At 35.7% G+C, this 57671-nt stretch carries 55 protein-coding genes, 1 pseudogene and 1 other annotated feature (1 of these 57 running past the window's edge); of the genes and pseudogenes, 12 read left to right on the top strand and 44 right to left on the bottom strand.

What is annotated here, in order from left to right; genetic code table 11:
• The 5 genes from FYJ79_RS04330 to FYJ79_RS04310 all read right to left on the bottom strand — a co-directional run.
• A protein-coding gene (locus FYJ79_RS04330; protein ID WP_195837015.1) for a heavy metal translocating P-type ATPase crosses the window boundary here: on the bottom strand, nucleotides 1-2137 show its 5' portion. Its footprint begins 5 nt before the window's first position; 2137 of the gene's 2142 nt are visible here — the first part of the coding sequence; its start codon is at nucleotides 2135-2137; the stop codon falls past the left edge of the window.
• A 308-nt stretch (nucleotides 2138-2445) separates the two neighbouring features.
• Complete coding sequence (locus FYJ79_RS04325) at nucleotides 2446-3651, bottom strand: glycoside hydrolase family 16 protein (RefSeq protein WP_154514824.1); 1206 nt, start codon at nucleotides 3649-3651, stop codon at nucleotides 2446-2448.
• Nucleotides 3652-3704: 53 nt separating this feature from the next.
• Nucleotides 3705-5030, bottom strand: a complete 1326-nt coding sequence (locus FYJ79_RS04320; protein WP_154514822.1) for a family 4 glycosyl hydrolase — start codon at nucleotides 5028-5030, stop codon at nucleotides 3705-3707.
• Between the two features lies 1 nt (nucleotide 5031).
• Nucleotides 5032-6573, bottom strand: a complete 1542-nt coding sequence (locus tag FYJ79_RS04315; protein ID WP_154514820.1) for a PTS transporter subunit EIIC — start codon at nucleotides 6571-6573, stop codon at nucleotides 5032-5034.
• Nucleotides 6570-7364, bottom strand: coding sequence for a carbohydrate deacetylase (locus FYJ79_RS04310; protein WP_154514818.1), 795 nt, complete (start codon nucleotides 7362-7364; stop codon nucleotides 6570-6572). The genes FYJ79_RS04315 and FYJ79_RS04310 overlap by 4 nt, the downstream gene beginning before the upstream one ends.
• A gap of 150 nt (nucleotides 7365-7514) precedes the next feature.
• On the opposite strand from FYJ79_RS04310, the gene FYJ79_RS04305 reads away from it, so the two are divergent.
• The 3 genes from FYJ79_RS04305 to FYJ79_RS04295 all read left to right on the top strand — a co-directional run bounded on the left by FYJ79_RS04305 (nucleotide 7515) and on the right by FYJ79_RS04295 (nucleotide 9171).
• Nucleotides 7515-8258 carry a MurR/RpiR family transcriptional regulator gene (locus FYJ79_RS04305; RefSeq protein WP_154514816.1) on the top strand — a complete coding sequence of 248 codons (744 nt, stop codon included), beginning with the start codon at nucleotides 7515-7517 and terminating at the stop codon, nucleotides 8256-8258.
• A 334-nt stretch (nucleotides 8259-8592) separates the two neighbouring features.
• Nucleotides 8593-8835 (top strand): AbrB/MazE/SpoVT family DNA-binding domain-containing protein, encoded by a 243-nt coding sequence (locus FYJ79_RS04300; protein ID WP_229771314.1) that lies wholly within the window; start codon nucleotides 8593-8595, stop codon nucleotides 8833-8835.
• A 3-nt stretch (nucleotides 8836-8838) separates the two neighbouring features.
• Entirely contained in the window at nucleotides 8839-9171 is a 333-nt protein-coding gene (locus FYJ79_RS04295) for a type II toxin-antitoxin system PemK/MazF family toxin (protein ID WP_154514812.1), read from the top strand.
• A 421-nt stretch (nucleotides 9172-9592) separates the two neighbouring features.
• On the opposite strand, the gene FYJ79_RS04290 is transcribed toward FYJ79_RS04295, so the two are convergent.
• The 13 genes from FYJ79_RS04290 to amrA all read right to left on the bottom strand — a co-directional run bounded on the left by FYJ79_RS04290 (nucleotide 9593) and on the right by amrA (nucleotide 23135).
• Nucleotides 9593-10834 carry an RNA-binding domain-containing protein gene (locus tag FYJ79_RS04290; RefSeq protein ID WP_154514810.1) on the bottom strand — a complete coding sequence of 414 codons (1242 nt, stop codon included), beginning with the start codon at nucleotides 10832-10834 and terminating at the stop codon, nucleotides 9593-9595.
• 932 nt (nucleotides 10835-11766) lie between these two features.
• Complete coding sequence (locus tag FYJ79_RS04285) at nucleotides 11767-12243, bottom strand: hypothetical protein (protein ID WP_154514808.1); 477 nt, start codon at nucleotides 12241-12243, stop codon at nucleotides 11767-11769.
• 44 nt (nucleotides 12244-12287) lie between these two features.
• The gene (locus tag FYJ79_RS04280) at nucleotides 12288-12503 is read right to left on the bottom strand and encodes a hypothetical protein (protein ID WP_154514806.1); all 216 of its coding nucleotides are present in this window, start codon (nucleotides 12501-12503) and stop codon (nucleotides 12288-12290) included.
• A gap of 513 nt (nucleotides 12504-13016) precedes the next feature.
• A complete protein-coding gene (locus FYJ79_RS04275; RefSeq protein ID WP_154514804.1) occupies nucleotides 13017-13730 on the bottom strand; it encodes a hypothetical protein in 714 nt (237 codons plus the stop codon).
• Between the two features lie 432 nt (nucleotides 13731-14162).
• On the bottom strand, nucleotides 14163-14732 hold the full coding sequence (locus tag FYJ79_RS04270) for a hypothetical protein (RefSeq protein WP_154514802.1): 570 nt from the start codon (nucleotides 14730-14732) through the stop codon (nucleotides 14163-14165).
• Nucleotides 14733-14810: 78 nt separating this feature from the next.
• A complete protein-coding gene (locus FYJ79_RS04265; RefSeq protein WP_154514799.1) occupies nucleotides 14811-15119 on the bottom strand; it encodes a hypothetical protein in 309 nt (102 codons plus the stop codon).
• Between the two features lie 3 nt (nucleotides 15120-15122).
• Entirely contained in the window at nucleotides 15123-16193 is a 1071-nt protein-coding gene (locus FYJ79_RS04260) for a sensor histidine kinase (protein ID WP_195837014.1), read from the bottom strand.
• A gap of 191 nt (nucleotides 16194-16384) precedes the next feature.
• On the bottom strand, nucleotides 16385-17107 hold the full coding sequence (locus FYJ79_RS04255) for a LytR/AlgR family response regulator transcription factor (protein WP_154514795.1): 723 nt from the start codon (nucleotides 17105-17107) through the stop codon (nucleotides 16385-16387).
• A gap of 84 nt (nucleotides 17108-17191) precedes the next feature.
• Complete coding sequence (lysS, locus tag FYJ79_RS04250; protein WP_154514793.1) at nucleotides 17192-18682, bottom strand: lysine--tRNA ligase; 1491 nt, start codon at nucleotides 18680-18682, stop codon at nucleotides 17192-17194.
• Between the two features lie 35 nt (nucleotides 18683-18717).
• Nucleotides 18718-18929: a binding site (T-box leader), on the bottom strand.
• A 33-nt stretch (nucleotides 18930-18962) separates the two neighbouring features.
• Complete coding sequence (locus FYJ79_RS04245; protein ID WP_154514791.1) at nucleotides 18963-19511, bottom strand: GNAT family N-acetyltransferase; 549 nt, start codon at nucleotides 19509-19511, stop codon at nucleotides 18963-18965.
• Nucleotides 19508-20836 (bottom strand): MATE family efflux transporter, encoded by a 1329-nt coding sequence (locus FYJ79_RS04240; protein WP_154514789.1) that lies wholly within the window; start codon nucleotides 20834-20836, stop codon nucleotides 19508-19510. Before FYJ79_RS04240 ends, FYJ79_RS04245 begins: the two co-directional genes overlap by 4 nt.
• An 85-nt stretch (nucleotides 20837-20921) precedes the next feature.
• A complete protein-coding gene (gene amrS / locus FYJ79_RS04235; protein WP_326803287.1) occupies nucleotides 20922-21740 on the bottom strand; it encodes an AmmeMemoRadiSam system radical SAM enzyme in 819 nt (272 codons plus the stop codon).
• Nucleotides 21741-21752: 12 nt separating this feature from the next.
• Nucleotides 21753-23135, bottom strand: a complete 1383-nt coding sequence (amrA, locus tag FYJ79_RS04230) for an AmmeMemoRadiSam system protein A (protein ID WP_154514787.1) — start codon at nucleotides 23133-23135, stop codon at nucleotides 21753-21755.
• Between the two features lie 108 nt (nucleotides 23136-23243).
• Between amrA and FYJ79_RS04225 the strand changes: the two genes are divergently transcribed.
• Nucleotides 23244-24227 (top strand): N-acetylmuramoyl-L-alanine amidase family protein, encoded by a 984-nt coding sequence (locus FYJ79_RS04225; protein ID WP_229771311.1) that lies wholly within the window; start codon nucleotides 23244-23246, stop codon nucleotides 24225-24227.
• 728 nt (nucleotides 24228-24955) lie between these two features.
• On the opposite strand, the gene dusB is transcribed toward FYJ79_RS04225, so the two are convergent.
• Complete coding sequence (dusB, locus tag FYJ79_RS04220) at nucleotides 24956-25945, bottom strand: tRNA dihydrouridine synthase DusB (RefSeq protein WP_154514785.1); 990 nt, start codon at nucleotides 25943-25945, stop codon at nucleotides 24956-24958.
• An 86-nt stretch (nucleotides 25946-26031) separates the two neighbouring features.
• Here dusB and FYJ79_RS04215 point away from each other — a divergent pair, with 86 nt between their 5' ends.
• On the top strand, nucleotides 26032-26493 hold the full coding sequence (locus tag FYJ79_RS04215; protein ID WP_154514783.1) for an LURP-one-related/scramblase family protein: 462 nt from the start codon (nucleotides 26032-26034) through the stop codon (nucleotides 26491-26493).
• A 295-nt stretch (nucleotides 26494-26788) separates the two neighbouring features.
• Here FYJ79_RS04215 and hslO read toward each other — a convergent pair whose 3' ends face one another.
• The 8 genes from hslO to prfA form a co-directional block, all read right to left on the bottom strand.
• A complete protein-coding gene (gene hslO, locus FYJ79_RS04210) occupies nucleotides 26789-27667 on the bottom strand; it encodes an Hsp33 family molecular chaperone HslO (protein ID WP_154514781.1) in 879 nt (292 codons plus the stop codon).
• A 131-nt stretch (nucleotides 27668-27798) separates the two neighbouring features.
• Nucleotides 27799-29772: an ATP-dependent zinc metalloprotease FtsH gene (gene ftsH / locus FYJ79_RS04205; RefSeq protein WP_154514779.1), complete on the bottom strand. Its 1974-nt coding sequence runs from the start codon at nucleotides 29770-29772 to the stop codon at nucleotides 27799-27801.
• A gap of 9 nt (nucleotides 29773-29781) precedes the next feature.
• Nucleotides 29782-30315: a hypoxanthine phosphoribosyltransferase gene (gene hpt, locus FYJ79_RS04200; protein ID WP_033162157.1), complete on the bottom strand. Its 534-nt coding sequence runs from the start codon at nucleotides 30313-30315 to the stop codon at nucleotides 29782-29784.
• 22 nt (nucleotides 30316-30337) lie between these two features.
• Nucleotides 30338-31570, bottom strand: a complete 1233-nt coding sequence (gene tilS, locus FYJ79_RS04195; RefSeq protein WP_154514777.1) for a tRNA lysidine(34) synthetase TilS — start codon at nucleotides 31568-31570, stop codon at nucleotides 30338-30340.
• Nucleotides 31571-31606: 36 nt separating this feature from the next.
• Nucleotides 31607-32167: an HdeD family acid-resistance protein gene (locus FYJ79_RS04190; RefSeq protein ID WP_154514775.1), complete on the bottom strand. Its 561-nt coding sequence runs from the start codon at nucleotides 32165-32167 to the stop codon at nucleotides 31607-31609.
• 12 nt (nucleotides 32168-32179) lie between these two features.
• On the bottom strand, nucleotides 32180-32683 hold the full coding sequence (locus FYJ79_RS04185) for a GNAT family N-acetyltransferase (RefSeq protein WP_154514773.1): 504 nt from the start codon (nucleotides 32681-32683) through the stop codon (nucleotides 32180-32182).
• A complete protein-coding gene (gene prmC, locus FYJ79_RS04180; RefSeq protein ID WP_154514771.1) occupies nucleotides 32680-33540 on the bottom strand; it encodes a peptide chain release factor N(5)-glutamine methyltransferase in 861 nt (286 codons plus the stop codon). The genes FYJ79_RS04185 and prmC overlap by 4 nt, the downstream gene beginning before the upstream one ends.
• Nucleotides 33530-34612, bottom strand: a complete 1083-nt coding sequence (gene prfA, locus FYJ79_RS04175; RefSeq protein ID WP_154514769.1) for a peptide chain release factor 1 — start codon at nucleotides 34610-34612, stop codon at nucleotides 33530-33532. The genes prmC and prfA overlap by 11 nt, the downstream gene beginning before the upstream one ends.
• Nucleotides 34613-34735: 123 nt before the next feature.
• Between prfA and FYJ79_RS04170 the strand changes: the two genes are divergently transcribed.
• The gene (locus FYJ79_RS04170) at nucleotides 34736-35386 is read left to right on the top strand and encodes an HAD family hydrolase (RefSeq protein ID WP_154514767.1); all 651 of its coding nucleotides are present in this window, start codon (nucleotides 34736-34738) and stop codon (nucleotides 35384-35386) included.
• 115 nt (nucleotides 35387-35501) lie between these two features.
• Here FYJ79_RS04170 and FYJ79_RS12545 read toward each other — a convergent pair.
• From FYJ79_RS12545 to FYJ79_RS04135, 8 genes and pseudogenes are all read right to left on the bottom strand, one after another.
• Nucleotides 35502-35612, bottom strand: a pseudogene (locus FYJ79_RS12545) (IS200/IS605 family transposase); the annotation flags it as partial.
• Nucleotides 35613-35945: 333 nt separating this feature from the next.
• On the bottom strand, nucleotides 35946-37889 hold the full coding sequence (locus FYJ79_RS04165) for an FAD-dependent oxidoreductase (protein WP_154514765.1): 1944 nt from the start codon (nucleotides 37887-37889) through the stop codon (nucleotides 35946-35948).
• The gene (locus FYJ79_RS04160) at nucleotides 37889-39127 is read right to left on the bottom strand and encodes an L-lactate MFS transporter (protein WP_154514763.1); all 1239 of its coding nucleotides are present in this window, start codon (nucleotides 39125-39127) and stop codon (nucleotides 37889-37891) included. Before FYJ79_RS04160 ends, FYJ79_RS04165 begins: the two co-directional genes overlap by 1 nt.
• A gap of 133 nt (nucleotides 39128-39260) precedes the next feature.
• Nucleotides 39261-39797, bottom strand: coding sequence for a PadR family transcriptional regulator (locus tag FYJ79_RS04155; protein ID WP_154514761.1), 537 nt, complete (start codon nucleotides 39795-39797; stop codon nucleotides 39261-39263).
• A gap of 95 nt (nucleotides 39798-39892) precedes the next feature.
• Nucleotides 39893-41779 carry a heavy metal translocating P-type ATPase gene (locus tag FYJ79_RS04150; protein WP_154514759.1) on the bottom strand — a complete coding sequence of 629 codons (1887 nt, stop codon included), beginning with the start codon at nucleotides 41777-41779 and terminating at the stop codon, nucleotides 39893-39895.
• 14 nt (nucleotides 41780-41793) lie between these two features.
• On the bottom strand, nucleotides 41794-42009 hold the full coding sequence (locus tag FYJ79_RS04145) for a cation transporter (RefSeq protein ID WP_154514757.1): 216 nt from the start codon (nucleotides 42007-42009) through the stop codon (nucleotides 41794-41796).
• Between the two features lie 11 nt (nucleotides 42010-42020).
• A complete protein-coding gene (locus FYJ79_RS04140; protein WP_154514755.1) occupies nucleotides 42021-42314 on the bottom strand; it encodes an ArsR/SmtB family transcription factor in 294 nt (97 codons plus the stop codon).
• Nucleotides 42315-42412: 98 nt separating this feature from the next.
• Complete coding sequence (locus tag FYJ79_RS04135; protein WP_154514753.1) at nucleotides 42413-42886, bottom strand: PTS sugar transporter subunit IIA; 474 nt, start codon at nucleotides 42884-42886, stop codon at nucleotides 42413-42415.
• A gap of 84 nt (nucleotides 42887-42970) precedes the next feature.
• Between FYJ79_RS04135 and FYJ79_RS04130 the strand changes: the two genes are divergently transcribed.
• Nucleotides 42971-43759 carry a MurR/RpiR family transcriptional regulator gene (locus FYJ79_RS04130; RefSeq protein WP_154514751.1) on the top strand — a complete coding sequence of 263 codons (789 nt, stop codon included), beginning with the start codon at nucleotides 42971-42973 and terminating at the stop codon, nucleotides 43757-43759.
• Complete coding sequence (locus tag FYJ79_RS04125; protein ID WP_195837013.1) at nucleotides 43752-44474, top strand: MurR/RpiR family transcriptional regulator; 723 nt, start codon at nucleotides 43752-43754, stop codon at nucleotides 44472-44474. Before FYJ79_RS04130 ends, FYJ79_RS04125 begins: the two co-directional genes overlap by 8 nt.
• A 12-nt stretch (nucleotides 44475-44486) precedes the next feature.
• Here the strand turns inward: FYJ79_RS04125 and FYJ79_RS04120 are convergent, their stop codons facing one another.
• The 9 genes from FYJ79_RS04120 to FYJ79_RS04080 all read right to left on the bottom strand — a co-directional run bounded on the left by FYJ79_RS04120 (nucleotide 44487) and on the right by FYJ79_RS04080 (nucleotide 54447).
• Complete coding sequence (locus FYJ79_RS04120) at nucleotides 44487-46010, bottom strand: PTS transporter subunit EIIC (protein WP_154514747.1); 1524 nt, start codon at nucleotides 46008-46010, stop codon at nucleotides 44487-44489.
• 21 nt (nucleotides 46011-46031) lie between these two features.
• Nucleotides 46032-47357: a 6-phospho-alpha-glucosidase gene (locus tag FYJ79_RS04115; RefSeq protein WP_154514745.1), complete on the bottom strand. Its 1326-nt coding sequence runs from the start codon at nucleotides 47355-47357 to the stop codon at nucleotides 46032-46034.
• 313 nt (nucleotides 47358-47670) lie between these two features.
• Nucleotides 47671-48279, bottom strand: a complete 609-nt coding sequence (locus FYJ79_RS04110) for a thymidine kinase (RefSeq protein WP_154514743.1) — start codon at nucleotides 48277-48279, stop codon at nucleotides 47671-47673.
• Between the two features lie 110 nt (nucleotides 48280-48389).
• Nucleotides 48390-49751, bottom strand: a complete 1362-nt coding sequence (dnaB, locus tag FYJ79_RS04105) for a replicative DNA helicase (protein WP_154514741.1) — start codon at nucleotides 49749-49751, stop codon at nucleotides 48390-48392.
• 8 nt (nucleotides 49752-49759) lie between these two features.
• Nucleotides 49760-50206, bottom strand: a complete 447-nt coding sequence (rplI, locus tag FYJ79_RS04100) for a 50S ribosomal protein L9 (RefSeq protein ID WP_154514739.1) — start codon at nucleotides 50204-50206, stop codon at nucleotides 49760-49762.
• A gap of 1 nt (nucleotide 50207) precedes the next feature.
• A complete protein-coding gene (locus tag FYJ79_RS04095; RefSeq protein WP_154514737.1) occupies nucleotides 50208-52169 on the bottom strand; it encodes a GGDEF domain-containing protein in 1962 nt (653 codons plus the stop codon).
• A gap of 1 nt (nucleotide 52170) precedes the next feature.
• The gene (locus tag FYJ79_RS04090) at nucleotides 52171-53082 is read right to left on the bottom strand and encodes a DUF2232 domain-containing protein (protein WP_195837012.1); all 912 of its coding nucleotides are present in this window, start codon (nucleotides 53080-53082) and stop codon (nucleotides 52171-52173) included.
• Nucleotides 53083-53315: 233 nt separating this feature from the next.
• A complete protein-coding gene (gene ygiD / locus FYJ79_RS04085; RefSeq protein ID WP_154514733.1) occupies nucleotides 53316-54089 on the bottom strand; it encodes a 4,5-DOPA-extradiol-dioxygenase in 774 nt (257 codons plus the stop codon).
• 19 nt (nucleotides 54090-54108) lie between these two features.
• Nucleotides 54109-54447, bottom strand: a complete 339-nt coding sequence (locus FYJ79_RS04080) for a MoaF-related domain-containing protein (protein ID WP_154514731.1) — start codon at nucleotides 54445-54447, stop codon at nucleotides 54109-54111.
• A gap of 142 nt (nucleotides 54448-54589) precedes the next feature.
• On the opposite strand from FYJ79_RS04080, the gene FYJ79_RS04075 reads away from it, so the two are divergent.
• The 4 genes from FYJ79_RS04075 to FYJ79_RS04060 all read left to right on the top strand — a co-directional run bounded on the left by FYJ79_RS04075 (nucleotide 54590) and on the right by FYJ79_RS04060 (nucleotide 57518).
• On the top strand, nucleotides 54590-54964 hold the full coding sequence (locus FYJ79_RS04075) for a winged helix-turn-helix transcriptional regulator (protein WP_154514729.1): 375 nt from the start codon (nucleotides 54590-54592) through the stop codon (nucleotides 54962-54964).
• A 686-nt stretch (nucleotides 54965-55650) separates the two neighbouring features.
• The gene (locus FYJ79_RS04070) at nucleotides 55651-56361 is read left to right on the top strand and encodes an AzlC family ABC transporter permease (protein ID WP_154514727.1); all 711 of its coding nucleotides are present in this window, start codon (nucleotides 55651-55653) and stop codon (nucleotides 56359-56361) included.
• Complete coding sequence (locus tag FYJ79_RS04065; protein WP_154514725.1) at nucleotides 56358-56693, top strand: branched-chain amino acid transporter permease; 336 nt, start codon at nucleotides 56358-56360, stop codon at nucleotides 56691-56693. Before FYJ79_RS04070 ends, FYJ79_RS04065 begins: the two co-directional genes overlap by 4 nt.
• A 42-nt stretch (nucleotides 56694-56735) precedes the next feature.
• A complete protein-coding gene (locus FYJ79_RS04060; protein ID WP_154514723.1) occupies nucleotides 56736-57518 on the top strand; it encodes a PhzF family phenazine biosynthesis protein in 783 nt (260 codons plus the stop codon).
• Nucleotides 57519-57671 lie beyond the last annotated feature (153 nt).

Here is a 57671-nt window from a genome sequence, read left to right as displayed (position 1 = left end):
GTATTGATGCTTTAAGTACATCATAACCAATATGAACAACTGCCTGTCTGATATCCTTAATATCAGTAACAGTTTCATCAAATGTAAGTTTCGCTTTGCTGGCATTGAAGAGGACTCTGACACTATCCTGATCAACACCAGGAACACTTTTAAGTGCTCCTGTGATTTTCTGCATGCATGTTGGGCATGCAAGTGTTTCTAACTGTAAGACTGCTTTTTTCATATTCATCGACTTCCTTTCTGACTTTAGTTTACTTGAAGATCTTTTAATTAATAATTGATTTCTATCAAGTTTGTGATGTTTTAATAAACGCATTGCATTAAGAATAACGACCAAGATACTTGCTTCATGCACAAACATACCTATCGCCATATTCATAAAATCACTCGCAAAGATACTTGTGAGAAGAACCACAACAACCATTAAAGCTATAACAATATTTTCAATCATATTAAGGGTTGTTCTTCTAGCTAGAGAGAGGGCATAAGGGATTTTATGGAAATCAGAATGCATAATAACAACATTTGATGTTTCAATAGCGACATCTGTACCATTGCCCATGGCAATACCAATATCAGCAGAAGCGAGTGATGGACTATCGTTGATGCCATCTCCAACAAAGGCTACAATCTCTCCTCTATCTTGATATTTTCTTACAAAATATGCTTTGTCTTCTGGCATGAGATTACCATAGGCTTTACTCAATCCTAAATCCTTGTTGATAAGATCTACTGTTGTCTGGTTATCACCAGAAAGAAGAATAAGATTTTTAACACCCAACTTCTTTAGTGCCTGTAAGTCTTCTTTAACGCCTGTACGTAGCTGATCACGAATGCCTAATACAAGAGCAACCTGCCCATCTATAGCCATTATGACAATTGACTGACCATCTTCTTCCATTGTTTTAAGATCTTGTTCAACAACATCTGTTATATTTACATGAGATTGATAAAGTAAATAACGATTACCAATAAGAATATCATGAGCATCAACACTTGCTTGAATACCACTTCCAGAAATAACTTGAGTGGATGATACGGGTAGCGTTAAAACGTCTTGATAATATTTGACAATGGCTTTCGCAAGGGGATGACTGGATTCTTTCTCAATACTGATAAGATAACGATTTATAAGATGATGATCTTGTTGATAATAATGTGTGGTAATGACTTCTGGATTGCCATAAGTCAAAGTTCCCGTTTTATCAAAAAGAATACTGTCAACATGGCTGAATTTAGAAATCACATCACTACCTTTAAACAAGATACCATGATGCGCTCCATTCCCTATTCCTGAAACATGGGAGACGGGCACGCCAATCACAAGCGCCCCAGGACAACCTAGGACTAAGATGGTAATCGCTAAAGAGATACTTTGAGTAAAGATAAAGACAAGAAGGGATAATACAAGAATTGCAGGTGTATAATATTTCGCAAAACGATCAATAAATCGTTCCATTGATGACTTGGAATCTTGTGCTTCTTCTACTAAAGCAATGATTTTACCAAAAGTACTATCCTCACCTACTTTTTCTGCTTCTATCTGAATTGTTCCATCTTCAAGTATAGTTCCTGCAAAAACATCATCATTGATAGCCTTACTGATGGCTAAAGGTTCACCGGTAATACTTGCTTCATTGACACTGCCATGGCCATAGATGACCTTTCCATCTACGGGAATCTTGTCCCCTGTTTTCACAAGAAGACGATCAGCTTTTCTCACTTCATCGATGTCTACTTCTTCAAAGTTACCTTCTTCATTTTGACGCAAAGCGACACTTGGCGTAAGGGCAACAAGATTCTGAATAGCCGAACGTGTCTTTGTTAATGTCTTTTGTTCTAGATAAGCTCCAAAGAGGAAAAGAAAAGCAACAATTGCAGATTCTTCAAATTCTTGAATGACAAAAGCTCCTAGTATCGCTATGGTGACAAGTAAATCAATACTGATAACCTTCACTTTTAATACTGATATAGCCTGCATGAGAATTGGAAAACCACCAATAAGTGATGCCAACAACAATAATAAATCAGCAAGCTGTTTATTTTTAAAGAACCATTGTATCATTAAAGCAAGCAACACTAATAACCCTGTAATAAATGTAATGTTCTGACGATTTTTTAATAACCATTTTTGCATGATATCAACCTCCTTTGATGGCTTTAGTATAGCGAGGAAGATGTTATAAATAATTGATGGATATCAAGATTATGAAAAATATTTAAAAATAGCATAGTACGCAAAAGGCATAATCTCCTGTTAGAAGATTATGCCTTTGAAGAGTTTCTTGAACTGGAATTTTAAATTCCAGTTCAGGATATGATGTCAGGAAGTAAGTCCTACAAGCGAAATTTCAATACCAAAGATCAATAAACTGAAAGTTATAATCAAATGTTTTAGATTTACATTTGTCCATTGTGTTAATTAATATGTTCTATACGTCTTCTCTAGACATTTTCAATTAACCACTGTCCTCTCCATGCGCCCTGATGCAATTCCTCTACTTCTACATAGCCAAGGTTATTTTCTATATGTATGACTTTATTTGGTTTCCATCTATTAACAAATCTTACATATGCATCAAATTTCTCTATTTTCCATTGTGCACTCCAATATGTTTCAGGAATATTCCCATGTTCTAAATAATCCTTTTGATTCTCTATATGTAAATATTCACCAGTAGACACATTTTGAACGATGAAATACTCACCTTTAGGAATAAGTTTCCATTTTTGTCTCTTCTTTTCATCAGTTGTTAATAATACTTTATCAGAATTTTCTTCAATATAAAGCGCTTCGCTTGTTTCTCGATTTACCAAGGATCGTGTTGGTAAACTATAACCATCTTTACGCTTATATACTCTAAAGTAATCAATTGACCACTCTTTTGGATAGACATTGTTAGCCTTTCCTGAGCCAGCATCAGTATAAATATTCAATATAGTTCCCATTGGATAGTCGGGTGCTTGATTTAATTCCTTATAAAGTTCACCATCAAAATAGAACTTTAATGATCCTGGTGACCAATCCAGTCCGTATGTGTGATATTGCTCAGTCAGATCACTTGCAGGTGCTTGCTCTTCTTGTATAAACCAATTTGTTGTTTGAAAGAATGGATCATTCCACCCGAATGTAGCTAGTCGCCATGTATTAGGCTTACTGAAGAATGTTTCAATTATATCAATTTCTCCAGTTTGTTTAGAATCAAACCAGTTATTGGTGTCATTTTGCATTCCGACCATCCACCATGCTTGATGTCCACCACCACTAACATTCGAAAATTTTGCTCTTATCTCAAAATAACCATATGTAGTTACGTAGCCTGTCCATTCCTTCTGATTGCTTTTAAGAGTGCTACTACCACTAAAATTATGAATCCAGTTCTTATTAAAGCTCATTATCGCACTTGAGCGGACAGTTCCATCAAGTTCTGGTGCCCAAGGTTTTTGATCTTTGTCAATATATTCCACTAACTTCCCATCTTCCAATCTTATATTACCTTTAGCATTTTGTGGATTCGAAGTCCAATGAGGCAAATAATAATCTGTCCACTTTGTTCTATCTAATGTATCACCTTCGAATTCGTCGTGAAAATCAAGATAGTAACCGTCTTTAATTGGAATGATTTCTTCTGCTTTTACAATGGGATTCATATGTATTAATGAAATTACAGTCAATACTATAATGGTTATTTCATAAGCTTTACCTATTTCAATTCAGGCCAGTATTGCTTATTCGCTTCATAAAGTTCATCAAGAACTTTCTTACCAATATTATAATTAGGTATTGTTTTATTCAACATGACAGCTTCTATAGCTGCTTGATAACTACCTGTGAGGGCTGCTTCAACAGTCTTTTTTTCATAAGCTTTTTGCATTTCCATTAAGCCTTTTTGGAACGTTGGGATTTCACCGACATTAATAGTCTCAGCACCATGACTGCCTATATAGGCTGGTATTTCTACAACGGCATTCACGTCAAAGTTAGAGATAGCGCCATGGTTCATCATGTTGACCGTGAAACGCTCATGTGTGTTATGAATGATGGCATAAGCGATATCAACAATATAATTACCATGAACGCCAGCATGTAATGATGAGTCTTTGGCACTCTTTTGAGCAATCACTCTACGGCATTCTTCATAAATACGTTTCTCTCTACCTTGCATAACATAGTCACCACGAGTAAATGTTATATCATCTTCTTTGACCATGTCGTCTGGCGTCAAATAATACTGTAAATAGCAATTAGGGAAATATTCTGGGAAGCGTTTAAAGAGTTGAATCATACGTTTATAGGTATCAATCCAGTATTGATCCTCCGTTGTTTCTTCATTAGAAATGAGCAACGTATCAATCTTACCTGTTAGTACATCTTCACGTAATTGTGGTAATAAGTCCTGTCCATTTTCATCATATACAGCACTCCACCATCCAAAATGATTCAAGCCAAAATATTTAAAAGTTAAATCATGTATATCTTTGTTGAAATACTTTGCGATTGCCCCTTCAATAGAGACTGGCATATCACAAATACAAAGCACTTTCGCATCAGGAAATTCATGATAAATAGCTTCCGATAAGATAGCTTCAGGATTGGTATAATTGAGGATCCAAGCATCAGGACAAATTTCCTGTGCTTTAGCGACAATTTCCAATACAGCTGGAATAACACGCATCGCAAAAGAGAATCCCCCTAATCCACATGTCTCTTGACCTACAACACCATTTCTTAAACAAATCTTTTCATCGATTGCACGTTGCTTATTAAGACCTGGACGTATCTGCATGAAGAGGAAGTTGGCATCTTTTAAAGCTTCTTCAATATCTGTGGTATAAGAAACATGAACGGGTGAACCTGTTTCTCCATAGTACATCTTTGTATACTGGCCTAAAAGCGATACACGTTCTTCATCATTGTCATATAGTACTAAATCTGTTAAATTCAGTTCTTTTGCACGTTGTCTTAAAACTTCTAAAATACCTGGTGATTGTGTGGAACCACCACCTACCATTACAAATTTATTACCCATATTATTCACCTTTCAAATAATCTTCAACAGCTTCTCTTACCTCTGTTACACCTAAACCAATGACAATTTGAATATGTTTTCCTTTATCAACAATACCTGATGACTTCACTTTCTTCTTTAAGATATCCATATTCACTTTATTCTCATCTTTGACATCTACCCTCAGTCTCGTATAACAATTCATAATATTACTGATATTCTCTTTACCACCTAATCCTTCAACAATATTAATCACTTGTGCTCGATCTACATTTGTAGATGATGAAGTCTTTTCTTCAATGACTTGATCATCATCCATATTTTCTCTACCCAGTGTTGGAATATTTAATTTTACAATTAAATAACGGAAGACAAAATATTCCATAACAGCAGTAATCACAAAGACAATTGGAATAAAGTATTGTTTACCAAGAGCAGCTGGGAAGGCAAAGCTATTAATAATCATATTAATACCTGTATCAAACTGTATAGAAATACCAAATAAATTCGTTATCAACAAGCTTAAACCATAAACAACAGCATGTGCTAACCAAAGAATAGGAGATAGGAATAGGAAGAGGAATTCTAATGGTTCTGTTACACCAGCCATAAATGCTGTTACAACAGTTGGAATTAATATGCCAGCCACTTTTTTACGATTTTGTGGTTTAGCTGTTTTCCACATCGCAAAGGCGATACCAATTGGTAAAGAAATAGAGCCAAAGTTTGCAAGATAGCCAATAGAAGGATGCATGCTTGTAATCGAACCTGCATGGCCTAACTCAGCTAACCAGATATTATAGGCACCATTATAGACATGGCCTGCTATATGGGCTGTACCACCTAATGGTGTATAGAAGAGTGGCATCCATAAGAAATGATGTAAGCCTAAAGGTAATAGTAGGCGATTGAGGAAGCCATAGAAGAAGAAACCAATTGATCCCGTTGTCGTTGTCGTCTTAACAATCGCTTCAACAAGCTTATTCACAACAGGCCAGATATAAGTAGCAGCAATGGCAAGAATAATTGTCACAAAGATTAAGATAATATAAACTGACTTTGTTCCTTCATAAGGTGCTAAGTACTTGTGAAGCTTAATATCACCAAACTTATTCACCATCACACCAACAAGACAGCCAATCATAATACCTAAGAAGACACCCATATCAACAACCTGTAAGCCGAGGATTGTTCCCTGTCCTGTACCATAGAGACCAAACTCACCTGCTTTCGCAAGACGATGTGTGAGTGTCAGCCAAGAATTATTTGCGAACAAGAAGATCATAAATGTCACAATACCTAGTATGGCTGCATCAGTCTTATACTTAGGCTTTGCAAGTGCCGCAGCAATACCAACCGCAAAGATCACACTTAGCTGACCAATCATCCCTCCCGATAAGATATTGAAGATAAAATTACCAATATCTTTTGTAAATTGTGGCATAAATTCAAGTTTTAAGATTGCACAAATAGAAAGAACGATACCTGTTACAGCCATAAACATTACCGGCTGAATAATAGCTTTAGAGAATATACTTGCGGATTTCATGAATTTTTCTTTCATACTTTTTCTCCTGAAATAGTGCCATAGTGACACATTTGTATTTGATACTTATTAAAGAGTTGTGCAACATCTTCATCACACAACAATGAGACTTCTTTTATTCTTGCGATATTAAATGATGATTGAAAATAAAGCGTTTCATCAACATATGCAGGATGGACCATGAGTTCTGTCACACCCTCTCCTATCTTCTTTAAAACAGCTTCAATTTCATTTAGACATGCATTTTGATCACTTTTAAAACTATGACTGATATCACGTATGTGAGGATAATTACAAAGATCTAATAATCCTTTTACATTTTTCTGATAAGGTAGCTGGAGGTTGTCTTCTAGCAAATTAACATTGCGAAAAGGTAAACCGTATTTTTGTGCTATTCTTAATGTAATCTCATAGTTTTCTTTAAAGGCATGTAAGTGATGATGGCTATCAAGATGTGTAAGTTTGACATCATGTGCAAGTAAATAATCAATTTGTGTACACCACTCTTCATAGATTTCTTCATCATCCATTTTACTTCTATTAAGTTGGTAATTTTTTAGGTTATAGAATCGACCTTGCTGACTAATGGTTTGACCTTGTGTTAAACTATAACCACAGGTTAATGTGAGATGGGCACCTACCCCCAAGCCTGGATGACTTTTGCATAGCGTAATTGCATGATCACAGCCTGGCATATTGGCCATAAGGGTTGTTGAGGTTAGTATTCCATCTTCATAGGCTTTGATAATGCCAGCATTCACAGCTGGTGAATAGCCAAAGTCGTCAGCATTAATTATGACGCTTTTCATTTTCTTACTCCCTCTGTTATATTCTGTTTAGTATATGTACATTTACTTCACAAGCAAAGTATAGTATACTTTTGGAAGCGTATACAATAGTTTGCGTTGCTATTGGAAGTGCTTGCGTTTCTTGAAAATATTTTCAGGAGGTGACTCGATATGTCCACTATTTATCACTTTGATCGTCTTTTTCCCAATAATACTTTTTATCCCGAAGACGAAATCACAATCAACAAGATCTTCACAATGATTCAGAATGGAGAAAATCTTGATATCAGGAATATTGCTGAAAAGAATTACACATCCATTTCCTCAATAAGCCGTCTTGTGAAAAGAACAGGTTTGAAGAACTATAAAGAATTCATCTATTATCTTCAACAGATTGTTAAAAACAAAACAGATCATCAACTAAGTGAATTACCTTTTGCCACAACAACAAGCAATTGGGAAGATATTGGACAACAATTACAAACAGCTTTCAAAGAAAAGAAAGTCTTTCTCTTTGGTGAAGGCTTTTGTCAGTTTCTTGTCAGTTACACATATCGTAAGTTATTACTTAAAAGAATCTATGCGGTTGATCTTAATGGTGTAGAAATTAGCACAGTCTCTGATGAAACACCCTATACATTAATTACCTTCTCACATTCAGGAGAAAATAAGCGTGGGCTTATTAAGATGCATGAATGTAAGCAATATGGAGGCAAAGTTATTGCGATTACTGCCGCAAGCAATAGCAGTTATCAAAAAGAAAGTGATTATTGTATTATTGTTGACAGCAACTCTAATACAACTGACTATGAAAACAAATATCTTAATTACTTCTTTGGTAACACACTAAATCTCATGGAATATTTGATTGATAATTATGTGGAAGATGATCTAAAAACAGGCAAACATGAATAAAACACCCAGAGGCTTATTCTCCTGGGTATTTTATATAGCTTAAATTATATCACGAACAATCCATTGTATTCATTCTCTATTTTAATAGCTGAAGATTGACCTACTTTTTCTAATAATTGTTGGGATACAAGCTTATTTTATAATCTTATGCATGTAGACTTATTAACATGTAGTTCCTTTTCACTCTCTATTCATCTCACCATGGATACTCAATATTTTAACGCACTAACTGTTTTCAAAAATGATTTTACAGATTTTTTCATCTTCAACGTTAAAGGCTTGAAATAAAGTATATACATTGTTTATACTACTTTTGAAGAAAGGAATGATTTGTATGGAACAAAAAATCACTAAATGGGGAAACAGCTTAGCAGTTCGTCTCCCAAAACATTTATGCGATGACTTGGATCTTTCAAATGGTAGTACTGTTGATATTCGCAAGAGTGATGACGGACTGTCGATTATTATTACAGCTAAGAAAGAAAGGAAGACAATCGACGAGCTTTTTGAAGGTTATGATGGGCCAAAACTTAAGGAAGTGGATTTTGGAGAACCAGAAGGAAGAGAGGTGTGGTAGCTGATGGGCAATATTCCCAATCAAGGTGACATTATTAAAATTAACTTTAACCCAACCTTAGGGCATGAACAAAGAGGTTTTAGACCAGCCCTTGTGGTCAGTAATATAGAATATAATAGATATACACAATTTGCGATTCTATGCCCCATTACTAATTCTACTGGTAAATATCCTCTTAATGTAGATTTAGATAATCGAACACAAACGACTGGTACCATACTCTGCAGTCAAATAATAGCTCTCGACTTATCAGCAAGAGAATGGTCATACGTTGAAACACTACCAGCATACTTATTAAAAAAAGTAAAAAATATAATTTTAGCTGAAATCGAATAAACTTCATTAAAAAAGACAGATAGATTTTCCTATTCTATCTGTCTTTTCTATGTGAATTCTTTGCAATTGTTATACTTAACTCGTTCACATATGTATTTAAGATAACATTGACATGTAATTTTATCATATGATTTCTTGCTGAAATGAAATCACCTAGGCATTTCTTTTATTCTTGAAAAGCAATATTGTTGACAGAAACACCAAAAATTTAAACAATGCAGTCGCTAAATAATACTATTTATAAATTATAGCGCACATAGGAATTAAGATAGATATATGCATAGTCTTCTATTTATTTCAAAAATTTGATTAGTATCTAATTGTTCTCAAAATATGAATTGATACGAGACAATTGAAACAGACTCAAATTAGATGTATTTCATTATGAACGAAACTAGAGTATATGCAGTTATGCATATCTCTATTTTAACTTATACTTGATAGCTGAAGATTGACCTATTTTTTCTACTAATTGTTGGGATATGAGCTTATTTAATAGTCTTATGCACTTAGATTTATTAACATGTAGTTCCTTTTCAATCTCTTCTCTACGCATTTCACCATGAATACTCAATATATTGTAGATTCTTAATTCATCTTTAGTTAAGTTTATTTCTTTCAAGATAGGTAAAGTGATACTGATTGTACTTGGCGTTAGTATGAACTCTGGTTTCATCAACGAATCATTATAGAGTGCTTTAATTCTTCTTATGCCAGTACCAAAAGACTCAATATAACGTAGTCTAAAGAAAATATTCCCTATTTTAGGATTTCTCAATACAGATATATTGCCATTTTCATAAGCTTCTTCACTTAAACCATTTGGAGAAGTTATTGTAATATATTCAGGATGCATCGCAATATTTATATGTGCATTGTTATCATATGATCTGTGTACTATTGCATTCGCAAGTGCCTCTCTAAATGCTTTTTGAGGAATAAGATATTTACGTTCTCTTGTCATTCCATTAATAATCTCTTGTGAATAATATAATGAAAAGACTTCTTCTGTCTTCTCAAATAATGTAAGCAATGAGGCATGTTCAAAGGTTCTACGATCCAGGACGACATCTTCGCTCTCACCAAATCTCATAATATCAATACCCTTACAATCATTCTTATCCGCAAAGAGCTCAGCACACTTATTATAGCCTTTGTGATAGTCATAAAGACCTAATGTAATAAGTGTATCCTTATTGAAATCTTTAATACCTAATTGTTTTTGAAAATATGATTCTAGTACATGAAAAGTAAGATCCTGATTTTGTGCTTGTAAATCTTCATAATTTACATTCATTCCCTCTAGAATTAATCGATTAAGTTCTATACGATCAATTTCTATTGTGGAACTATCCTTTCGACAATAAGCTTTGTTCTTATAATAATAGGGCTTATCTAGACCTTCTTCGACAGTTAAAATTATTAAGTGTTTATCATGATCTTGCGTAAGTCTATAAGAAGGGTGCGGTGTGATATTGTCATTAATTGAATTTTCGATATTAAGACATAATTGATCTAAGTCATTAATACCTACTATGACTCCATCATCATTTACACCAAATATAATTCTACCCGTGCCATAATTCGCATATGCACTAACTGTTTTCAAAAATGATTTTGTGAGTGTTTCTTTATATTCTAATGTCTTATTTTCTCGTTCCATACTCTAGGCCCTCAACTATTCATATTATAATCCCGTTGCATCTCGTTTGCAACGTGATACGTTCTCGTTGCACTTTTTTATGATACGAGATTAGTTCTCGTTGCATTTTAGGCATAATACAGCATTTTAATCCCCATTATATCCATAAGACCCTAAATATCTCACATTTCATATATATGCATTTGATGTATTCTATGCTTTAAATATATTATTCTATCTTTTTATGACTTATTCGATAGGGCTCGTTGCATCTTGTTTGCAACGAGATATATTCTCGTTGCACTTTTTATGTTACGAGATTGTTTTAATGTATCATTTTATGACGGTTTCTTATCGACTCCATTTTTCTACATACTGTCAACTGTGTCTCATTCAGCAGGTCTTGTTAAAGAAATGGAATGCCTCTATGCTAGAGGATTTGGTGATATTGTGAGTTAATCACAACATATAATGGAATTCCTAGTTTCTGCAAAATATCTACTGCTTCCATTTTAATATGCGTTTCTATATTCGCACTGACTGTTGAATCTTTTATGACAATCACCTCCTTTTCTTCATTTGTAATACAGCTTTAAAAACAAGACTTTCATTTTTGCATACTACTTACATTCAACTTTTAAAGACTAGATACCCTATTTACTTGTACAAAAAAGGCAGATAGATGTCTTGTATTCCATCTGCCCTTTGATTTCATGAAAAGTCTTTGTTTTTTGTCATGATATGTAAAGATCACACATAGACTTCTAATGATAGCTGTTATCAGAAAGCTTATGATTCGATTTCTTTTAGAAGCTGAATCACCTGTATCATTTCTTTCATACCTGATCAACAACAATGTTTACACAATTACCAAAGGTGACAAAAGCCCAAATAACATTGCCAATATATTTATTGTCGTAGCTAAAATAAGCATTACCATAATTCATTATTCTTTAATGGTCGTTCATTTCCTGCCAAATATACATCTTGTCAGCTACTACTTGTACATACAATTTAGATTCTGAGTTTGAAGCTTTTAAGTAATGTGCTGATGATAAATCAGTTAATTCTTTCACATTATACTCTTTTGGTACATCTGAGCTAGGATACATTTGATCAACGATATTGCCTTTTTTGAATTTTGTTGGTGTATCTGTGTTGAGTTCATACACACAATAACGTGTTTGGACTTTTTTGTTGTGATAGAAAAGAAAACGATAGTCTTGGATTTCTTCAATGGAATAGAGTTGTTTATTGACTTGAGGAAGTTTGATTGAGAAATCTTTTTCAAATGTACTAATAGGGATGTTATTCTTGACTGTTGTGACTGGTGTTGTTCCTTGTTGAATTCCACCAACAACTGTGGCAATACACAATACGATTACTGCTATTACAGCAACAATGACAATAATCTTCACTTTCTTATTCATTTTTCGTTCTCCATTCTTATATAGAATTACTGTATCATAAAAAACTATAAAGATGTACTAAGCAAACACAAAATCACAAAAACAAATACTATCCAAGCATATATTTTCTGCTTTCTTGTTCCTTCAAAGAGTTTTGGTTTTCCAAAAATAAATGTTATGGGCTTTCCAAATTTACATTCAAATAATACAACAACTGCAATAATAGCTGCTATAACAACATGTGCTTCATCAAATGTAAAATGAGATAATATATTTGACATGAACATTTAATTCCTTCCTACTTCTTACTTTACTATAAAATACTTCATCAAAAATAATTTATTTGATACGATATTTATCAAAGACCTTATGTGTATCAAGATGAATCTCTTTGAAGAATAAAAAAGGCAATTCTAAACAGGAACTGCCTGAGTTATTTTTCTTTGCTCTCATAGAGAACTTACATTCAATCTTCCATTATTTTATATGTTCTTTAAGCTTTATAAGCAAAATGTTTGATGTAAAATATAGGTTTATTGTTCCAATTGCCTCAAAAAATCTTCTATTATTACCAGAATAATAGTCATGATAAGGGAGTTTATATGACAATATCACACATATGCATCCTACTACAACTGCAATAAGAAAACTAATAATACGATTTTTTGTTGAAACCACTCCAAATGAATTATTTCTTTCATATATTATCAACGCCAACGATGATAATAATACCAATGGTGACAAAGGGCCAAATAACATTGCAAGAATACTAAGCGCCATAATTATAACGATTATTACCATAATTCAATATACCCACTATTAGGAACAATATCTACAGAATCAAACTTTTTTGCTAAAAAAGTACCTGGATCTAGATATGTATCTATTATCGATACCACAAATGAACCTATCCACTTCCCTAATGTTTTGGCTCCAACCCTAGTCAATACACTCACTATTTTAGAAGAAAGATGTTTCTTAACCCACTTCTTTGCTCCTTGTTTTCCTAACTTCTTCACGAGTTCACCTATGGATCCAACTCCCGTTGCTATCAAAGTAGCTGTTATTACAATATTCAAAGCACTTCCCAAAGCACCTACGGAAATAAGTCTCGTAGCTTTTTTCTTTCCCTTTGCTTTGTATTTTATCATGCTATCTTGTTTAACTAAATAATCATTTCCTAAAATCATTTTCAGCTCATTTATAAATTCCTCTTTACTTACTCCTTGCTTATCCAAAGAAGATTCTTGCCTTTCATATTCTTTTTCTAAAAGAATATTGTAAAGATCTCGTTCTTTTTCATTCATTTTGGTCATGTCATACTGATGTTTAGCTATATCCAATCCCTTATAAGTAGTAAGTTCATTGTTTGTTAGAACAATTCTATCAATTTCACTTTTATTACTTTCATATGCATAAATTCTGCTTATTTCCTTAAAGCCTACAACACTTATAGATAAAACAAAAGCAAGAATGCTTGCAATAAATTTTCTCAATTTTATGTGCATTTTTTTGTTCTCCTTTTCTTTAATTCATATTTTAACCAGTTCAATGGCTTAAGTGGTGAACAATAAATTTTTGTACCCTTGAAGATTATTTATAACCTAGTTATTCGAATCACCCCATAAGTTCAAACAATGAAAACTTCTCTAATGTATAATTTCTTATTAAGAAATCAATCTTTAATAAAGACATTGAAGATTTTTTACAGCTGCTTTTGAATGCCTGTACTTAAGCAGTAACTATAGTAGCAATAAATGTTATATGACATGTAGCAAAAACTGATTCTCATTTGCTTTATCATCATTCATATTTCTTATGATTAATGTACTCTTCAAAATAAGAGCTTGTTGTAAATTGACAAAATAATTATATTAGTTATCTTTTACTTAGTAAACTACTATATTTAGAAAGCAATACGACTAGGTTTCAATGATTTATTAATAAACACTAATTCCGCTCAAGCAAATTTTTAAACCCTTGTTTGAAACATATGCCTTTTTGATATTAGTTGCTATATAGCTTGAACTAAAAGTACTTGCTACACAGGCAGCAATTGCTCCAACAGGTCCTACCGTTGCTCCAATTGCTATCATTGCACCAACAATAGCAATTGGTCCTATCGTAATAGCCTTCTTGAAATATTTTCTTACTTCTTTTTTATTTAATAATATACTCCCATTTTTCACTTTGACTCTTGCTGGCTTTCTTATGCATTCTACAGTAGAGTTAACGTTTGACTCATCAATTAACTGTTTTATAAATTTTTGATCAGATTCATTAAATTCATATTTCTCCATCATTAACTGAATATCTTGTTTACACTTCATCTTCCCATCAACAAGATAGAATTCTTTTATAAATCCAGTTTCAATAAATACATTATTATATTGCTCTAAAACTGCACTTATAGTGGAAGAATTACCTATAAATCCACGAGCCTCAACATTTCGGATGTTACTGACACTACATATCAAAAGCATAAAAATACAAAGAAAAGTTTTCCTCACAATAATCTTTCTCCTTTCCAGAATCAATTATAGTGATACCTCTTCTATTTTTTCATTCCATTGTCTGAATTGTCATTTTCAATGTTTAAATTGTAAAACGATATAGTCATTAGATTGTAGAATAGAAGCAAATGCTGTTTTAAAAAAATTTCTTCCTTTCCGACAAGAATAGCATTCTAGAATAATATCTTGCCCTTCTTCAACATTAATTGTCAAAGTCCTACTTCTACACCAGTCTATCATGAGAAACATCTCATATTTGCCTGAAGGAAGATTTATTTCAATTGATGCATTATTTTTGATTTTCCCGTATACGTTGTCATTGATATAAATCGTATATTTTCTAAATCTATCCACAAAGCTTTTTTCTCTTTTTAAAATAATCATTTACTACCTCTTCAATAATATATTTATGCAAAACATATTATTCTTTTGTTCTAATGTCATATTACCATCATATAGATCTACAACTGATCTTATGATTGATAACCCATAGCCATGATTTATCTTATCCTCTTTTGATGTTGGCATAGATTGGTTGTATTGAAATGATGATGCTATTGGGTTTGCAATTGAGATGACCAAGAATTCTTTATGTTCAACAATGACACAATGAATATATTTCTCAAGAAATTCATGACTGTTTAAATATTCAATCGCATTATCTACTAAATTCGTAATGAGAATATTACAATGTAGGTCATCTATAAATATCTTTCTTGAACAATTACATTTTATTCGAAATTGAATATGCTTATTATTTCTGACTTTTTCATTGAAAATAGCATTTATTATAGGATGCTCAGAGAATTGCAAGTGTGAATCATTTTCATTTAATTTTCCCACTAACTGACCAAGATATTTATTTGCTTCCACTTGATCTTCATTATTTAATAGATAGGATAATGTAAGAAGATTATTCTTGATATCATGCTTGTATTTTTGTAATTCTTCATAATACTGTTCTTTTTCTAACAGGCTTTTTAGCTTATACTCGTTGAGTTTATATTGCTCATTAAGCTTCTCATTTTCAATTCTTGCTTTTATATTGTCTTTAAAAAATGTGAATATGACAAAAAACAACCAAAGCAATATACCTGTAAAATAAGTATAGATTAATAGTACTGGTATAGCATTATTGAAATAAGACTGAGCCAGTAATAGGCATAATCCTGTAATGAGCGCTATTGTCGTTAATAAAATTCTATTTTTACCATCAGTTTTATTATCAGTGAAAAACTTTAAGTTTAGGATTGTTGTAATAGAAAGCAAAATAATGACTTCATAAATAATATTGGCATATTGGTTTAATTGAAAAACATCATCAATAGTGAAAGGAATGCCTGTTGTAACAGCTATAATAGTTTGACAAATCACTCCTATAAACATATAGATTGCCAAGTAAACTAAATAAACATAGATATCCTTGATATGCTTATTATGTAATTCTGTCTTATTCAAATATACATTAATCATTAATACCAATAATTGAATAATGATATTGGGTACTTTCATGATATGAAGTAATAATGCTATGAAATAAATAAAGATAAGTTTTTCTTGTTTATAATAACGATCCAGAAAGAAACAGATGAAGAAGTAAGGAATAAGTATGTCGCAGATTGATAATAAAAAATATAATCCATATCTCATCATTGATAGATCCTTTGTCCTAATACATAATTTGTAAATATTCTATCAAATTCTTTCACTCTTTCCCTACTTATATATTCCTTATGATCCGTATGTTCTAAAGTAATACATCCTTTTTTCGTATGAGATACATATCTCAAATTTACAATGCTCCCCCTGTTAGGTGATACGAATTGTGGATGATTTAATTTTTGAATAATGCTCCCTAAAGTCTCTTGATAGATTTGAAATACTTCTAAATGCGTAATGAGTTGAATCTTTCTATCTTCACTATACACGCAAATAATGTCATTGAAATAGAAGCGATGAAGCCCTTGATTTGTTTTTAAGATTAATCCCTTATTTTTTCCCATGTATGTTAGGCAATCTGCCATAATTGGTGCTAGCTCTTTATCCATTTCCTCTTTAACAATAAACGCAAATACATTCATACCAAAAGCATCTCGCATATATTTTTCTTTTGATGTGACAAAGATAACTACTGGAGGATGATCTATATTGCGTAATCTACGCGCTATATCTATTCCATTTTCATCAGGCATATCAACGTCTAGAAAAACAATGTCATAATTTTCTTTGGAAAGCGTTTTTAGAAAGACTGTTGATTGGTTGAATGATGAAAGATGATATTCAATATGTTTTTCAAATAGGATGTTTGATAGCTTTTGATCAAGTATTTTTAAAAACACAATTTCATCATCTACTAATGCAAATTTATACATTGTTTGAAGCTCCAATTATCAATAAAAAAAAGTATATTCAGTAATATGATCGTATCATATTATGAATATACTTTTCAATATGCACTATTTTTCTGTTGGTTTCATAGCTGGGAAGAGAATGACTTCACGGATTGTATCCTGACCAGTCAACAACATGACAAGTCTATCAATACCCATGCCCATACCACCTGTTGGTGGAAGACCGTATTCGAGTGCTTCTACATAGTCTGTATCCATTTCGTTAGCTTCATCGTTACCGAGTTCTTTTTCTTTGAGCTGGTTTTCGAATCTTTCACGCTGATCGATTGGGTCATTTAATTCTGAGAAGGCATTCGCATATTCATTACCACAAATGAATAATTCAAATCTAAGAGTGAATCTTGGATCTTCAGGGTTCTTCTTTGCGAGTGGTGAGATTTCAATTGGATGACCATAAACAAATGTTGGTTCTACAAATGTTTCTTCGCAATACTTTTCAAAGAAGGCATTCACAATATGACCATAGGCGAAGTGTGGTTCTACTTCGATATCATGTTCTTCTGCTAACTTCTTAGCATCTTCAAAGCTCATATCAGCTGCAAAGTCAATGCCAGTCTGTTCCTTGATAGCTTCTACCATAGAAATTCTCTTATAGCCTGGTGCTAATGAGAACTTATGTCCCTTATATTCGATATCATATGTGCCATTAACATCCATTGCTGCCTGGGCAACGATACCTTCTGTTAAATCCATCATGCCTTCTAAGTCAGAGAATGCTTTGTAGACTTCAATAGAAGTGAATTCAGGGTTATGTGTCTTATCCATACCTTCATTTCTAAACTGTCTACCGATTTCATAAACGGCATCCATGCCACCAACAATTAATCTCTTAAGATTTAATTCTGTTGCGATTCTTAAATAGAAATCTTTATCTAAGGCATTGAAATGTGTGATGAATGGTTTTGCAGAAGCACCACCTAGAATAGAGTTCATCATTGGTGTTTCAACTTCTGTATAACCTAAGTTATCTAAGTAATGCTGGATGGAACGAATGACTTTTGGTCTTGTGAAAGCGACTTTACGTGCTTCTTCGTTCATGATTAAGTCTAGGTATCTTCTTCTGAATCTTTCTTCTGTATCTGTTAAGCCATGGAATTTTTCTGGAAGTGGTCTTAAGGCTTTTGTGAGGTGTGTGTACTTTTCTACACGGATTGTAAGCTCACCTGTGTCTGTTTCCATAAGTACGCCTTCTACACCGATGATGTCACCTAAGTCACCACGTTTTACGATTTCATAAACGTCGTCACCGACAACATCTTTTCTTACATATAACTGGATCTTTCCAAATTTATCGTTGATATCCATGAAGGCAACCTTACCTTTACGACGTCTCAACATAATACGTCCAGCTAATTGTACATGAATATTTTTTTCTTCTAATTCTTCTTTAGTACAGTTACCATACTGTTCTCTAATATCTTTTGTATTGTCTTTGACATCAAATGCCTGTCCGAATGGATCAATACCCATGTCTCTTAATTCTTGCATCTTCTGTCTTCTAACTTGCTCTTGTTGAGTGAGTTTTACTTTTGCCATAATTTTCTCCTTTTCTCCAATATAAAAACTCTCATCCAAGGGACGAGAGTTAATCGTGGTACCACCCTAATTCATCATATCACTATGATCTCATTAAACCTTAACGCGGTCACACGTTATTCTATCACTTACGATCCAAAATACAGCTCCTAGTCTTTATTCATCTTACGCAACATTACTTCCTTGCACCAACCGAAAGCTCTCTAGAATGTGACTATAAGACTACTCGTCTATTCATTGCCTTTGCGAGTGTTATTATATTCATTTTGTCTTGATATTGTCAAGGTTTTTGCGTATTTATGATGGCATAATAGACAAGATCATGATATCCATCATCCAACATAATACCATCTACAGCCTTTCCTTCATATTTCATGCCAATTTTCTCCATTACACGACCGGAAGCAACATTCTCTTTAGTATATGATGCATAGATTCTATGGGCCCCTACTTCATTAAACATATAATCAACAACAGCCTTTGCCCCTTCGCTGACAATGCCTTTGTTCCACCAACGTGAACCAATTGAATATCCTAGTTCACAACATGACAAGAAGGGATTGACGTTAAAACAACCAATTGAACCAATCACTTCTCCCTCATATTCAATCACCCAGCCAAAGAAATATGGATCATTATATTTCTTTAAGTGCTCATCAATGAAATGCTTTGTATCCTCCAAAGTCTTACAATCAAACCAAGCAATATATTTCTGTACAGCTTGATCACAACCATAATTCTCATAATAAGGTTTTATATCACTTTCTACAAAACGTCTCAACAACAAGCGTTCTGTCTTAATCGCATGTGTGCCTATTTCCTTCATCATATCTTATTCTTCTTTCGTAAATAGCGATAAAAGCCAATACATATTGCTAGCTGCAAGACACCACCTGCTGGTGCTGCTAAGCCCATTGGGAATAATGTCTTAGGATAATAGATGGAAGCTAGATAAGCTCCTGGTACACGTAATGTAATTATTGAAGCAACATTATGAATAAAGGATACAATCGAATATCCTGAGGCAACAAAGAAACCACTAAAGCAGAAATGCATACTGGCAATCGCACAGTCAAAGACATAGGAATGCATATAGCCTGTCGCCAGTTGAACAACTTGTGCATCATGGGTAAATAATGCAATCACTGGTTCTGAGATAAACTGGAAACTAATAGCGAATATTAAACCAATGGATGTTGAAATTGCCATTGATGTAAAGAGTGTTTTGCGTGCCAATGGTTTCTTGCCTGCCCCAATAGCTTGTGATGAGATTGTAGAAACTGTTTGCATCATTGTTGATGGGACAAGGAAGAGGAATGAAATAATCTTCTCAACAATACCTACTGCAGCACTTATTTCCACTCCACGACTATTCGCAATAATGGTAATAATGAGAAAAGCAACCTGAATAAAGCCATCCTGTAAACTTACAGGAATACCTATTTTAAGTATAGATGTGATGATTTCTTTTTCAAACTTCAGTGAGGAGAATGTGAGCTGAATGAGTTTCTTTGTCATAATTGTCACAATCGCAACAACAACACTTAGCCCCTGAGCAATAACAGTTGCTAGTGCTGCTCCTGATGCATGCATATGAAGTGTACCAATAAAATAATAGTCTAAGACAATATTCACTACACATGCCACGGCAATAAAATACATAGGACTCTTAGAGTCACCCATACCTCTAAAGATAGAAGAAATGACATTATAGGCAATAATGAAAGGTATGCCGACAAAACATATCTTTAGATAATTTGATGTTTCAATAATGGCTTCTTTGGGTGTTGACATGATTGTCACTATTGGTGATACAAGAAGTAATAATAATGCTGTAAGAAGAGCTGCAATGATCACAAAGAGAGTGATGGTATTGCCAATTGTTTTGGCAACATTTTCTTTGTCATGTGCGCCAACATAACGGCCAATCATCACAGCTCCCCCTGTTGCAATGCCTACCAACATGACAGTGATCATATGCATAACCTGTGAACCTATCGAAACACCGGAAATAACACTTGCGCCATCAAATTGACCAACTATGAATAAGTCAGCCATTCCATAGAGTGTTTGTAGAAAATAAGAAAGCAGGAATGGTAATGAGAATATGACAATATTCTTCATTAAACTGCCTTCAGTTAGATCTTTTTGCATAATAATTCCCCCATATAATGGTTATTATATGGGAAATTTTGAAAATGAAAAAGCCTGTTTTTTAGACAGACTTTCATGACATTATCTAGACATTTCCTAAATAAACATAATGCAGATGCTTTAAAGCAATCGTCTGCATTTGTTTTAAAAGCGGAATGCTTGTCGGATATTGGTTTAAGAGATGGTATCTAGGAAAGAAACGAGTGATATGTAGAGGGATATCAGGATCAATATGAGATAACCAGATGGCTTCTTTTTCCATATCTTCTAGTGCATCGTTGAAGGTAGGAACTACAAGACTGGTGATTTCAACATGAGCTTTTTGATGAGCATGAATGATATTTGTTTTCACAAGTTCGAGATTGCCATTTAAGCGATCATAGATATCCTGTCTAAAGCCTTTGAGATCAATATTTAAGGCATCGGTATATTGCAGCAAGTCATCTAAATAGGTTGTTGTGATGGTGCCATTAGTGACAAGTACTGTCTTAAGGCTAGCTTCTTTGGCTTTGATAAAAGTCTCTTTGATAAATTCATAAGCAATAAGTGGTTCATTATATGTAAAGGCAATACCAATATTACCTTCATCCACCAAAGCAAGAGCTTGATGCACAAGTTCTTCAGGTGTCATTTCTACTCTTACCATACTGCCATGATCATAAGAAATTTCATAATTCTGACAGAAAGGACATTGAAGATTACAGCCATAGCTTCCTACCGATAGAATAGAACTGCCTGGATAGAAGTGATAAAGTGGTTTCTTCTCAATAGGATCTAAAGCAAGGGATGTGATTTGGCCATAATTATTGGTTACTATATGTCCTGCCTTGTTTTCTCTGGCATGACATAATCCTGTTTGTCCTTCTTGTAAGTCACAATGATGAAAACATAAACCACATTTCACACTATCACCTTCCTAATAATGTCTAACAACCTCAAACTTAAATAATTCAATATCTTCATCATCATAAATACCAGCTTTCCTAGCTGCTATTTCTATTTGTTCTGATACTGTATCAACACCATCAAGTCTAGGAAGCAATAAGCCTCTCTTCTGATGGTGTTTGACAATGACACCATATTTTTGTGGATCAAGCTCTTCATAGGTAGCTGGAGTAACATCACCAAGGATATCAACGCTATAAATGAGTTTAGGTAATTCAATACGGGTGATAGGTGAGAAGCGAGGATCTCTTGTACTTGCCGAGATGGCATTATTGCGTATTTCCAGGGCAATATTATCTGTTGTTGGCTGGAATGTCCCAATACAGCCTCTAAGCTGACCATCTTTTTTAATAGAAACAAAGACACCAGCCTTTTCAGTCAACATAGCTTCCGGTAAGTGGGATGGAAGTGTTGGTATAGTCTTCGTATTCACATAGCTTTCCACAACAGTTCTTGCCCATCTTACATAGGGATCTTCAGCTTTTCTTATCGCTAAAATCTTCTCTTCTTCATATTTCTTTGCCTGTTCACCAAAGTGACGTGTTTCATCTTTTCCCCCTATATCAAAACCAACAACACCATATCCAACACCAAAAGGTCCTTCATAGGAATATAATGTTGGTTGAACAGAAAGGCAATCTAAGGCACCGACCATAATAATAAATGAACGCAAACCACATTCTGCTGCTCTTTCACAAAAACCATAATCCATGGTCATTAAATCTAAGAAATTTCCATGACTTAATGCCTGTATGACTTTTTGATCAAATTCTGGTCCTTCTTTCGCATAACCATATGGACCACTTTCTTTAAGTTTATGTGATAAATCTCCTGAGGCTATAATGACTACTTTACGTTGAAGTTCTTCAACTGTTTTACTAATAAGCTGACCTAAATGATAATGATCTTGATAGCTTAAACCTGATAATCCCATACGTACAACTTTATAGTTAGTCATATATTGATTAAGAAAATACAGTGGTATCATTGTAGCATGATCGAGTCGTTTCATTCTTTGCCCCAATGTTCCTGCAGGAACACCACTATTTTCTGTATTATGGCATAATGCCTCAACAAATTCTTCATCATAGTCACATGTGATTTTGACTTGTTTCGCTCTAAACTGACCAAAATCACCTTCGGCATGAGCACCATCTGAGATATTGAAGTAATCACTATATGATGTATTATGTGGACTTATGATAATAATGGTATCAGGATGAAAGCTTGCGACTTTCTTCATGACTTCATGATAGCTATTGATTGTATCTTGGATTTTCTTTTCTTCCCCTTGACCTACTTCAGGAATAATAAGTGGAGGATGGGGTACACAACATGTATAGAGTATTGGCATTTTTGTCGCCTCCTTACCATTATTATAGTCATTTTCCTATATTCTTGAAAGTTTCCTCATAATCTCATAAAAAATCATATATAATGATGATATCGGAGGGAATGTTTTATGAAGAAGAAATATAAAATCATCATGATCAGCCTTATCGCTGTCATTGTTTTAGGCATAGGTATTGTCGTAGGGAACTCTTGGCATACAAAGACACAACAGCCTAAAGTCTCTACTACAACAATCACAAACAGTACTGCAAAAGGTGAAGCAAGCAAAGAAGAAAAAGAAGCTTTAAAGTCTTCAGAACAAGCATTATCTGAAGCAACAAAGAAAGTTGTCGATAGTGCCAATAAAAAAGAAGAACCAGCAACACCACAACAAACAAACCAGCCCCAACAAAAACAAGAAACACAACAACCACAAACTCAACAAGCCCCTACACCTGCTCCAGTTAAACAAGCTGTCCCAACAAACAATAAAGTCGTCTGTATTGATGCAGGACATCAACGCTATGGCAATAGCGCAAAAGAGCCTATTGGTCCTGGTGCTACTCAAACAAAAGCAAAAGTGACTACCGGAGCAACTGGCATTCGTTCACATCGCACAGAATCACAAATCAATCTTGAAATAGCACTTAAACTCCAACGCATCCTTCAATCACGTGGATATACTGTTGTTATGTGTCGTACAAGTCAGGATGTCAATCTTTCTAATAAAGAACGTGCAGATATTGCGAATAAAGCACATGCCGGAGCATTCATTCGTTTACACTGTGATTCCTCAGATAATCAATCTGTGAATGGAGTGACTGGCTTAGCACCTGCATCAGGAAATCCTTATCTATCATCAAGCATTGTGTCATCATCTCAATCTCTTACAAGAGCAGTTGTCAATGGCTTATGTTCAGCTACGGGTGCTAAAAACCGTGGTCTCAGCCTCGTAAACAACATGTCTGGTATCAACTGGACACAAGTACCTGTCGCACTCGTAGAAATGGGCTTTATCTCCAACCCAAATGAAGATGCCAATCTGACAAATGATGCTTATCAGGAAAAAGTCGCGAACGGCATTGCGAATGGCATCGCCTCATTCCTACACTAATTTCTATGCCTAATTAAATAAATCCTAAATTTGTATTAGAAGCATTGACATAATCCCAAAAATAGATTACTTAAATATGCACACGAAGGGCAAATTGAAAGGACAAGAGCGGCGACTCTTGTCCTTTCTAGTTTTTAGCGAGACTTATCTCGGGCATGTTCTATAGCTTTTTTGACCCGTCTTAGACAAGCCAATAGCGCCTTTTCCACTGCCACTTTGATGACAATTTCAAGAAACACTTTATTAACCATCGACTAATCCTGCATAAAGAAAGATTAGTATCAAAAGCTTTCCCTATTTCATTGACATCATCAAAGAAATAGTTTACATTATTGATGCACACACCAAGGCAAATTGAAAGGACAAGAGTGGCGACTCTTGTCCTTTCTAGTTTTTAACGAGACTTATCTCGGGCTTGTTCTATAGCCTTTTTGACTTGCTTTACGCAAACCAATAGCGCCTTTTCCACTGCCACTTTGATGACAACTTCAAGAACACTTTTTAGTATCCATAGAAGGTTCACACCAAGGCACCCCCTTTCACGCCGCCGATTAGAGGCGAAGGAAAGTACCTCTATATATGTATAGTCATGAAAATGGCATTTTTCTCACAAAAAATAGAAATTTGTGTGGAAATTGGTATTATTTGGTTTGTAAGTAGGATTAATGCCTTAAATTGTATATGTAGTAAAAAAGGACAAGAGTTGCAGCTCTTGTCCTTTTTACATGTTATATGTTATTGTTGTAGGATTCTATTTCTTTTTGGAATGATTTAAGTATAGTTTCTAGTTCATCATAAGTATTGATTTTAGTAAGCTGGTTCTTTACTTTGGCGGCACCATGTTCGCCTTTGATATACCAGGGAGCCTGTCCACGCATCATGCGTATACCATTGACTTCTCCTTCAAGCTTACATAGTTCTTTGGCATGTGTTAAGCACATGTCAATTTTTTGGTTGAAGGTTGGTTCGTCATCAAGTACACCTTTTTCTAAATAGTCTACTGTGCGCTTTATGATCCAAGGGTTACCCATTGCAGCTCTGCCTATCATAACGGCATCACATCCTGTTTCCTCAATCATACGTTTAGCGTCTAATGGTGAAGTAATATCACCATTTCCGATTACCGGAATAGACACTGCTTCCTTGACTTGTTTAATATAGCTCCAATCAGCATATCCTTCATAGAACTGGCTTCTTGTCCGTCCATGGACTGCAATTGCACTAACACCTGCCTTTTCCATCAGCTTTGCATATTCAACAACATTAATATGTTTTGAATCGAAGCCGATACGCATTTTGATTGTTACTGGTAAATGCACTGCTTCTACAATCGCATGAACAATTTCATAAGCACGTTCAGGATCTCTAAGCCAGTCACTTCCAGCTCCAGCTTTAAGAACCTTATTCACTGGACACCCTGAATTAAGATCAATGATATCTGCATTTGTATGTTCTTCTAAATACTTGGCTGCTTTTACCATTGATGATACCTCACCACCAAAGAGCTGTAAGCTCATTGGGTGTTCATCTTCATCAATTGCCAGCATATCCAATGTCTTCTCATTTCTATAACAAATAGCTTTATCACTAATCATTTCTGATACAACCAATCCTGCACCAAAAGACTTAATCAGTTTTCTAAAGGCTATATTTGTGATACCTGCCATAGGAGCCATGACAACTTGATTCTTTATTTCTACATTTCCTATTTTCCACATATAAATCACCAAGAGTAAATTTAACAGTTCTTTTCAAGCGATGCAAGCAGTATGTTTCATGATATAATTATGACAAAGGAGTACATATGAAATACTACTACATCGATCATTTAATCACATTTCCAGATACATTCTTTATTACAGATCAACATGCCAATATTCTCTTTCAAGTTGATACAAAATTGAATTGGGGCCGTATTATCAAAATCTCTCAAGATCACCAAGTACTTAGAATACTTGATGATAAAATATCCACATACTTTCCTTCCTTTACAATTAAGGATGGGAATGAGCATAAGCTTGGTTGTATAAAACGCCTATTCTCGTTTAAAGCACCGCAGTTAGATTTTCAATACAAAGGTTATTATGTACGTGGTGATTATATGGCTCATAACTATCATATTGCCAAGCATGCAACAACAATCGCAACAGTAAGACATGTCTCTCAAGGTGTTGAAAAGGTGGAAATTGAGATATATAAAGATGAAGAAGCTCTCGATATTCTTACATTTGTCCTAGCGCTAGAAGCACATAAAGCTCTTTTCTAAAATCACATAATCTTCGTTTATTTAAAGGTATTTCTTTGATAATTACTTTGTATGATATAAGCAAGAAAGGAGATGACATAACCTATTAATTAGACTGATTCTACATCCAAAAGATATAAACAATTCCTTCCCTTCCCTCATAATACTATATCTGTAGAAATTCCCATCAGTCACTTAAATGAATCTATGTATAATAATATAATGAAGTTATGTCATATCCACATAACTTAACAAACGATGACAATCATGTGTGATTGTCATTTTTGTTTATATGAAAAAAAGAGGCATGTGCCTCTTACTGATGTTTATTATTTTGTATTTGTTTTAAGTCTTCTTCGCTGAAGTGATATGATTTATGGCAGAACTGACATTTTAAATCAGCACCATGATCTTCATTAATAATCGCATCTAATTCAGAATCTGGTAATGCAGCTAAAGCTTCAGCCATCTTCTCTCTCGAACAATCGCATTCATAGAAGACATCCTGATGTGCTAGAATTTCTACTTCATCACCAAAAATCATTTCTAAGATTTCTTCTGGTGTTTTACCTTGGTGGATAAGATCCGATACAGGTGGGAAGCCCTTCATCTTATTTTCAATAAATGTGATGTCTTCGTCTGTTGCTTCAGGTAATAGCTGAATGATAAAGCCGCCTGCAGATAACACACTATTATCCGTATCGACTAGAACGCCAACTGAGACAACTGAAGGTACTTGTTCTGAAACATAGAAATAGTAAGCAAAGTCATCACCAATTTCACCTGTCTGAAGCTGTACTTCTGATGTCATTGGCTGCTTTAAGCCCATATCTCTAATAACCTGTAAAGTACCATTATTGCCTACGCACATACCGACTGCTAATTTCTTTGTACTATTGTATTCATAGTGGACTTCTGGGTTAGCGACAAAGCCTTTAATTTTGCCATCGCAATGTGTTGTGGCAAGAACAGTACCCATTTCACCACCACCATTAATATTAACAGTAAGTTTTTCCTGATCTTTGTTCATAGCACCCATCATTAATGTGACTGCCATAGTTCTGCCAAGAGCAGCTGAAGCACATGGCCAAAGACCTAATTCTTCTCTTGCCTTGTTTGTGAGATTTGTCGTATTAACGGCAAAGACACGGGCATTTCTTTTATTGACAAGGCCTCTAACTAAATAATCTTTCATACTTTTCTCCTAAATCGCAAAATAACTAATGAGAGGTATAATCATACTTAAGACAATTATGCCTACAAATATTCTGATCATAACACGTCTACTCATTTTCTTTCTCCTTAAAAATGAAGTAAGGCTATACCCTACTTCATTTCATCTAATAAATCATCATCTGGATTAACTTCATCCTTAGTTTCTGGTGTTGATGGAGTATTGTCATCATTATCCGGTTTAACAACTTCATCATTGCCATTGAATGTTTCAGGCATCTTTCCTGTTTCATATAATGACTGAATTTGTTCTGCATTCAGTGTTTCATATTCTAATAATGCATTCGCAATTGTTTCAAGCTTGTCTTTATTCGCATTGATGATATCAGTAGCTTCCTGATGGGCATCATCAATAATCTTTCTGACTTGCTGGTCAATTTCAAAAGCAATCTGGCCTGAATGTGTATTAGAAAGTTGTGAATAGTCACGGCCTAAGAATACAGCATTTTCACCACTATCGTACTTGATTGGGCCAAGTTCTGACATACCTAATTCAGTAACCATCATACGGGCAATTCTTGTTGCCTGCTGGATATCGTTAGCAGCACCTGATGAGATATCACCAAAGAAGATTTCTTCAGCTACACGACCACCCATGAAACCGGCAATCTCGGCTAAGAGCTGCTGTTTTGTTTCAAAGTATGTTTCGTCCTTAGGTGTCATTAAGTTATAACCACCGGCATCACCACGAGGTACGATTGTGACTTTCTGTACCTGGTTGGCATCTTCAAGTGTTAAACCAACAATCGCATGTCCAGATTCATGATAAGCAACAAGCTTTCTTTCTTTTTCTGTATACTTTCTGCTCTTCTTAGCTGGACCACCAATAACTCTATCGATAGCTTCATCAACATCTTCAAGAGTAATTACACTATGACCTAAACGTACAGCTAATAAAGCTGCTTCATTTAAGACATTGGCTAACTGGGCACCTGAGAAGCCAGGTGTACGGCGAGCAATGTTATCAAAGTCAACATCTGGTGCTAACTTCTTATTTCTTGCATGAACGGCAAGAATCTGTGCTCTAGCACGACGGTCTGGATTAGAAACATGAATTTGTCTATCGAAACGACCTGGTCTTAATAAGGCTGGGTCAAGGACGTCAGCACGGTTTGTCGCTGCAAGGACAATGACACCTTCATTACCTTCAAAACCATCCATTTCTACAAGTAACTGGTTCAATGTCTGTTCACGTTCATCATGACCACCACCAACACCAGTACCACGCTGTCTACCAACGGCATCGATTTCATCGATAAAGATGATACATGGTGCATTCTGCTTGGCTGTTTTGAACATGTCACGAACACGTCCAGCACCAACACCGACAAACATTTCAACGAATTCAGAACCAGAAATGGAATAGAAAGGTACATTGGCTTCACCAGCCACAGCACGGGCAAGTAAAGTTTTACCTGTCCCTGGAGGACCTACAAGCAAGACACCTCTTGGGATTTTAGCACCCATATCCGCAAAACGCTTAGGGTTCTTTAAGAAGTCAACCAATTCCTTAACTTCTTCTTTCTCTTCATCTGCTCCGGCAACATCACTAAAACGTGTCTTTTCATTCTTTTCAAGCTTAGCTCTTGAATTCCCAAATTCAAAAGCTTTCGCATTTCCGCCACCAGCTGCATTCATGTATTTGAAGAGGAATACCATACCACCAATTAAGATGATATAGGGAATAAGATTCATGATAATATTGATGACCATATTATCATCAGATGCATCTGCAACTTTCGCTTTCACACCCTGGTCTTTAATAACCTGCATTAATGAATCGACTTCTTCATCAGTAGCAGGTACTAAAGTAGAGAATGATACTGTTCTGTTTTTGCCATCAACCTTCTTAGTATACTTACCTGTAACATCAACGACATAGCTTTGTGGCTTAACAGTCACTTCTTTAATCTTTTCATCTTCTAATGCCTTTGTAAATTCAGAGTAAGTTAAGGTTTCACTGCCAGCATTACGGTTTGTAAGAACCGGAATAATACTGCCAATGATCACCAATACTAAGACCCAAGGAAGAATAGCTTTTAATAGACTTTTATTCTTCTTGTTCATACTGTCTCCTTACATATAGACTTCTTCTTTTAATATTCCTACATAGGGAAGGTTACGATACTTCTCATTATAGTCCATACCATATCCAATGACAAATGCATTAGGAATTTCAAAACCTACATACTTTGCTTGAATAGGGAATTCGCGTCGTTCCTGCTTATTTAAAAGGGTTGCAATTTCTACACTTGCCGCACCTTTTTCAAGAAGCATCTGTCTGACTGTATATAATGTCTTACCAGTATCGAGAATATCTTCGACTAAAAGAATGTCTTTGCCCTTAAAGTCAACATCAATATCCTTTTTCACAATAACATTACCTGTAGACTCTGTTCCTTCATAGCTAGAAACACGCATAAAATCAAATTCAACATCCAATGTCACATGCTTTGCAAGTTCCGCAAAGAAAGGCACACTTCCCTTTAATAAGCCAACCATCAATACATCCTTGCCTTCATAGTCAGCAGAAATCTGTTTTCCTAATTCAGCACTTCTATCTCTAATTTGTTCTTCAGTATATAAAATTTCACGCGTATCCTTATGCATACGTAAACCTCCTATAATGCGGTTATTTTATCACAAAAAGGTTGGGATTTGTAGACAAATACTCATATCTTTTGGCAATTCCTGGAATCAAAATAATCTCCCCATCATTTCTTACAACAATCGGATAAAGAGCTCTTTCGTGAGAAGGAATTTTATTGTTGATGAAGAGTCTTGCCACCTTCTTCTTCCCACCACTTGTCTTAATCACATCACCTGGAAGAATAGAACGAATAGTGAGTGGAAAATCAGCATCACTTACATTAACACCATCATTCATTGCCCCTTGAAGACGAATAGAAAAATAGCCATAATCCTCTTCTTTAAGTGATGTAATGGTATAAGCATAGCTCTTATTGACAGATAATGTGGCAATAGTGATATTATCATATGCTTTTATGAACTGCTGATGAAGTGGGAGTTCGAGCATGATATTGGGTTTAGCTGATGTCATCTGGTGAATGATTTCATTTATTAAATGCTGACTGATCTTCTCTACTGGTATTTTCTCCTCCAACAAGCAAAAAAGAAAATCACTATAGAGTGCTTCTGGTATTTCATGATAATTGATTTTATTTTCAGCATGATATTTTTCAAGTAATGGTTTGAGTTGGGATTGGATATGTTCTTTTCTTTGATTATATGCTTTTGCTTTCAACAACAATTCTTCTTTTTGTTGATCGGTATAGGTGTTAAGCACAAGATTTCTCACCTGATCACGTTTAAAGTGTGTTTGAAAATTTGTATAGTCGTCATGAAAGGCAATATGATTTTGGATGCAGTAATCACGTAGTGCCTGTTTTTTAGTATCGAGTAATGGGCGAATAACGGTCATATGCTGGATGGTTGTAATAGGCTCAATACCAAGGTAATTCGTTTGACTGCCACGTTCTAGATACATATAAATGGTTTCTAATTCATCATCAAGATGATGGGCCAGTAATACCGCATCATAGCCTTGATCTAAGACTTCATGATAGAAGTGATAACGCATTTGCCGAGCTACAGCCTGGAAGTTACCTTGTTGATAATCTTCTTTAGTGAAGACTTTGTAATAGAATGGAATGTTGTGCTGGGTAGCATAATCATGGACTACTTGATAGTCCTCATCCGTATCTTCTCTTAGATTGTAGTTGACATGAGCAATGGCAACTTGATAGTTCTTCTTGACCATCATATCCAGCAATGCCATCGAATCACAGCCTCCTGACACCCCAATGACATAGCGTTTTTGATGACTTAAATACTTTTCATTCATAGCTTCCCCTCATAAAAAAAGCCCTAATCGAAGGGCTTAATAAATACTGTAATATCTGATTTTCTTGGTCATTACGATTGTTTCAATAATCTCTAAGATGGCTGAAACAATCAAGATAATCCCACTCGCAATTGTAATAGAGACAAGTGCATTTGCAGGATAGACGAGAAGTAAGAAACCAAGAACAATCTCAAGAATTGAAGACAAGAAAACAAGAATCCAGCCTGAAGAGCTTAATGCTGTTAAAAAGAGGAAGGATACCTGCATCTTCATAATAGCTTCAAAAATCACAAAGACACCAATAATCAAAGGCAAGAAAGTCTTAAAGAAATCCATATTCAAATACAATAAGACGCCCCCAATAATACATAAAAAACCATCTAATAAACCATTAGAATATCTTCTTGCATTATTATCCATAAAGATAAATGCAAATACATCAATAATACCTTTAATGCCAAGACCTGCTGCAAAAATCATAAATACCAAATCAATCATTTTCACAGGCATGATAATCTGTAATACCCCTACAACAATCATCAATAGTGCTGTAACAATACTCATGATTTCATATCTTCTTAAATAATCACTTAACATTTTCTATCACCTTTACATAATAACTTCATCAAGTCTAACTACATAACCTTCATCACGATAGAGATAACTCTCATCAAACTTCTTAAAGCCTAAATCCAGCAATAATCTTCGTGATGCTTCATTCGCCTTATAAATATAGGCAATACATTTCGTATATTCATAATGTGTATAAATATAATCTAATAAAGCACGCACACTTTCCCGTCCATAACCTTGCTTCCAATAATCAGAATCAATAGTATAGCCAATAGTAATACAGCTAGAACTGAGTGCTTCTAAATGTAAATCACCTATTAATGTACCATCCTTAAGAACAATCGCAAATTGCGTATTATCCTTAGCTCCACCACTAAAGGGATGTTTTTGTACATAATGAATACGACTTCTTGCTTCTCTTTCTGAATAGTGATTCCAGCTTTGATACTTCGCAACTTCTTTCTTATTACGATATTCAAGCATTCTTTCAAGGTCTTCTTCTTGAAGATAGCGAATATTGAGTCTTTCTGTTTCTATCATTTTGGTTCAATATTGTAATAGATAAACAACATTCTATTCTTTCCATTTATATCCTTTAAAAAGCGATGAGGACATTCCGGGAAGTAGTGCTGAAGTGCTTCTTCCATGATATCTCGCTGATCAAAACCCATTTCAAAGGCAAGAATAGCTCTCTCTTTGAGGATAGGACGCACTGTTTCAAAAATCTTGCGATAGAAATAAAGACCATCTTCACCACCAAAAAGAGCAACATGAGGTTCATTATTCTTTACACGTGGATCAATCTCCTGGTGGACAGGGATATAAGGTGGATTGGAGACAAAGATATCTACTTTCTTCTTTGCATCAATCAGTGGCTGAACCATATCTCCCTGATAGAATGTCACATGAGCACCTAGGTCTGCAGCATTCTTTTTTGCCACAACAAGTGCTTTTTCACTAATGTCTGTAGCACATACATTGAGCTTTGGTTCTTCTAGCGCAAGTGAAATCGCAATCGCCCCACTGCCTGTTCCTACATCACATAAATCAATTGTTTCATAATCTTTAAAATAATCATCAATCGCATAAAGAATATTCTCCACAAGTTCTTCTGTTTCATAACGTGGAATAAGAACATCTTCATTGACTGTAAATTCATAATTAAAGAAATATTCCTTACCTTTAATATACTGTACAGGTTCGCCATTAAGATAACGTTGTAAGTCTTCATTAAAGGTTTTTAATGTTTCTTCATCAACCTCTTCATCCATTTTCAAATAGAGTTCATGAGGTTGCATGTTGGAAACATGATAGAAGAGCACTTTAGGGACATTGCTGTCTTTATTGGCTTCATCCATTTTATTTTCAGCTTCATCAATGAGTTCTCTAATTGTCATTCTGTTCACCTAATAACTTTAAACGCTGATCTTCGTTAATTAAAGCCTGAATAATATCATCGAGCTTACCATCCATAATCTTATCTAACTGCTGGATTGTTAAGCCAATACGATGGTCTGTGACACGGTTTTGTGGGTAGTTATATGTTCTAATCTTTTCTGAACGATCTCCACTACCAACCTTGCTTTTACGTTCAGTTTCCAATGCCGATGTCTGCTGATCCTGGAAGTACTGATAAACACGAGCACGTAATGTCTGCATGGCTTTATCACGGTTGTCATGCTGGCTTCGGCCATCCTGGCTTGTAGCGACAATACCCGTTGGCAAGTGGGTAATACGTACAGCTGAGTCTGTCTTATTGATATGCTGTCCACCAGCACCTGATGAACGATATGTATCAACACGTAAGTCTTTTGGATCAATATGGACTTCGACATCATCAACTTCCGGCATAACAAGTACTGTTGCTGTTGAAGTTTGAATACGTCCCTGTGATTCTGTCTTAGGCACACGCTGAACACGATGTGAACCTGATTCATATTTTAATTTTGAATAAACATGATCACCGGATACAGTAAAAGCAATTAAGGAATAACCACCTGCTTCTGATGTCTGTGCTTCGTTGACTTCAATCTTCCAGCCCTGGCTTTCAGCATATTTAGAATACATTCTAAATAAGTCACCGGCAAAGATATTGCCTTCATCACCACCCGCAGCACCACGGATTTCCATAATAACATTCTTATCATCATTAGGATCTTTTGGAATAAGTTCTAGCTGGATTTCCTGTTCAAGTTCTGGCTGACGCTTAGTGAGTGTTTCGTATTCTTCTTTGGCCATTTCTCGAATTTCAGGATCGGATTCTTTTAAGAGCTCCTTAGCTTCTTCAATACCGTCTAATAAACTTTTATATTCCTGACACATATTGTAAGCTTTTTCTAAAGAAGCTTGTTCTTTAGAAGCGGCTGTCATTTTACTGACATCATTCGCAATGGAAGGGTCCATGAGAATCTGTGTTAATTCATCATATCTTTTTTCTACTGTTTCAAGTCTTTCTAATAAAGTGTTCATGAAAACCTCCTTGTAATCGTCCCTATTATAATATAACCAACTCCAATAAGCAAAATAAATTCATGCCTTATATTGATACTCTTTTGCTTTTCTCTTATACTTTGATATGTTGGAGGAAAAAGTATGATTAAAGCTATAATATTTGATATGGATGGACTAATGATTGATAGTGAAAGAGTAACTTTTGAAAGCTATCAGGAAGTCTTAAAAGATATGAACCTAACAATGGATCGGACATTCTATGTCTCACTTTTAGGTCGTACAAAAGAGGGTATTGCCAAGCAGTTCTATGATGCCTATGGCCAAGATTTCCCTTTTGATCAAGTGATCACAAAATGCCATGAAGTGATGGCTAAACGCTTTAAACAAGAAGGTGTCCCACTTAAGCCCGGATTACTTCATTTACTAACATATCTAAAAAAAGAACATAACTATAAAACCATTGTAGCAACAAGCAGTACCCGTGATCGTGTTGATCAGATTTTAAAACAGGCTAATATCACTGATTACTTTGATGATTCTATATGTGGTGATGAGGTTATCAAGGGTAAGCCAAATCCTGAAGTCTTTCTTAAAAGCTGTGAGAAGCTAGGAGTTAAGGCAGAAGAAGCTTATGTGCTTGAAGATAGTGAAAGTGGTATTATGGCTGCTTATTCAGCTCACATCAAGGTTATATGTGTGCCTGATATGAAATATCCTGAACCACAATATGCATCAAAGTGTTATAAGATTGTAGAAACACTTAATGATGTTATTGATATTTTAGAAGATTAGTTTCTTAGAACGTTGACAATAAGGCTTTGTCAGCGTTTTTTCTTTCAGGTATAGCCCTGTTCCTACTAGGTGGTTTCTTATGTACTCTTCGATTTACATTGTATTCTTACCTACTGTAAGAATATGTTTTGATATTTGAATTTTGTCTTTCAAATATTATTTGAGAGCTTTTTCCTTTAAGATATCCCAGTATTCCAGAGACAGAATACTTTGGCAGAATTTTAATTTTTTGAAAATAGTCAATTGACAACTGGTTCTCTCTTGGCTAAACTGAGTATACGTCGAAAAAGTAGAAATGCTTTTGTAAGGGCTCTATCGCAAGATCGGGCCCTATTTTTCTGCGCCAAATATCCTGCAGGTCATTATCGTTGTACCTGGAGGTTTTTTTGCATCACGAAACTGTCACCCGATTAATTATCTATTGGCAAATGCGCTGCCTGAACATCATTGGTTATTATTAAGCATATTGGTATGCTCTAGTATCAAGAAGAACAAAGCACAGGAGTAAGCCCAACAAAAAAACAAGGCCAAATCTATTTGACCTTGCTTGATAGTTATTTTAAATATCTAAAGCTGCATGATATCCCCAGTAAACAGCATTTGTGATTGTTGATACTTTAGCTGCATCACCAATAACACGTACAAATGGAGCTGTATCTTGTAATTCTTCAACAGTCTTTGTTGTAGAGCACTGACCTAATGCACAGATAACTGTTGTACCTTCAATAGTCACCTTATTGCCATCTTTGTCTTCACAAAGAATACCATTTGAAGTCACTTCCAAGCCTTTTAAGCCAGTATGTGCTTTGACATACTTGTCAATCTGGGCTAAGAGTAATGGACGATGACGAATATTGGCATCAACAGCAAGTTGATCACGCATTTCTACAAGTTCAACATGTTTGCCTTCCATGCCAAGATGAATAGCACATTCACATCCAGCTAAACCACCACCAAAGACAACCACATGATCTGTTTCTTTGTCTTTTTCTTTATAATAATCATTAACAACAATGACATTATCACCCTTTAAACCTGGAATTGGTGGGACGAGTGGTGTTGATCCTGTAGCGATAATAACGGTATAAGGGTTTTCCTTTTCAATTAATGCCTTTGTCGCTTCAGTGTTCATTTTAAAATGAACACCTGCTCTTTTTGCCAGTAATGCATAAGTACCTGAGAGTTCATACATTTCATGTTTAAAGGAAATAGCTTGTTCACTCTTAAGAATACCACCCACTTCATTTTCTTTTTCATATAAAGTTACATCATGACCACGTCTTGCTGCTGTATAAGCGGCATAAAGTCCACCAGGACCACCACCCACAACAACGACTTTACGTTTTGTTGGAGCGGGCTGAATTTCATTGCCTTCTATCTCACGGCCAATTAATGGATTGACTGTACAACGACGTGTTGATGTTGCTGCTCTTTCAGCCATACATGTAAAGCATCTTAAGCACTTCACAATTTCTTCAGGACGGTTTTCTACGACTTTACGTGGTAAGAAAGGATCAGCTAATAGAGCTCTTGCCATATATACAATATCAGCTTTACCTGAGGCAATGATATCTTCTAATTGTTCAGGATCATTTAGACCACCAATAGTAGCTACCGGCTTAGAAACATGCTTTTTAATTTCTGCTGCTAAGAATACATTACGACCATGTTCCTCAAACATAGAAGGATGTGTAATACCAAATGTCTTCTGGTAAGTACCTGCTGAGACATGAATGATATCTACATAGGGTTCAATCATCTTCGCAATCTCAATACCATCTTCTAGACCATATCCACCTTCTGTAAATTCACTACCACTCATACGGAATTCAATTAAGAAATCAGGACCAACAGCTTCTCTTACTGATTTCAAAACACGAATCGCAAAACGACAACGATTTTCTAATGATCCCCCATATTCATCTTCACGATGGTTGAAGAGTGGTGAAAGGAACTGGTTGATTAACCAGCCATGTCCACCATGAATCATCACCATTTCAAAGCCAGCTCTTTTAGCCAAGCTTGCGACATGACCATAAGCATGGACAATTTCTGTAATCAATTCTTCATCGAGTGCTTTCACCTTAACACCATCTGCTCTTACCGTATCACATGGACCATATTGTACGAGTTCATGTTGTTTTGTTTTATCAGTCATATATGTGCCTGCAAACATACCTGAATGAGAAAGCTCAAGTGATGGAATTGCACCATGTCTTCTAATCGCATCAGCAGCATAAGTTGCCCCTGCTAAAGAATTAAGAATGGATTCATCTAAGCGGTAAGCATGGGAACCATCTGTTTTATGAACCATGCATTCTGAAACAGTAACGGCTGCTGCTCCGCCTTTAGCTCTTAATTCGTAGAAGGCTGTTGACTTAGGTCCAATACAACCATCATTTGTAATATCAGTACCACCCATAGGGGCTGAGAACATGCGATTTCTAAATGTCTTTTGTCCAATTGTAATTGGGCTAGATAAATGTTTATACTGTCTTTCCATTATTTTTCTCCTTCACTTTTCTTTAAAACAAGACGATAACAGAATGTCAAAATAATACCCGCTACATCAAAAGCTAATGCGATAAGGAATGCTCGTTGATAAGCACCATCAGTCGCAAAGACATAACGCATAACTGAAGGGCCAAAATATCCTGCCAAAGCAAAGCCTATAAACATGATGCCATATTTCACAGAATTATTCTTTGCGCCAAAACGGTCAACAGTAAAGCCTGGGAACACACCCATAAAGGCCCCAAAACAAATCCCTACGACTGCAACACCACAATAGAATAAAGCAACAGCACCAACTTGACAGAAATAGAGAGCACATAAGCCAACCATAGAAAGCACCAAGGCACCTGTCAATGTATTAATACGACCAATCTTATCAGAAATAAAACCTGCTACAATACGCCCTAAGGCATTAAATAAAGCAAGCACTGATACCGCAAGTGCTGCACTCGTTGCGCTCATGCCAATCATGTTGATGGCCACACCACTAGCCTGAGAAATAATCATCATGCCTGAGAAAGCCCCACAAGTTAAAGTTAAAATCATGATATAGAAGATAGGTGTTTGCAGCATTTCCTTCCAGTTTTTATCATGATCATTACTCTTTACCTGAACTAGTGGTGTCCATCCTTCAGGCACAAAGTCAGCAGGACAAGGCTTTAAGAATAAGGCTGAAATACAAACAATTAATAAGAATACTGTACCCACAATTTTAAAGGCCATTGTGACATCTGTCGCTGCTACAATCGCTGTTACAATAGGTGGTAAGAGAACGGAACTTAGACCATAAATACCTGTTGTAATACCACCGATGAGACCACGCTTATCCTGGAAATATTTCACAGCTGTGGAAATCGTACTGCCATAAGCCATACCAAGTCCAAGACCACTAATCAAGCCATAAGTCACAATCAACATATTCACTGAATGCACAAAGCCAGAAGCAATTAAACCTAAACCAAACATCAATCCACCAGTAAAGATCACGGCTTTAGGTCCAATCTTATCATTAAAGAAACCACCACTAATCATTGTGATTGGCCCTACAGCATTAGCGATTGTATAAACAATTGCCAGATCACCTGTTGTCAGTGTTTTACCTGCAAACTGCGATAAATAAGCAGCCATTGGTGAAGCAAATACGCTCCATGCATAGATTGATCCTAGACATAGATTGATCAAACAGCAAAGCACTAAATAAAACCATCGTTTTCTTGTAAGATTCATACTTTTCTCCCTTAAGTTATAGTTGTGATATTTTGCACAATGTCGACGATGAAATTTGATATGTCAATATTTACATTGTGAAATTTATAACTTCAAGAAAAAAGATACAGATGCTCTTTCTGTACCTTTCTTCCTATTCTTTCAACAATTCTATACACTTTTCAATCCAGGCAATCGTACTTTCTTCACGCATGATAGCTGACATTAAGACAAGATAATCCCCAAATACTTCTTCCTCTTTTATAGGAACATGGGTGAATTTCTTAAGCTGTTTTTGCAGGTGTTTAAGACGCTTGCGATGTTTTAAACGATGATCCATGAAGAGATCTAAACGATCTTCTTCATTCATACTTTTAGAGAAAAAGACTCGTAAACGAAAAGGATCTTTAGGTGTCTTGATGATATCTTCATCATCATTCAGCCACTCTAAGAAATCTTTTTCACCAGCCTCAGTAAGAGAATAGAGTTTACTATCTGGACCTTTATCTGATTGTTGGAGTATATAGGTAATGGATCCCTCTTTTGTCAGTTTTTTGAGTTCAGGATAAATCTGACTATGATTCGCTGACCAGAATTCATTTAATGTTGATTCGAATTCTTGCATAAGATCATATCCTGTCATAGGTTTTTGATGAATCATTCCCAGTATTGCATATTTTAATGTGCGCATGTTTTACCTCAATGTATTTCTAGATTTAGAGTGCCACAATTCCTATTTTAATACAATGGTAAAAACAGGTATGTAGGACATACCTGCTTTCGCTCTTATTTTGCTTTGAGAGTACGCATAGAATTGAGGATACAGATGAAAGCAACGCCAACATCCGCAAAGACAGCCCACCACATATTCGCAATCCCTACAGCACCAAAGATCAATGTTAAAATCTTAACTGCAATCGCAAAGACAATATTGACTTTCGCAATGCCAACAGTCTTATGGGCAATACGTTTTGTTGTCGCTAACTTGTCAAGATTATCATCCATCAAGACAATATCAGCAGCTTCAATAGCGGCATCACTGCCCATGGACCCCATCGCAATACCGACATCACAGCGGGTTAAGACAGGTGCATCATTAATACCATCACCTACATAAGCCACACGATGCTTGTCAGAAGATGTTTTGAGGATTTCCTCAACTGCATTGACTTTATCACCAGGCAGAAGTTCAGCACGTACTTCATCCACACCTAACTTCTTGGCAACACTATCAGCCACACTCTTCTTGTCCCCTGTCAACATGATAATCTTTTCAATACCACTATTCTTCAGATGTCTTAAAGCACTGACAGCGTTGTCCTTGATTTCATCGGCAATCAGGATTGTTCCTAAGAAATCATGATCAGCACCAACATAGACAACTGTAGCACTCTCATTTGTGCTTTCGATATAAGGAATAGCTTGTTCTTTCATGAGCTTGGCATTACCTACATAGATTGTTTTGCCATTCACTTTACCACTCATACCCATACCTGTTATATTCTGGATATCAGAGACTTGTTGAGCGTTGATATTTAAACCATATATAACAGCTGCTTCTTTTATTGATGAAGCGATTGGATGAGTGGATAGTGATTCTATTAATGCCGCATCACGTAAGACTTGTTTTTTTGACAACATACTATTAGGGATAATATCAATAACTGAGAATGTACCTTTAGTCAATGTCCCTGTTTTATCAGTAACAATTGTTTTCACATCATTAATGGCTTCTAGATAGTTTGACCCCTTTACTAGAATACCTTGCTTACTTGCAGCACCAATACCGCCAAAGAAGGAAAGTGGCACCGAAACAACAATGGCACATGGACATGAGATAACTAGGAATGTACATGCACGATAAAGCCATTTAAGCCAGTCACCAGTAATCAGTGATGGGACTATAGCTAATACAATCGCCCCAATAACAACAACAGGTGTATAGATACGGGCAAATTTTGTAATGAAATTCTCTGTCTTGGATTTCTTTTCAGCCGCATTTTCAACCATTTCTAGGATCTTAGACACTGTTGAATCTTCATAGGCTTTGGTCGTTTGAATCTTCAACAAGCCTTCACCATTAATACTACCAGAATAGATTTCATCACCCAAAGTGACACTTCTAGGCACACTTTCACCTGTAATAGCCGCCGTATTCACCATCGAGTGTCCTTCAACGACTTGACCATCTAGAGGAATTTTTTCCCCAGCCTTCACAACAACAATACTGCCCACTTCAACATCATCAGGATCCATTGTCTCAATTTCACCATTTACTTCAACATGAGCCTCTTCTGGCATAATATCCATTAATGCCGTAATAGAACGTCGACTCTTGTCAACCGCATAATCCTGGAACCATTCGCCAATCTGATAGAAAAGCATAACTGCTACGGCTTCAGCATTTTCCCCTGTCGCAAAGGCTCCAATTGTCGCTAAAGTCATCAAGAATGACTCATCAAAGCCCTGGAAATTCTTAATCGCCAACAAGGCCTTTCTTACAACATTATGACCAACAATAAAATAAGGTACTAAGAATAATATAAACATCAATAAGCGATTATTCCCTGCTTGTGGTACAAATTTGTCAATGGCCATCAAGCCAAAGAAAAGTACCAAGCTGACAAAAATATCACGTAGATTTCTTTTTTGTCTTGGGTTCAAAGAACTCATAGAGATCCCCCCTCCTAAAGATAGAATTCACAATCTGGTTCTACTTTTTTACAAGCTTTCTGAACATTTTCTAAAACTTCATCCATTCTTGCATCATCTGCTTCAACCGTCATTTTCTGTGTCATGAATGTCACTTTGGCATCAATGACACCATCCACCTTCTTCGCTGCATCTTCCATCTTGGCTGCACAGCTTGCACAATCGACATAGATCTTAAATTTCTTTTTCATAATATGTTCTCCTATTCTTCTTCAATATGGTCTCTTCCCATGGCAATAATTGTCTTTACATGATCATCCGCTAGTGAATAATAAATAGCCTTGCCATCTCTTCTTGGCTTCACAAGCTTATTCGTCTTGAGAATGCTTAAGCTATGACTGACATTGGATTGGGTCATGTCAAGATCTTGTGTTAGTTCTGTGACATTCTTTTCTCCATCCATCAGGGAGAAGAGAATTCTTAATCTTGTAGAGTCACTAAAAATCTTAAATAAATCAGCTAAATCAGTAATTTCTTCTTCCTTTATTATTTTCATGAATGCTCCTTTCATATGTTTATCTCTTCATATGTATATATTATCACATATTCATTAAAATGCAACAAAAAACCATCAACTTGTGATGGTTTAATTACTTATTGAATTAAAGAATCTCCTAAAGCTACAGTCATAGGATTTTTAAATGTAATCTGCTTTCCTGCCGCATCAGTAACAACTACCATAACTGTTGTATCATAGTCCTTAGCAAGCTTAGCTAGATCAACTTCAACAATAGGTTCAAGAGCCTTTACATTATCGCCTTGTTTTTTATTAAGGATTTTAAAGCCGCCCCCTTTCGCATTGACTGTATCAAGACCGATATGAACGAGCACTTTAACACCATTATCTAAGGCAATACCAAATGCATGTCCGGTATTAAAGAGCACTTCAAGTTGACCACTTGCCGGTGCACAGACTGTGATTTTATCTTTTGTAGACTTAAGAGCAACACCATCACCCATCATTTTTTGGGCAAATACTGGATCTTTGACTTCTGTGATGGAAAACATTTCTCCATCAAATGGTGCTACAATGACATTTTCTTTCTTTTTATTAAATAAATGAAACATAAATATCCTTCTCCTCTCTTTATTGATTATATAATATCCTCTATTTATAATATTTGTAAATATATATAGAGGAATGGTAATAATATGACGAACTTGAATTTATCAGATGAAATACTTCGTAATCTTACAAATAGTGATATGAATATTCTTACTTATATCTATCAACATGTTGATGAAGTTATCAATATGGATGTTAAGACACTCGCTTCAGCTATTCCTTGTTCACCATCATCAGTGATACGTTTATGTAAGAAAATTGGTTTTTCTGGTTTTCCTGAGCTTAAATTTTTCTTAAAACAAGAGAAAACAACAATAACCAATACAAATCATGGAGATGAGAGTCTTTCTTTTGATGAAATTGTAAGGAATTTGAAAAAGAATATTAAAGGTTCGCTTTCCTTAGTAAGTTCAGAAGAACTGGTACGTACTGCCAAAGTGCTTCATTCCAACATGCCGGTCTTTGTCTTTATGCCTGGTGGGATTACTGACAATATAGCCTATTATTTTGTACAGGTGCTGATGAATAGAGGCCGACAATATGTCTATCCGCTTCGTTCCACAAAAATGGCTAAGCATAAACTCTCATCCCTATCCCCCAATAGCATCATTGTGCTCATCAGTGCTTCAGGTAAATGGGCCAAAACAATAGAACTCGCAAAACTGGCTCATATGCGTGATATTAAAGTCATCAGTTTTACACCTTATACTGAAAGTGAAATTGCGAAATATTCTGATTACAATTTACGTTTCTTTACAGAAGAGAAAACACGGGATGGGGCTGAATTTACTTCACGTGTTGCGATATTCTATATCATCGATGCTCTTGCACAATATTTTGATATATATGAAAAAGGAGATAATCGCCATGAATGATTTTCTTGAAAACATAGATCAAAGCAAACTGACATATACTGATCAAATGATTCTTCAATATGTTCAGGAAAATCGCCAGAAAGTTTGCTGGATGAAGATATCGGATTTGTGTGATGAACTCTTTGTTTCTAATGCCAGTATTGTGCGTTTTTGCCAGAAGCTCGGTTGTCGAGGCTTTTCGGAATTTAAGCTTAAACTGCGTTCAGACAAAAATTCCACAAATGATCCTTATGCGAATATCATTCCTGTCATGAAAGCCCAGCTTGATGATAACCTTGCGACTGTTGAGGAGTCAAAGCTTAGACAAATTGTCACTTATATTAAAACATGTCAGCCTTTTTATATTTATGGCCGTAATATTTCATCAATACCTGCCCAATATATGTATGATATTCTTACAACACTTGATATTCCTTGTATCTCGATTAACTGGATTGATACACTAGCTTCACTCTCAAAGACAATTCCTGAGAATTCCTTTATTCTCATACTTACAGAACATCCTCATGATGAATATCAATCCATTCTTGAGGATTTCCATACCCGTGGTGCTATTGTCTGCTGGATCTGCAGTTCACCTATACCCGATAATCTTACGCAATATGTCAATATTCCTATCTATACTAGTCAACATAATGAAGTCCACAATAAACTCTCCACATTCTTACTTATCCAAATCATTATTGATTTGATCACGAATATGAAAGCTCCCTGAACGGGAGCTTTTCTAGTACTTTAATACCTGTCTTACAGCATCAGCAACTACTTCAACCTTAGGTCCATAAATCACCTGTATATGCGTTTCACTCGGTCTAATAATACCTAGTGAGCCTGTTTTCTTCAGGAGATTATCATCCGTCTTACTCATATCTTTGACATCTACACGCAGTCTCGAAATACAGTTATTAACCGCAACAATATTCTCAAAACCACCTAATCCTTCAATCACATGAGAAGCAACATTCGGCATCTTTTCATCAGCTGTAATCTCACCTTCATCATCGCTATCATCTTCTGCGGCAACATCAATAGATATTTGTTTCTTCAAAAGATACCATTTAAATACCGAATAATAGATCACTGCATAAACAGCACCGACAATGACAACCCAATACCAGTGTGAACCAGGCTGGAAGACACCCCAGATAAAGAAGTCAATCAATCCACCACCAGTATTACCAATAATAACATGTAATAGACTCATCAACATAAATGAAATACCACCCATAACAGCATGGAAGACAAATAATACTGGAGCAACAAACATAAACGCAAACTCAATAGGTTCTGTAATACCGGATACAAACGAAGCAGCCACACCAGCAATCATTAAAGCCTTGACCTTAGGCTTCTTTTTTTCAGGTGATGTTCTATAGATGGCAAGAGCAGCAGCAGGTAAACCAAACATCATGAATGGCATTTTCCCTTGACCAAGGAATCTTGTATAAGGTTCGAGTGCTTTTAAAGGCACTTTATCAACATTCTGTAAGAAAATATTCAAGCATCCTTCAACACCATTAAATGTACCACCAAGTGATGTTGTACGGAATAAACCATTTAAAACATGATGAAGACCTGTAGGAATCAATAATCTTTCTAAGAATCCAAACAAGAAGACACCAAAGGATCCACTTGCATTAATCAATTTACCAATCGTATCAATACCCATTGAAAGAGGATTCCATACAAATGGCATGACAATGCCAAGAAGAGCACATCCCAATGTCACTACTAATGCGACAAATCTCTTACCACCGTAGAATGCCACAGCAGCAGGAAAGACGACTTTGTGGTATTTATTATGGAGATATGCAGTAAGACATCCGACCAAAATACCTGCTACAGCACCCATATCCACTGTCTCAACACCTAAGATTGGTGAAATCTTCATGGCTGAGAAATTAATAACCTTCGTTGAAATCACTAAAGAACTCGCAACAAGGAATGTATAGTAACCAATAAAACCTGCAAAAGCAGCAACTTCCTTATCTTCCTTAGCTAATCCCATCGCAATGGAAATCGCAAATAATACTGGCAAAAGTGTAAAGACAACACCGGACACTTTATTCAGCATCATAATAATGAATCCAATGACACCTGTGCCAAGCCATGGCAACGCAGTCACAACTTGAGGATTCATTAATGCAGAAGATAACCCAAGAACAATGCCGCATGCTGCTAAAGCAGCAATTGGCATCATAAGACTTCTACCTAAGGCTGAGAAGAAGTCCATAATTCTATTTTTCTTCATACAAACTCTCCCTTTTTTCGACTATTTTAATTCAGGCCATTGACCTTTGTTGGCTTCTACAAGCGCATCTAAAAGTTCACGTGCTTTCTTCGCATCATTAATTAATCTATTAAGTGTAAAGGCTTCTAAGGCTTTCTGGTATGAATGTTCATAATATGCATCGACAATCAACTTTTCACATGATACCTGCTGAGCAAGCAAGCCATAATAGAACTGTGGAATTGTCCCTACACGCATTGGACGAGGGCCATTAATACCTAATTCTGCAACAACTTCAACCATCGCGTCATTCTGTAAGTTTGCGATAGCACCATCATTCTTAACGATGACAATAAATCTCTGGTTTGTATTGAAAGCAATTGCTTCAGCAACCTTGATCATCATTTCTGCATGAGCATCTGAGATGGCATGGAAACGATCACCAACCTTACCTTCTTTAATAACAGCTGCTGCTTCTTCAAATACTCTCTTTTCACGGCCATCAATAACTTCATCAGCACGTGTATATTCTGGATTTAAATGCGAACATTTATATTCTGGATAGAGATAATAGCCATCATATGTATTAGGAATATAGTCTGGGAAATCTTCCATCATTGTCTGGACAAATCCATAAGTATCTAACCAGCTCTGATCACGCTGTTCAGCATCCTGAGGCAAGAAGCCCTTTTCATGTACTGTCTTACGAATAAGTGGTAATAAATCTTCACCTGTTTTCTTGTCATAGATGTGTGTGAACCAACCATAGTGATTCAATCCAAAGTATACAGGATCTAAAGTGTTCCAATCAACATTAAGAAGTCTTGAAACAGAACGAATAATATTTTCTGGCTGATCACAGATATTCAGTATTCTTTGATCATCAGGGAATTCTCTACGTAATGCTTCAGCAACAATTGCAGCTGGATTAGAATAGTTGAGGATCCAGGCATTTGGAGAATATTCTCTAATCTGATGAACAGCTTCAATCATGTCAACACATGAACGTAAGCCATAAGCCATACCGCCAGCACCAACAGTTTCCTGACCAATTTTTCCCATACTTAATGGGATGTGTTCGTCTTTTCTACGCATTGGCAAGCCGCCTGCTCTCATCTGCATGAAGATGAAATCCATTTCTGGATAAGCTTCTGCTGGGTCAGTTGTATATGAGAAATCTAATTCAGGGAATCTTTCTTTAAATAAAATCTTTCCATATTCACCAATTGGTCTTTGACGATCACCATCAATATCAAATAATACCAACTTCTTAATTGGGAATTCTGCCTTTAATCTCACAAATGACTTTAAAAAACCAAGAGTATAAGTGCTTCCACCACCAACAATACAAACATTAAACTTTTCCATAATTCTTCTCCTCCTATTGAGATCTATTAACCGGTTTGTTTATCTCTTTAACTTACATTTAAGATTATAACCGCTTTCATTTATATGTAAATATTTCTCAATGTGATTGGCATTCGTTCCTAATTTAGATATTGATACCATTTGTTGGAATTTTTTACATTGGAGAGTACAAGAAATAGATCTATCAATTGTTGGAGATTATGATATAAAAAAAGATACCTGGGGAAAAGGTACCTTCAAGGGGAATAGGAGAGAACTATGATGTTATTTCTCTCGACATCCTATATGTTATTGAATGAATATGAACTGTGTATTAACGATGTTTGATTTTCTTGAATTTAAAAGGTTTATCAAGGACTTCATGACAATGACGGCATCTTGGTTCATAAGCTTCCTTAGCGCCCACCAAGACAATCGGGTCATCAAAGCTAGCAGGCTTGCCATTGACAATACGCTGTGTTCTTGTCGCAGGAGCACCACACTTAGCACATACTGCTGTCAACTTAGTGACAAATTCAGCACGTGTAAGCAAGTCTGGCAAAACGCCAAATGGTTCACCACGGAAATCTTTATCCAATCCCGCAACCATCACACGTAAACCACTATCCGCTAAATATTCACAAACATCCACAATATCCTGATCAAAGAATTGCACTTCATCAATCGCTACAACATCCGTATCAGGTTTGATATTTTCTAAGATATCTGTTGCCTTACTAACAACAACACATGGCACATGTGCTCCCGCATGGGACACAATTTCTGTTTCAGAATAGCGATTATCTATTTTAGGTTTGAAAACAATAATTTTCTTTTTAGCGAATGTAAGAACATTGATTCTACGAATAAGTTCCTCCGTCTTACCGGCAAACATACAGCCACAAATCACTTCAAGCCAGCCTTCACTATATTGATTATACATTCCATAAATCTCCCTTCAGCTTTACCATTATACATGAACTTTCTGAAAATTAACAACAAACTCATGGAAAAGAACGGACATCTCTATCCGTTCTTTTCCAATATCATTTATCATCTTAAATCTCTTATACTCTCACCCGTTTCAGGAACTTGTTCAGTTGTATAGTCCGAGAAACGTGAATATTGCTTTTCAAAGACTACAGGGATGTCAGCTGTAGCACCATTACGGTGCTTTGCGACAACAATTTCTGTTAAGCCATTTGTTTCTGCTTCTTTCTCTTTGTTTTGATAGTCTTCACGATGCAAGAAAGCAACAATATCAGCATCCTGTTCGATGGCACCAGATTCACGTAAGTCCGAAAGCATCGGTTTACCTTTACGCTGTTCAACAGCACGTGAGAGCTGTGACAAAGCTATAACAGGACATTCCAGTTCTCTCGCCATAGCCTTCAAGCTTCTTGAAATATCGGATACTTCTTGTTGTCGGCTTTCTTTAGAGTTGTTAGGGCCGGAAATGAGCTGTAAGTAATCGATGATGACAAGCTTTAAGCCAACATCCTGTTTAAGACGTCGACATTTAGCTGCAATCTCACCGACTTTAATACCCGGTGTATCATCAATATAGAGATTATCATGCATGACTTTATCGGCTGCGGCATAATATTTATTTGGATTCTCCTTAAGAATAGAACCTGTCTTAAGGGCATCGTTGTTGATGGATCCAGCGCAACAGATCAATCTTGTAACGAGCTGTTCAGCAGGCATTTCCAGTGAAAATACAGCAACAGCCTCTTTAGAATAATAGGATGAATTATTGGCGACATTGAGGGCAAAGGCAGTTTTTCCGACCGAAGGACGGGCTGCTAAGATGACCAAGTCTCCCTTTTGGAATCCTGATGTTAATTTATCGAGATCACGATAACCTGTCTTAACACCTGAGACAACACCACCATTCTTCTGTAAGATATTGAGACGCTTTGTGACATTATCGACAACTTCATCAATATTCTTAAATTCACCCGCATTACGATCTCTTGTCACCGCCAAGAAATCTCTCTCAACATCATTAATAAAATCATTCATATTACCAATATCATCATAGCTCTTGGTAATGATATCGGTTGATTCTTTTATAAGACGTCTCAATAATGCTTTATCATTGAGGATTTTTAGATAATATTGCGTATGGGCAGTTGTTGGAACGGACTGGGAAAGGGTTAATAAGTAATTCACCCCGCCAATACGATCAAGCTCCTTTTTGTCCATCAGGTATGTTGTTAGCGTTGTGACATCAACAGGCTGACGTTCTTCCTGTAAGGCTTTCATAGCCGCAAAGATGACCTTATGGCTATCGTAGAAGAAATCATCGGGAATAGCGATATTGATAACTTCGGAACAAGCATCCTTGTCAATCAGCATCGCCCCAAGTAAAGCCTGTTCAGCTTGTTGGTCATGGGGTAATTCTCTTTCCATAAATTCTCCTATTTCGCAATCAATTCAACAGTAATCTTACCAATAACACCTTTAAATAATTCAACATCTACTTCTGTCTTACCAAAAGCAGCAATTGGATGTGGATTAATAATCTTTCTCTTATCCACTCTAATATCATATTTTTCTCTTAATTCCTTAACAATCTGTTTTGTAGAAACATAAGAAGTAGAAAGACCATCCTTTCCTACTGCCGCATTAAACTTTAAAACAATCGTCTTAAGTCTTTCTGCAGTCGCTTCTGCTTCTTCCTTTAATACTTCCTGATCAGCTGCTTCCTGAGCTTTTAAACGATCAAGATTACGACGTTCTCCTGCTGTCGCAAGAACTGCTTTATGATTCTTAATGAGGAAGTTCTGGCCATAACCATCTGCCACTTCCACAATCTCATTCTTTTTCCCTACTTTTCTTACATCTTCCAATAAAATAACTTTCATATTAAACATCTCCTCTTTCATTAAAATAAGCATCAATCGCATTATGAAGCATTTCAATTGCTTCATCAATGGACTTATCAGCAATCTGACAGGCCGCCATCGTAAAATGACCACCCCCACCTAGCTTTTCCATAATCATCTGCACATTAATATCACGACTAGAACGTCCGGAAATTGCCACCGTATTCTTATTCAAACGACCAACAGTAAAGGTTGCAAGAACATCCTGAACACTCAAGAGCTGGTTACTTGCCTTGGCAAGTGCTGATGACTGATGTTCTTCATTGTCTTCACCATGGGCAATAAGAATATGATCACGATATCGTACTGCTGTCTTTGTGATATCAAGGATTTCCTTTGTCTTTTCAAAAGAATCTTCCAATAATTCATAGGCCTGTACAACATTCGCATTCAGCTCTTTCAAGCGTGCTGCCGACTGGAATGTACGCACACCAACACGCTGCTTGAAGTAGTTTGTATCAACCAACATACCCGCATACATGATTGTCGCATCCATTTCATTAAATTTCACATCAACATTCTGATATCCACATAATTCAACAATCAGTTCTACTGTTGATGAAGCAGATGGTTCTAGGTAAGTAAGAATAGGCATCTCAATGAAGTCTTCACCACGACGATGGTGATCAATGACAACCTTATTCTTTACCACATCCAATAAACCAGAAGCTATTGACAATGATGATTTATGATGATCAACAAGAACTAATAAACTATCTTTATTCACCATCTCCAATGCTTCATTATATGTACAAATCAAATCTTCATAACGATCATCTTCACGCATCTTTGAAGCAACATAACGTGTTTTCTCTTCAAGAGAATTAAAATCAATAACAATCTTCACTTTCTTATCAAAAGCCTCAACAAGTCTTGCCATTGCAAGCGATCCACCTAATGAATCAAGATCCGAGAACTTATGTCCCATGACAAAGACATTGCTGGAACGTTTAATAACGCCAGATAAGCTTGTCGCAATAACGCGGGCACGGACCTTGGATGACTTCTCATAAGTATCTGTTGTCCCACCAAAGAAACGAATATTATCCTTCCCACTCTTAATAACAACCTGGTCACCACCACGGCTGTAGGTCAGACGCAAAGCTGCTGTCGCATTCTCTTCAAGTTCTCTTAAAACTCTTGTTCCTCTACCAATACCAATAGAGAGCGTAATGACTTCATCTAATTCCATACTTTTTTTCTTGAATTCATCAAGAATAGAGAATTTATCTTCAACAAGCTTCTTATAAATACGTTCATTAAAGAAAGCCATATAACCACCCGACTTAAAACGTCTAATGATCATGCCATTCTCATAAGCCCAATCAACAATCACTTTACGGCTTGTCGATTGTATTTGTGCAGCCTTAGATTCATCAGCATTCTCCAATGTTTCATCAAAGTTATCAATGGTAATATAGGCCATACAGATCTGCCCATCATCATAATCCTGTTCCAATGAATAATACTGAGTGATATCTTTTAAGAAGATCATCCGTGTCTCTTCCGAGTTATAACATTCAAACTTCTTACCTTTGACATCAATAATACGAATATCATCACTTTCAAATAAACCAGCTAATGTCGGTTGCCAGTCTAGTAATTTTAGCCCAATAATCTTTAATCCCATGGCTGATAAGAGATCTGAGATCCAGGTAATATTACGACTCTCATCATACTGAATAATACCTACACCACCAAAGATCAAAGCATTATTACTATCTTCATTTAAGGCTTCAGCAACACTTACAGCATTCCCATTCAATACCGATCCTAAATAAAAAAGTAATGCTATGAGAATACCATTACGTATTGTGACATAGAGGGAAAAGGGCAACATATTAATCATTTTAAGAATGCCATATAATCCATAAAAGACAATGATTTCTAAAAACAACAACGCAATAATAACATTACGTACTAATGCGACCTTCTTCGTCATCTTACATCCCTCCTTCTTTGACCTTCCTATTATACATGATTTTCTCTTTTAAATCACTGATTATGTCAATGATTCCCACAAGCAATAATGCCATATTAATAGGTGGAATAAACAACAAGATAATACTGATTCCTGCTAGTTTAGGATTCTTTTCCAACAAATAGAAACTCACCACACTCATCCCATCAACTATAATAATCACCATCGCAATCACGTCAAGATAACGTAAGACAACATGATTATAGCGGGCTAAAAGTGCCTGACAGACAAGATAGACAACTAAAACAATATAGCCAACAATACGATTAAGCTGGAAATAAGCGATATGGAAGAAAGCTGGGAACTGAATTTTATTTTTGACAACGCGCATTAAAACTACCTGCGTCAACAAGATCACAACATAACTCTCCAAGACACTCATAAAAAGAATGGCAAGAGGAATGAGGCTTGTGAAGGCAGTGACGGATAGTCTTTGTTTGAACGCTGGGACTTGTTTGACTATTATGTCATACATTTGGACCATCTCTTTATGCATGGATATGCCTAAAACTCCAGCAAAGACTTCATAGATCAATATATTAATGACAAAGGATACTATAAAGCTCGCAAAAAGCATAACCCCGCCACTCTTCTTACGCTTCAAGCACTCCCCAATGACAATTCCAAAGCCACATGTCTCTAAGGCAATAAGACTAAACATCAGCTGTCCCTGCAAGAAGACAATAAAGAGTGACACAAGAGCTACAAGAAGACTCTCTCTTAAACGGCTATGATAGCTATAATAGACAAAAGGAACAACCATAAAATAGCCAATCAATGTATCAAACATTGTCCCACTCATTGTATTAAGAATACTCATGACACCAAACATAGCTGCAATCATGGCACCCTGTACTAATTTATTCGTTTTCATAAACATCTCTCCATTTATACCTCTCTCAGTTTACACTCTTATCAAGAAAACGAAAAGACTGAACACCTCTCATTTCTACAACATATAGCTAATAAGGAAGTTCTCTCAATAATATCAAGAATACTCTAACAGTACATGAGAATTATTCTTCATATAGCTACTGGAAAATGGATTGACAATAAACAAAGAGGACATTACTCATCATGCCCTCTTTTAATATGTTATGTAGTTGTCTACATATCAAAGACAAATCCGGTCATTGCCATCGATCCTAAGTTGGCAACATTGTTGAAGACTTGTGGGACTTCATTTTGTGTTGCGCCTAGGATATAGAAGAGTGGCATAAAGTGATCCGGTGTTGGTACGGCATAGGATGCATCAGGATGTGTTGTGAAGTTCAGTACGGCTTCATCATCACGCTGAGTGACCTTTTCAACAATATAATGATTAAATCGATCTGTCATAACAGAGCCATGAGGATTATCCCATTCAACACGCATCAAGTTATGAACAACATTGCCACTCGCAAAAATCAGATAACCTTCATCTCTTAGCTTTGCAAGCTTCTTGCCAATCTCATAAGCCTTACGAGGCGTAAAATATCTATTTACAGATAATTGTACAACCGGAATACTTGCATCAGGGAACATATGAACAAGAACAGACCAAGTTCCATGATCAATACCCCAGTCATCATTTACCTTTACTTCAGGTCCTAAAGTCTTAAGAACATCATTTGTCAGTTCCTGACTTCCTTTAACAGGATATTTGAGTTCATAGAGTTCTTTTGGAAAGCCATACATGTCATAGACTTGTTGTGGGGGACTAGCAGACTGTATCGCTGTTTCACCAATATACCAATGTGCTGAAATAGCGAGAATAGCTTTAGGCTTACCATACTTCTTTATAACTTCAGTCCCTACTTGATGCATGCCTTGAGTGATTTCATTGTTTTCTAGGGCAACCATTGGACTACCATGTCCTGAAAATATAACTGGCATTCTCATATTATTATTCCTCCTCATCCTATAATACTGTAAGCGTTCCTTTATGAAGGAGCTGTGCACGTTTACCACGTTCATTATCATCAGGCCATGTCATAAAGGCATACACTTTACCTTCTTTAAAATTCGCAATCTGAGAAACAACTAAACCTGATTCTTCAATCCAGTTCACCATATACTCATCATCCCCTAATTCATAAGAAACATAGGGCTCATATTCTACTTCTGGGGCACCTTTTGCACGTTTTGCCAAGGCTGTCCACTTTAATTCCTTCTCCGACAAATATTCAATCACAAAATGATAACCTGTTTCATAATTGACATCAATTCTTTTACCTTGATATTTTTCAAATATACTCATTGTCTTACCTCCATTAGTATTTTTTTCATACTCACTATATTTTCTTGAATTTCTTCTCCTACATCATATAATAGAAACAAAGAAAAACAAGTAGGATTATTTTATAAAGTTAGTATCAAATACTTGAGTAATGGAGGATCTTATGAAAAAAGAACAATGTGAAAAAGCTAATCAGTTTGGGAAATGTCCCTTTGTGACATCTCAACAGCTCATTAAAGGAAAGTGGGCAATACTCATTCTACATGAATTATCTGAGGGACCAGTACGCTTTAAGGAGCTACAAAGACATATTGATATCACTCAGGCTACACTCTCTGCCCAATTGAAATATTTAGAACAAGAAGGATTAATAAAGCGTCAAGTCTATCCTGAAATACCACCTAGAGTAGAATATTCATTGACAGATATTGGTTATTCTTTTACTCCTGTGCTTAATGAAATAGAGAAGTGGGGCATGAAATATATTGATTATTTGGAGGAGAAAAATAAAGAGAAAAGTGTAAGCGCAAACAGTTAAAAAGTACACATTCTGTTCATATAACTCACCTATATTATCCTCGTCAACAAAGAGTTGACGACATAAATTTTCCCTTTTGAAATATTTCGACAAAATAATTTCGACAAACAAGAAGAAGTCTACCCCTCCCAAGTTAAGACTTCTTTTTGTTTTGTATCCATGTCATTACTCCTGTTCAAAAGTCTTCAGTATAGCTAAATACTCAAACATGAACTTCTCATAATAAATACAATCTTTCCCCTAAATTCCTACCAAGTTAAACTTATGTACATATTGTGTTCATAAAGCAATCTTATATTAGTCATGTCAGTAGAGAACTGACACCATAAATACTTTCCCAATTAGTATTTCCAAAACATTCTTTACACGAAAGAGAAGCCTTTTTCCTCCCAAGAAAGACTTCTTTTTCGTTTCTATTGAACTAACGCTTTCTTAACACAAATTACTTCAAGAAACCATATTGTACACATTGTGTTCATAAATCAAGCTTATATTAGTCTTGTCAGTAGAGAACTGACACCATAAATACTTTCCCAAAAGTACTTAAAAATTTCCCTTTGAAAATATTTCGACAAAACATTTTCGACAATGAAGAAGAAGTCCTTTTCCTCCCAAGAAGAACTTCTTTTTTCTTTGTCTTTTTCTTATGTTTATTTTAGAATAGAGGCAATACAAAGGAGAATTCTATGAAAACAAAAGCATTGAAAGCAGCTTTTCCTTATACAATACCTATATTTGCGGGATTTTGGTTTCTCGCATTAGCTTATGGTATTTTGATGAATAAGAATGGGTTCTCATTTATTTATCCATTCTTTATGAGTTTGCTTATATTTGGAGGATCATTAGAATTTATTGCCGTAGCCCTCTTAATGTCACCTTTTGCCCCTGTTGCCGCTTTGACTATGTCGTTACTTATTCAGGCAAGACATTTGTTTTATGGTATTGCGATGTTGGATAAGTATAAGGATATGGGTTGGAAGAAGTTTTATTTGATTTTTGGAATGTGTGATGAAACATTTTCTATTAATTATACTGCTGATATTCCTGAAGATGTGGATCGAGGCTGGTTTATGTTTTTTGTGACATTGTTGAATCATTTGTACTGGGTATCTGGTGCAACAATTGGTGGGCTGATTGGGCCCTATCTCCACTTTAATACCAAGGGTCTTGATTTTGTCATGACAGCGATGTTTGTGACAATCTTTATGAATCAATGGATGAAAGAAAAGAAGAAATATACAGGACTTATTGGCATTATCGCTACAGGCTTGTGTTTGATTCTATTAGGCAAGAATCATTTCATGATTCCTGCTATGATGACCATCATCATACTACTTACACTCTTTAAAAAGCCCATCAGTACAGCCTATACAGAAAGCGAGGAAAATGCACAATGAGTCCAATGACAATCCCCCAACAAATCATCACAATTGCTTTATGTATTCTTGGTACAATGATAACAAGATATTTGCCTTTTCTCATCTTCTCAGATAAGAAGCCAACCCCACAATATATTCTCTATCTTGGCAAAGCATTGCCTTGTGCCATCTTTGGCATGTTAGTGGTTTATTGTTTAAAAGATGTATCCATTCTTTCAGGAACACATGGTCTTCCTGAATTGATAGCCATTCTTGTTACAATAGCTCTTCATCTTTGGAAAAAACAGATGTTGTTGTCAATTGCTGGTGGGACAATGAGTTATATGCTACTTATTCAATTATTCTTCTAAAAAACAATTAAAGTTATTTATATAAATAGAGGTGTTATTATTATGAAACAATATATTGTTGATGCTTTTACAAATAAGGTATTTGCAGGAAATCAAGCTGCTGTATGTATTCTTGACGTGTGGCCTGATGACAAGTTAATGCAAAGCATTGCCAAAGAAAACAATTTTTCAGAAACAGCCTTTGTAGTAAAAGAAGGAAATGCATATCATTTACGATGGTTTACACCAGGAGGAGAAATAGACTTCTGTGGTCATGCGACACTAGGTACATCCTATGTCATTCTCAATTATTATGGGAAAGATCAACAAGAAGTATCCTTCAACACACAGGTTGGAAAAGTAACTGTAAAACGTAAAGATGCCCTCTATGAGATGGATTTTCCTGCATACACTCTTAACAAGGTTGAAGTTACAGATCAAATGGAAGAAGCTCTTGGCATACGTCCAATAGAAGCCTATATTGATCGAGATTTATTGCTTGTATTACCAGATGCAGCTTCAGTAAGAAACCTAAAACCTAACCAAAACAAAATAAAAAATCTCGAAGGACTGCTTGTTGCAGTAACAGCACCAGCTGATCAAGAAGGCTTTGATTGTATCAGTCGTATATTTGCACCTAAATTAGGTGTTCCTGAAGATCCAGTTACTGGTAGTACGCATTGCATGATTACGCCTTATTGGTTTCATCGATTAAGCAAGCAAGAACTCATATGTTTTCAAGCATCAGAAAGAAGTGGTATTCTCTCTACAAAGCTTTGTGGAGATAGAGTGAAAGTTGCAGGTCAAGCAGTACTCTTTTCAAAAGGAACAATTCTTGAGGACTAATTATGAAATGAGATAACTATATGCTTAATAAAAAAAGGACATGATTACAAGTAATCATGTCCACTCAGGAGAGCCCATTTTCAATGGCCTCTCCTTTTTCTTTCCATCCGGCATCCCTGGTAGTAAAATATTTGAAGAGGTGATCTTACATGG

The organism is Sharpea porci (genome assembly GCF_009695655.1).
Lineage (GTDB): Bacteria > Bacillota_I > Bacilli_A > Erysipelotrichales > Coprobacillaceae > Sharpea > Sharpea porci.
Note: the sequence above shows the minus strand (reverse complement) of the source record. Positions and strands in the feature narration are given on the sequence as shown.

Coding starts and splice junctions, on each gene's coding strand:
- FYJ79_RS04325 (WP_154514824.1), bottom strand. CDS start 3,651: ATGAATCCCATTGTAAAAGCAGAAGAAATCATTCCAATTAAAGACGGT.
- FYJ79_RS04320 (WP_154514822.1), bottom strand. CDS start 5,030: ATGGGTAATAAATTTGTAATGGTAGGTGGTGGTTCCACACAATCACCA.
- FYJ79_RS04315 (WP_154514820.1), bottom strand. CDS start 6,573: ATGAAAGAAAAATTCATGAAATCCGCAAGTATATTCTCTAAAGCTATT.
- FYJ79_RS04310 (WP_154514818.1), bottom strand. CDS start 7,364: ATGAAAAGCGTCATAATTAATGCTGACGACTTTGGCTATTCACCAGCT.
- FYJ79_RS04305 (WP_154514816.1), top strand. CDS start 7,515: ATGTCCACTATTTATCACTTTGATCGTCTTTTTCCCAATAATACTTTT.
- FYJ79_RS04300 (WP_229771314.1), top strand. CDS start 8,593: ATGGAACAAAAAATCACTAAATGGGGAAACAGCTTAGCAGTTCGTCTC.
- FYJ79_RS04295 (WP_154514812.1), top strand. CDS start 8,839: ATGGGCAATATTCCCAATCAAGGTGACATTATTAAAATTAACTTTAAC.
- FYJ79_RS04290 (WP_154514810.1), bottom strand. CDS start 10,834: ATGGAACGAGAAAATAAGACATTAGAATATAAAGAAACACTCACAAAA.
- FYJ79_RS04285 (WP_154514808.1), bottom strand. CDS start 12,243: ATGAATAAGAAAGTGAAGATTATTGTCATTGTTGCTGTAATAGCAGTA.
- FYJ79_RS04280 (WP_154514806.1), bottom strand. CDS start 12,503: ATGTCAAATATATTATCTCATTTTACATTTGATGAAGCACATGTTGTT.
- FYJ79_RS04275 (WP_154514804.1), bottom strand. CDS start 13,730: ATGCACATAAAATTGAGAAAATTTATTGCAAGCATTCTTGCTTTTGTT.
- FYJ79_RS04265 (WP_154514799.1), bottom strand. CDS start 15,119: ATGATTATTTTAAAAAGAGAAAAAAGCTTTGTGGATAGATTTAGAAAA.
- FYJ79_RS04255 (WP_154514795.1), bottom strand. CDS start 17,107: ATGTATAAATTTGCATTAGTAGATGATGAAATTGTGTTTTTAAAAATA.
- lysS (WP_154514793.1), bottom strand. CDS start 18,682: ATGGCAAAAGTAAAACTCACTCAACAAGAGCAAGTTAGAAGACAGAAG.
- FYJ79_RS04245 (WP_154514791.1), bottom strand. CDS start 19,511: ATGATGAAGGAAATAGGCACACATGCGATTAAGACAGAACGCTTGTTG.
- FYJ79_RS04240 (WP_154514789.1), bottom strand. CDS start 20,836: ATGCAAAAAGATCTAACTGAAGGCAGTTTAATGAAGAATATTGTCATA.
- amrA (WP_154514787.1), bottom strand. CDS start 23,135: ATGCCAATACTCTATACATGTTGTGTACCCCATCCTCCACTTATTATT.
- FYJ79_RS04225 (WP_229771311.1), top strand. CDS start 23,244: ATGAAGAAGAAATATAAAATCATCATGATCAGCCTTATCGCTGTCATT.
- dusB (WP_154514785.1), bottom strand. CDS start 25,945: ATGTGGAAAATAGGAAATGTAGAAATAAAGAATCAAGTTGTCATGGCT.
- FYJ79_RS04215 (WP_154514783.1), top strand. CDS start 26,032: ATGAAATACTACTACATCGATCATTTAATCACATTTCCAGATACATTC.
- hslO (WP_154514781.1), bottom strand. CDS start 27,667: ATGAAAGATTATTTAGTTAGAGGCCTTGTCAATAAAAGAAATGCCCGT.
- ftsH (WP_154514779.1), bottom strand. CDS start 29,772: ATGAACAAGAAGAATAAAAGTCTATTAAAAGCTATTCTTCCTTGGGTC.
- hpt (WP_033162157.1), bottom strand. CDS start 30,315: ATGCATAAGGATACGCGTGAAATTTTATATACTGAAGAACAAATTAGA.
- tilS (WP_154514777.1), bottom strand. CDS start 31,570: ATGAATGAAAAGTATTTAAGTCATCAAAAACGCTATGTCATTGGGGTG.
- FYJ79_RS04190 (WP_154514775.1), bottom strand. CDS start 32,167: ATGTTAAGTGATTATTTAAGAAGATATGAAATCATGAGTATTGTTACA.
- FYJ79_RS04185 (WP_154514773.1), bottom strand. CDS start 32,683: ATGATAGAAACAGAAAGACTCAATATTCGCTATCTTCAAGAAGAAGAC.
- prmC (WP_154514771.1), bottom strand. CDS start 33,540: ATGACAATTAGAGAACTCATTGATGAAGCTGAAAATAAAATGGATGAA.
- prfA (WP_154514769.1), bottom strand. CDS start 34,612: ATGAACACTTTATTAGAAAGACTTGAAACAGTAGAAAAAAGATATGAT.
- FYJ79_RS04170 (WP_154514767.1), top strand. CDS start 34,736: ATGATTAAAGCTATAATATTTGATATGGATGGACTAATGATTGATAGT.
- FYJ79_RS04165 (WP_154514765.1), bottom strand. CDS start 37,889: ATGGAAAGACAGTATAAACATTTATCTAGCCCAATTACAATTGGACAA.
- FYJ79_RS04160 (WP_154514763.1), bottom strand. CDS start 39,127: ATGAATCTTACAAGAAAACGATGGTTTTATTTAGTGCTTTGCTGTTTG.
- FYJ79_RS04155 (WP_154514761.1), bottom strand. CDS start 39,797: ATGCGCACATTAAAATATGCAATACTGGGAATGATTCATCAAAAACCT.
- FYJ79_RS04150 (WP_154514759.1), bottom strand. CDS start 41,779: ATGAGTTCTTTGAACCCAAGACAAAAAAGAAATCTACGTGATATTTTT.
- FYJ79_RS04145 (WP_154514757.1), bottom strand. CDS start 42,009: ATGAAAAAGAAATTTAAGATCTATGTCGATTGTGCAAGCTGTGCAGCC.
- FYJ79_RS04140 (WP_154514755.1), bottom strand. CDS start 42,314: ATGAAAATAATAAAGGAAGAAGAAATTACTGATTTAGCTGATTTATTT.
- FYJ79_RS04135 (WP_154514753.1), bottom strand. CDS start 42,886: ATGTTTCATTTATTTAATAAAAAGAAAGAAAATGTCATTGTAGCACCA.
- FYJ79_RS04130 (WP_154514751.1), top strand. CDS start 42,971: ATGACGAACTTGAATTTATCAGATGAAATACTTCGTAATCTTACAAAT.
- FYJ79_RS04125 (WP_195837013.1), top strand. CDS start 43,752: ATGAATGATTTTCTTGAAAACATAGATCAAAGCAAACTGACATATACT.
- FYJ79_RS04120 (WP_154514747.1), bottom strand. CDS start 46,010: ATGAAGAAAAATAGAATTATGGACTTCTTCTCAGCCTTAGGTAGAAGT.
- FYJ79_RS04115 (WP_154514745.1), bottom strand. CDS start 47,357: ATGGAAAAGTTTAATGTTTGTATTGTTGGTGGTGGAAGCACTTATACT.
- FYJ79_RS04110 (WP_154514743.1), bottom strand. CDS start 48,279: ATGTATAATCAATATAGTGAAGGCTGGCTTGAAGTGATTTGTGGCTGT.
- dnaB (WP_154514741.1), bottom strand. CDS start 49,751: ATGGAAAGAGAATTACCCCATGACCAACAAGCTGAACAGGCTTTACTT.
- rplI (WP_154514739.1), bottom strand. CDS start 50,206: ATGAAAGTTATTTTATTGGAAGATGTAAGAAAAGTAGGGAAAAAGAAT.
- FYJ79_RS04095 (WP_154514737.1), bottom strand. CDS start 52,169: ATGACGAAGAAGGTCGCATTAGTACGTAATGTTATTATTGCGTTGTTG.
- FYJ79_RS04090 (WP_195837012.1), bottom strand. CDS start 53,082: ATGAAAACGAATAAATTAGTACAGGGTGCCATGATTGCAGCTATGTTT.
- ygiD (WP_154514733.1), bottom strand. CDS start 54,089: ATGAGAATGCCAGTTATATTTTCAGGACATGGTAGTCCAATGGTTGCC.
- FYJ79_RS04080 (WP_154514731.1), bottom strand. CDS start 54,447: ATGAGTATATTTGAAAAATATCAAGGTAAAAGAATTGATGTCAATTAT.
- FYJ79_RS04075 (WP_154514729.1), top strand. CDS start 54,590: ATGAAAAAAGAACAATGTGAAAAAGCTAATCAGTTTGGGAAATGTCCC.
- FYJ79_RS04070 (WP_154514727.1), top strand. CDS start 55,651: ATGAAAACAAAAGCATTGAAAGCAGCTTTTCCTTATACAATACCTATA.
- FYJ79_RS04065 (WP_154514725.1), top strand. CDS start 56,358: ATGAGTCCAATGACAATCCCCCAACAAATCATCACAATTGCTTTATGT.
- FYJ79_RS04060 (WP_154514723.1), top strand. CDS start 56,736: ATGAAACAATATATTGTTGATGCTTTTACAAATAAGGTATTTGCAGGA.